57 protein-coding genes and 1 tRNA gene (2 of these 58 cut by a window edge) are annotated in these 55,916 nt (G+C 66.1%); 44 read left to right on the top strand and 14 right to left on the bottom strand.

Going from position 1 to position 55,916, the window contains the following annotated elements; translation table 11 throughout:
- From trpB to AC5WJ1_RS11430, 9 genes are all read left to right on the top strand, one after another.
- Positions 1-27, top strand: the end of a protein-coding gene (gene trpB / locus AC5WJ1_RS11470) for a tryptophan synthase subunit beta (protein ID WP_116346157.1). Its footprint begins 1,167 nt before the window's first position; only the last 27 of its 1,194 coding nucleotides appear in the window; the start codon falls outside the window, past its left edge; the stop codon is at positions 25-27.
- A complete protein-coding gene (locus AC5WJ1_RS11465) occupies positions 27-938 on the top strand; it encodes a DNA-methyltransferase (protein ID WP_133095495.1) in 912 nt (303 codons plus the stop codon). The genes trpB and AC5WJ1_RS11465 overlap by 1 nt, the downstream gene beginning before the upstream one ends.
- A 1-nt stretch (position 939) precedes the next feature.
- On the top strand, positions 940-1,740 hold the full coding sequence (trpA, locus tag AC5WJ1_RS11460; RefSeq protein WP_133095496.1) for a tryptophan synthase subunit alpha: 801 nt from the start codon (positions 940-942) through the stop codon (positions 1,738-1,740).
- Positions 1,741-1,915: 175 nt separating this feature from the next.
- On the top strand, positions 1,916-2,788 hold the full coding sequence (gene accD, locus AC5WJ1_RS11455; protein ID WP_133095497.1) for an acetyl-CoA carboxylase, carboxyltransferase subunit beta: 873 nt from the start codon (positions 1,916-1,918) through the stop codon (positions 2,786-2,788).
- Positions 2,789-2,925: 137 nt separating this feature from the next.
- Positions 2,926-4,236 carry a bifunctional tetrahydrofolate synthase/dihydrofolate synthase gene (gene folC, locus AC5WJ1_RS11450; RefSeq protein ID WP_133095498.1) on the top strand — a complete coding sequence of 437 codons (1,311 nt, stop codon included), beginning with the start codon at positions 2,926-2,928 and terminating at the stop codon, positions 4,234-4,236.
- Between the two features lie 67 nt (positions 4,237-4,303).
- Positions 4,304-5,026, top strand: coding sequence for an SPOR domain-containing protein (locus AC5WJ1_RS11445; RefSeq protein ID WP_494476087.1), 723 nt, complete (start codon positions 4,304-4,306; stop codon positions 5,024-5,026).
- A gap of 42 nt (positions 5,027-5,068) precedes the next feature.
- Complete coding sequence (locus AC5WJ1_RS11440) at positions 5,069-5,566, top strand: CvpA family protein (protein ID WP_029046270.1); 498 nt, start codon at positions 5,069-5,071, stop codon at positions 5,564-5,566.
- A gap of 109 nt (positions 5,567-5,675) precedes the next feature.
- Positions 5,676-7,205: an amidophosphoribosyltransferase gene (gene purF, locus AC5WJ1_RS11435; protein WP_133095500.1), complete on the top strand. Its 1,530-nt coding sequence runs from the start codon at positions 5,676-5,678 to the stop codon at positions 7,203-7,205.
- 322 nt (positions 7,206-7,527) lie between these two features.
- Complete coding sequence (locus AC5WJ1_RS11430; protein WP_133095501.1) at positions 7,528-8,733, top strand: O-succinylhomoserine sulfhydrylase; 1,206 nt, start codon at positions 7,528-7,530, stop codon at positions 8,731-8,733.
- Between the two features lie 24 nt (positions 8,734-8,757).
- On the opposite strand, the gene AC5WJ1_RS11425 is transcribed toward AC5WJ1_RS11430, so the two are convergent.
- From AC5WJ1_RS11425 to rpsU, 4 genes are all read right to left on the bottom strand, one after another.
- The gene (locus AC5WJ1_RS11425; RefSeq protein ID WP_240745887.1) at positions 8,758-9,048 is read right to left on the bottom strand and encodes a hypothetical protein; all 291 of its coding nucleotides are present in this window, start codon (positions 9,046-9,048) and stop codon (positions 8,758-8,760) included.
- Between the two features lie 90 nt (positions 9,049-9,138).
- Positions 9,139-10,020 (bottom strand): ABC transporter permease, encoded by an 882-nt coding sequence (locus AC5WJ1_RS11420; RefSeq protein ID WP_133095502.1) that lies wholly within the window; start codon positions 10,018-10,020, stop codon positions 9,139-9,141.
- Between the two features lie 13 nt (positions 10,021-10,033).
- A complete protein-coding gene (gene nodI / locus AC5WJ1_RS11415) occupies positions 10,034-10,990 on the bottom strand; it encodes a nodulation factor ABC transporter ATP-binding protein NodI (RefSeq protein ID WP_205751667.1) in 957 nt (318 codons plus the stop codon).
- Between the two features lie 140 nt (positions 10,991-11,130).
- A complete protein-coding gene (rpsU, locus tag AC5WJ1_RS11410; protein WP_010814647.1) occupies positions 11,131-11,343 on the bottom strand; it encodes a 30S ribosomal protein S21 in 213 nt (70 codons plus the stop codon).
- A 488-nt stretch (positions 11,344-11,831) separates the two neighbouring features.
- Here rpsU and AC5WJ1_RS11405 point away from each other — a divergent pair, with 488 nt between their 5' ends.
- The 5 genes from AC5WJ1_RS11405 to AC5WJ1_RS11385 all read left to right on the top strand — a co-directional run bounded on the left by AC5WJ1_RS11405 (position 11,832) and on the right by AC5WJ1_RS11385 (position 16,454).
- A complete protein-coding gene (locus AC5WJ1_RS11405) occupies positions 11,832-12,221 on the top strand; it encodes a cupin domain-containing protein (protein WP_135705578.1) in 390 nt (129 codons plus the stop codon).
- A gap of 48 nt (positions 12,222-12,269) precedes the next feature.
- Positions 12,270-13,247, top strand: coding sequence for a Bug family tripartite tricarboxylate transporter substrate binding protein (locus AC5WJ1_RS11400; RefSeq protein ID WP_135705577.1), 978 nt, complete (start codon positions 12,270-12,272; stop codon positions 13,245-13,247).
- 20 nt (positions 13,248-13,267) lie between these two features.
- Positions 13,268-14,434 carry an acyl-CoA dehydrogenase family protein gene (locus AC5WJ1_RS11395; RefSeq protein WP_494476086.1) on the top strand — a complete coding sequence of 389 codons (1,167 nt, stop codon included), beginning with the start codon at positions 13,268-13,270 and terminating at the stop codon, positions 14,432-14,434.
- 13 nt (positions 14,435-14,447) lie between these two features.
- Positions 14,448-15,602, top strand: a complete 1,155-nt coding sequence (locus tag AC5WJ1_RS11390) for a CaiB/BaiF CoA transferase family protein (protein ID WP_135705575.1) — start codon at positions 14,448-14,450, stop codon at positions 15,600-15,602.
- A gap of 84 nt (positions 15,603-15,686) precedes the next feature.
- Positions 15,687-16,454, top strand: coding sequence for an IclR family transcriptional regulator (locus tag AC5WJ1_RS11385; protein ID WP_133095508.1), 768 nt, complete (start codon positions 15,687-15,689; stop codon positions 16,452-16,454).
- Between the two features lie 119 nt (positions 16,455-16,573).
- Here AC5WJ1_RS11385 and AC5WJ1_RS11380 read toward each other — a convergent pair.
- The 3 genes from AC5WJ1_RS11380 to fdxA form a co-directional block, all read right to left on the bottom strand.
- A tRNA-Asn gene (locus AC5WJ1_RS11380) sits at positions 16,574-16,649 on the bottom strand.
- A 210-nt stretch (positions 16,650-16,859) separates the two neighbouring features.
- The gene (locus AC5WJ1_RS11375) at positions 16,860-17,969 is read right to left on the bottom strand and encodes an NAD(P)/FAD-dependent oxidoreductase (protein WP_133095509.1); all 1,110 of its coding nucleotides are present in this window, start codon (positions 17,967-17,969) and stop codon (positions 16,860-16,862) included.
- Between the two features lie 86 nt (positions 17,970-18,055).
- The gene (fdxA, locus tag AC5WJ1_RS11370; protein ID WP_133095510.1) at positions 18,056-18,379 is read right to left on the bottom strand and encodes a ferredoxin FdxA; all 324 of its coding nucleotides are present in this window, start codon (positions 18,377-18,379) and stop codon (positions 18,056-18,058) included.
- A gap of 306 nt (positions 18,380-18,685) precedes the next feature.
- Between fdxA and AC5WJ1_RS11365 the strand changes: the two genes are divergently transcribed.
- From AC5WJ1_RS11365 to AC5WJ1_RS11340, 6 genes are all read left to right on the top strand, one after another.
- The gene (locus AC5WJ1_RS11365) at positions 18,686-19,225 is read left to right on the top strand and encodes a hypothetical protein (protein WP_135705574.1); all 540 of its coding nucleotides are present in this window, start codon (positions 18,686-18,688) and stop codon (positions 19,223-19,225) included.
- Positions 19,226-19,303: 78 nt separating this feature from the next.
- Positions 19,304-20,473 carry a nicotinate phosphoribosyltransferase gene (gene pncB, locus AC5WJ1_RS11360; RefSeq protein ID WP_135705573.1) on the top strand — a complete coding sequence of 390 codons (1,170 nt, stop codon included), beginning with the start codon at positions 19,304-19,306 and terminating at the stop codon, positions 20,471-20,473.
- Between the two features lie 81 nt (positions 20,474-20,554).
- The gene (locus AC5WJ1_RS11355; RefSeq protein WP_133095513.1) at positions 20,555-21,241 is read left to right on the top strand and encodes a LutC/YkgG family protein; all 687 of its coding nucleotides are present in this window, start codon (positions 20,555-20,557) and stop codon (positions 21,239-21,241) included.
- A 177-nt stretch (positions 21,242-21,418) separates the two neighbouring features.
- Entirely contained in the window at positions 21,419-22,855 is a 1,437-nt protein-coding gene (locus AC5WJ1_RS11350) for a sodium:proton antiporter (protein WP_133095514.1), read from the top strand.
- A gap of 4 nt (positions 22,856-22,859) precedes the next feature.
- On the top strand, positions 22,860-23,855 hold the full coding sequence (locus AC5WJ1_RS11345) for a 2-hydroxyacid dehydrogenase (protein WP_133095515.1): 996 nt from the start codon (positions 22,860-22,862) through the stop codon (positions 23,853-23,855).
- Between the two features lie 37 nt (positions 23,856-23,892).
- Positions 23,893-25,389 (top strand): DNA recombination protein RmuC, encoded by a 1,497-nt coding sequence (locus AC5WJ1_RS11340; protein ID WP_135705572.1) that lies wholly within the window; start codon positions 23,893-23,895, stop codon positions 25,387-25,389.
- Positions 25,390-25,466: 77 nt separating this feature from the next.
- Here the strand turns inward: AC5WJ1_RS11340 and AC5WJ1_RS11335 are convergent, their stop codons facing one another.
- The 5 genes from AC5WJ1_RS11335 to AC5WJ1_RS11315 all read right to left on the bottom strand — a co-directional run bounded on the left by AC5WJ1_RS11335 (position 25,467) and on the right by AC5WJ1_RS11315 (position 32,366).
- Positions 25,467-25,748, bottom strand: coding sequence for a hypothetical protein (locus AC5WJ1_RS11335; protein WP_029046288.1), 282 nt, complete (start codon positions 25,746-25,748; stop codon positions 25,467-25,469).
- A gap of 206 nt (positions 25,749-25,954) precedes the next feature.
- A complete protein-coding gene (gene moeA, locus AC5WJ1_RS11330) occupies positions 25,955-27,250 on the bottom strand; it encodes a molybdopterin molybdotransferase MoeA (protein WP_434033537.1) in 1,296 nt (431 codons plus the stop codon).
- Between the two features lie 29 nt (positions 27,251-27,279).
- Positions 27,280-27,879, bottom strand: a complete 600-nt coding sequence (gene mobA, locus AC5WJ1_RS11325) for a molybdenum cofactor guanylyltransferase MobA (protein WP_133095518.1) — start codon at positions 27,877-27,879, stop codon at positions 27,280-27,282.
- A gap of 18 nt (positions 27,880-27,897) precedes the next feature.
- Complete coding sequence (gene moaA / locus AC5WJ1_RS11320) at positions 27,898-29,022, bottom strand: GTP 3',8-cyclase MoaA (RefSeq protein WP_195432111.1); 1,125 nt, start codon at positions 29,020-29,022, stop codon at positions 27,898-27,900.
- A 218-nt stretch (positions 29,023-29,240) separates the two neighbouring features.
- Complete coding sequence (locus AC5WJ1_RS11315; protein WP_494476085.1) at positions 29,241-32,366, bottom strand: Rne/Rng family ribonuclease; 3,126 nt, start codon at positions 32,364-32,366, stop codon at positions 29,241-29,243.
- 815 nt (positions 32,367-33,181) lie between these two features.
- Here AC5WJ1_RS11315 and AC5WJ1_RS11310 point away from each other — a divergent pair.
- Genes AC5WJ1_RS11310 through AC5WJ1_RS11295 form a run of 4 tightly spaced genes read left to right on the top strand, consistent with a single transcriptional unit; the run spans position 33,182 to position 36,494 of the window.
- A complete protein-coding gene (locus tag AC5WJ1_RS11310) occupies positions 33,182-34,183 on the top strand; it encodes an RluA family pseudouridine synthase (protein WP_494476084.1) in 1,002 nt (333 codons plus the stop codon).
- A gap of 30 nt (positions 34,184-34,213) precedes the next feature.
- The gene (locus AC5WJ1_RS11305; protein WP_494476083.1) at positions 34,214-34,873 is read left to right on the top strand and encodes an HAD-IA family hydrolase; all 660 of its coding nucleotides are present in this window, start codon (positions 34,214-34,216) and stop codon (positions 34,871-34,873) included.
- Positions 34,866-35,264, top strand: coding sequence for a Rieske (2Fe-2S) protein (locus AC5WJ1_RS11300; RefSeq protein ID WP_135705567.1), 399 nt, complete (start codon positions 34,866-34,868; stop codon positions 35,262-35,264). Before AC5WJ1_RS11305 ends, AC5WJ1_RS11300 begins: the two co-directional genes overlap by 8 nt.
- 54 nt (positions 35,265-35,318) lie before the next feature.
- Complete coding sequence (locus tag AC5WJ1_RS11295) at positions 35,319-36,494, top strand: S49 family peptidase (RefSeq protein WP_133095524.1); 1,176 nt, start codon at positions 35,319-35,321, stop codon at positions 36,492-36,494.
- 67 nt (positions 36,495-36,561) lie between these two features.
- Here the strand turns inward: AC5WJ1_RS11295 and AC5WJ1_RS11290 are convergent, their stop codons facing one another.
- On the bottom strand, positions 36,562-37,293 hold the full coding sequence (locus AC5WJ1_RS11290) for an SAM-dependent methyltransferase (protein WP_133095525.1): 732 nt from the start codon (positions 37,291-37,293) through the stop codon (positions 36,562-36,564).
- Between the two features lie 16 nt (positions 37,294-37,309).
- Entirely contained in the window at positions 37,310-37,909 is a 600-nt protein-coding gene (locus AC5WJ1_RS11285; protein WP_133095526.1) for a Maf-like protein, read from the bottom strand.
- 195 nt (positions 37,910-38,104) lie between these two features.
- On the opposite strand from AC5WJ1_RS11285, the gene AC5WJ1_RS11280 reads away from it, so the two are divergent.
- The 20 genes from AC5WJ1_RS11280 to recO all read left to right on the top strand — a co-directional run.
- Complete coding sequence (locus AC5WJ1_RS11280; protein WP_434033540.1) at positions 38,105-38,695, top strand: YceD family protein; 591 nt, start codon at positions 38,105-38,107, stop codon at positions 38,693-38,695.
- 117 nt (positions 38,696-38,812) lie between these two features.
- The gene (rpmF, locus tag AC5WJ1_RS11275; protein ID WP_029046300.1) at positions 38,813-38,992 is read left to right on the top strand and encodes a 50S ribosomal protein L32; all 180 of its coding nucleotides are present in this window, start codon (positions 38,813-38,815) and stop codon (positions 38,990-38,992) included.
- Between the two features lie 163 nt (positions 38,993-39,155).
- Positions 39,156-40,235, top strand: coding sequence for a phosphate acyltransferase PlsX (plsX, locus tag AC5WJ1_RS11270; protein ID WP_494476082.1), 1,080 nt, complete (start codon positions 39,156-39,158; stop codon positions 40,233-40,235).
- A gap of 52 nt (positions 40,236-40,287) precedes the next feature.
- The gene (locus AC5WJ1_RS11265; RefSeq protein WP_133095529.1) at positions 40,288-41,268 is read left to right on the top strand and encodes a beta-ketoacyl-ACP synthase III; all 981 of its coding nucleotides are present in this window, start codon (positions 40,288-40,290) and stop codon (positions 41,266-41,268) included.
- A 78-nt stretch (positions 41,269-41,346) separates the two neighbouring features.
- Positions 41,347-42,276 carry an ACP S-malonyltransferase gene (fabD, locus tag AC5WJ1_RS11260; RefSeq protein WP_133095530.1) on the top strand — a complete coding sequence of 310 codons (930 nt, stop codon included), beginning with the start codon at positions 41,347-41,349 and terminating at the stop codon, positions 42,274-42,276.
- A gap of 61 nt (positions 42,277-42,337) precedes the next feature.
- The gene (gene fabG / locus AC5WJ1_RS11255) at positions 42,338-43,087 is read left to right on the top strand and encodes a 3-oxoacyl-ACP reductase FabG (protein WP_133095531.1); all 750 of its coding nucleotides are present in this window, start codon (positions 42,338-42,340) and stop codon (positions 43,085-43,087) included.
- A gap of 182 nt (positions 43,088-43,269) precedes the next feature.
- Positions 43,270-43,509 (top strand): acyl carrier protein, encoded by a 240-nt coding sequence (gene acpP, locus AC5WJ1_RS11250; protein WP_008644813.1) that lies wholly within the window; start codon positions 43,270-43,272, stop codon positions 43,507-43,509.
- Between the two features lie 190 nt (positions 43,510-43,699).
- Positions 43,700-44,932, top strand: coding sequence for a beta-ketoacyl-ACP synthase II (fabF, locus tag AC5WJ1_RS11245; RefSeq protein WP_063238294.1), 1,233 nt, complete (start codon positions 43,700-43,702; stop codon positions 44,930-44,932).
- Between the two features lie 52 nt (positions 44,933-44,984).
- Entirely contained in the window at positions 44,985-45,455 is a 471-nt protein-coding gene (locus AC5WJ1_RS11240) for a hypothetical protein (RefSeq protein WP_240745886.1), read from the top strand.
- Positions 45,456-45,566: 111 nt separating this feature from the next.
- On the top strand, positions 45,567-46,166 hold the full coding sequence (gene rpoE, locus AC5WJ1_RS11235) for an RNA polymerase sigma factor RpoE (protein WP_012353313.1): 600 nt from the start codon (positions 45,567-45,569) through the stop codon (positions 46,164-46,166).
- Between the two features lie 134 nt (positions 46,167-46,300).
- Complete coding sequence (locus tag AC5WJ1_RS11230; RefSeq protein ID WP_133095532.1) at positions 46,301-46,924, top strand: sigma-E factor negative regulatory protein; 624 nt, start codon at positions 46,301-46,303, stop codon at positions 46,922-46,924.
- Positions 46,925-46,932: 8 nt separating this feature from the next.
- A complete protein-coding gene (locus AC5WJ1_RS11225) occupies positions 46,933-48,012 on the top strand; it encodes a MucB/RseB C-terminal domain-containing protein (RefSeq protein ID WP_133095533.1) in 1,080 nt (359 codons plus the stop codon).
- A 130-nt stretch (positions 48,013-48,142) separates the two neighbouring features.
- On the top strand, positions 48,143-49,633 hold the full coding sequence (locus AC5WJ1_RS11220) for a DegQ family serine endoprotease (protein ID WP_133095534.1): 1,491 nt from the start codon (positions 48,143-48,145) through the stop codon (positions 49,631-49,633).
- A gap of 19 nt (positions 49,634-49,652) precedes the next feature.
- Positions 49,653-49,937: a glutaredoxin family protein gene (locus AC5WJ1_RS11215; protein WP_494476081.1), complete on the top strand. Its 285-nt coding sequence runs from the start codon at positions 49,653-49,655 to the stop codon at positions 49,935-49,937.
- Positions 49,938-50,147: 210 nt separating this feature from the next.
- Positions 50,148-51,941: a translation elongation factor 4 gene (gene lepA, locus AC5WJ1_RS11210; protein ID WP_133095536.1), complete on the top strand. Its 1,794-nt coding sequence runs from the start codon at positions 50,148-50,150 to the stop codon at positions 51,939-51,941.
- 89 nt (positions 51,942-52,030) lie between these two features.
- Positions 52,031-52,930: a signal peptidase I gene (gene lepB / locus AC5WJ1_RS11205; protein WP_029046313.1), complete on the top strand. Its 900-nt coding sequence runs from the start codon at positions 52,031-52,033 to the stop codon at positions 52,928-52,930.
- Between the two features lie 50 nt (positions 52,931-52,980).
- Entirely contained in the window at positions 52,981-53,394 is a 414-nt protein-coding gene (locus tag AC5WJ1_RS11200; protein WP_494476080.1) for a DUF4845 domain-containing protein, read from the top strand.
- A gap of 1 nt (position 53,395) precedes the next feature.
- Complete coding sequence (gene rnc / locus AC5WJ1_RS11195; protein ID WP_133095538.1) at positions 53,396-54,166, top strand: ribonuclease III; 771 nt, start codon at positions 53,396-53,398, stop codon at positions 54,164-54,166.
- Positions 54,163-55,098: a GTPase Era gene (gene era / locus AC5WJ1_RS11190; RefSeq protein ID WP_133095539.1), complete on the top strand. Its 936-nt coding sequence runs from the start codon at positions 54,163-54,165 to the stop codon at positions 55,096-55,098. Before rnc ends, era begins: the two co-directional genes overlap by 4 nt.
- Positions 55,099-55,127: 29 nt before the next feature.
- A protein-coding gene (gene recO, locus AC5WJ1_RS11185) for a DNA repair protein RecO (RefSeq protein WP_135705562.1) crosses the window boundary here: on the top strand, positions 55,128-55,916 show its 5' portion. Its footprint extends 111 nt past the window's final position; 789 of the gene's 900 nt are visible here — the first part of the coding sequence; the start codon lies at positions 55,128-55,130; its stop codon lies beyond the right edge, outside the window.

The following is a 55,916-nucleotide window of genomic DNA, read 5'->3' as shown; positions in this document are numbered from 1 at the left end:
GCCGAGCGCGCGGGGCTCAAGCTCTGATGCGCGCGCTGCCCCACCCCCAGGGCCTTGCCGTCGGCGGGCCCGACTGCTTGCCTGGCGCGATTGACGCGCCGCCGCTGCACTTGTTCCAGGAAGACATGTTCGAGGGCATTGCCCGCCTGCCGGACGGCTCGGTCGACCTGATCGTCGCCGATCCGCCGTACGGCCTGGGCAAGGACTACGGCAACGATTCCGACCTGCTGTCGGGCCAGGCCTACCTGGACTGGTCCGAGCGCTGGATGGACGCGGTCGTGCCCAAGCTCGCGCCCAAGGGCACGCTCTACCTGTTCTGCACCTGGCAGTACTCGCCGGAGCTGTTCGTGATGCTCAAGCGGCGCCTGACGATGATCAACGAGATCATCTGGGACCGCCGCGTGCCCAGCATGGGCGGCACCACGCGCAAGTTCTCGTCGGTGCACGACAACATCGGCTTCTTTGCCAAGGCGCGCGACTACTACTTCGATCTCGACCCGGTCCGCATCCCGTACGACCCCGAGACCAAGAAGGCGCGCAGCCGTCCGCGCTTCGAGGGCAAGAAGTGGCTGGAGGTGGGCTACAACCCCAAGGACCTGTGGAGCATCTCGCGCATCCACCGGCAGGACCCCGAACGCGCCAACCACCCGACGCAGAAGCCGCTGGAGATCGTCGAGCGCATGGTGCTGTCGAGTTGCCCGCCGGGCGGCCTGGTGCTGGACCCGTTCGCGGGCAGCGGCACCACCGCGGTGGCGTGCCTGCGCCACGGCCGCCGCTTTGTCGGCTACGAGATCAACCCGGAGTACGTGCAGGTGGCGTGCGGGCGCGTGGCTGCGGCCGCGCAAGCCATGCCCGCGATCGAGCCTGACGTCACCCCAACCCCGGCCGCCGCCAACGACGACGCCTCGCCGGCGCCGCGGCCTCACCTGATTCCCTGATATGTCCCGTATCCAGAAGACGTTCGCGGCACTGGCCGCGCAGCAGAAAAAGGGCCTGATTCCGTTCATCACCGCCGGCGATCCCGAGCCCGGCCTGACCGTGGCGCTGATGCACGCGCTGGTGGCGGGCGGCGCCGACGTGATCGAGCTGGGCGTGCCGTTCTCCGACCCGATGGCCGACGGCCCGGTGATCCAGCGCGCCTCCGAGCGCGCGCTGGCGCAGGGCGTGTCGCTGACCCAGGTGCTGCAGTGGGTGCGCGAGTTCCGCCAGGCCAATGCCGAGACCCCGGTGGTGCTGATGGGCTACGCCAACCCGATCGAGCGCATGGGCGAAGAGGCCTTTGCCAAGGCCGCGAGCGCGGCCGGCGTGGATGGCGTGCTGGTGGTCGACTATCCGCCCGAGGAGTGCGAGTCGTTCGCCGCGCTGATGCGCGACCATGGCATGGACCCGATCTTCCTGCTAGCGCCGACCTCCACCGATGCGCGCATCGAGGCGGTGGCCAAGGTCGCCAGCGGCTATCTTTACTATGTCTCGCTCAAGGGCGTGACCGGCTCCGCATCGATCGACCTGGACAGCGTGGCGTCACGCCTGCCGCTGATCAAGCAGCACGCCAACCTGCCGGTGGGCGTGGGCTTCGGCATCCGCGACGCGCAGACCGCGCGCGCGATCGGCAGCGTGTCCGACGCGGTGGTGATCGGCAGCCGCCTGGTGCAGTTGCTGGAAGACACGCCGCGCGAGCAGGCGGTGGCAACGCTGCAGGCGTTTATCGCGGAGATCCGCCAGGCGCTGGACGCCAAGTGACCTAATCACTGCCTGGCAGGAATCAAGAAGTGACGCGGCGTGCCCAATACGCGCGCCGCGCTTCGAGGTCACGGGCCCGCCGTGGTAAATTCGCGGGTTGATTCCCTGCCACCTGCCGAAGTTCGCCCTGACACAGGGTTTGCCGGCGGCGCGCAGCTATCCGAAAGGAGCTTTCATGAGCTGGTTGGATAAACTCCTGCCCCCCAAGATTCAACAGACCGACCCCCGCACCCGCAAGGGCATCCCGGAGGGGTTGTGGGTCAAGTGCCCGTCGTGCGAGTCAACCCTGTACCGGACCGACGTCGAGGCCAACCTGCACGTCTGCCCCAAGTGCGACCACCACATGCGCATCAACGCGCGTGCGCGCCTGGACGCGCTGCTGGACGCCGAAGGCCGCTATGAGATCGGCCAAGAGATCGTGCCGGTCGACGCGCTCAAGTTCAAGGACTCGAAGAAGTATCCGGACCGCATCAAGGCGGCCATGGACGAGACCGGCGAGACCGACGCCATGGTGGTGATGGGCGGTGCCATCCACACCATCCCGGTGGTGGCGAGCTGCTTCGAGTTCGAGTTCATGGGCGGCTCGATGGGCTCGGTGGTGGGCGAGCGCTTCGTGCGCGGCGCGCAGGCCGCGCTCGAGCAGAAGGTGCCGTTCATCTGCTTTACCGCCACCGGCGGCGCGCGCATGCAGGAAAGCCTGCTGTCGCTGCTGCAGATGGCCAAGACCACGGCCATGCTGAACCAGCTGAGCGCGAGCAAGCTGCCGTTCATCAGCGTGCTGACCGACCCGACCATGGGTGGCGTGTCGGCCTCGTTCGCCTTCCTGGGCGACGTGGTGATCGCCGAGCCCAAGGCGCTGATCGGCTTTGCCGGCCCGCGCGTGATCGAGCAGACCGTGCGCGAGAAGCTGCCGGAAGGCTTCCAGCGCTCGGAATTCCTGCTGCAGAAGGGCGCCGTCGACATGATCGTCGATCGCCGCAAGATGCGTGCCGAACTGGCGCAGCTGCTGGCGCTGCTGCAGAAGCAGCCGGCCGACGCGGTGGCATAACGCCGCAAATATCGCTGTACCGAAGGCGCGGGTGGTTGACGCGCCTTTCGCCTTTTCTGGACGCCAGCGGCGCCGGCACTTGACTTTGCGCCCGCCTGCCCGAATCTGGTAGCAAACGCTTTCCTCGCACACCTGAAATGCCTGTCTTCCATACGCTGCCCGAATGGCTTACCCATCTCGAAACCGCCCACCCCGTGGGCATCGACATGGGCCTGACGCGCATCACGCGCGTCAAGGAAGCCCTCGGGCTGCGCATCGACGCCACGGTCTTCACCGTGGGTGGCACCAACGGCAAGGGTTCGACCTGCGCCATGCTTGAGCGCATCCTGCTGGAGGCGGGCTACAAGGTGGGCTGCCATACCTCGCCGCACCTGATCTCGTTCAACGAGCGGGCGCGCCTCAATGGCGAGATGGCGACCGACGCGCAGCTGCTGCCGCACTTCGAGGCGGTCGAGCGCGCGCGCAACAGCTTTGCCGACCCGGTCAGCCTGACCTACTTCGAGTTCACCACGCTGGCGATCATCCATTTCTTCGCGGCTTCCGGCCTGGACGCGATCATCCTCGAAGTCGGGCTGGGCGGCCGCCTGGATGCGACCAATGTGATCGATACCGACTGCGCCATCGTCACCAGCGTCGATATCGACCACACCCAGTACCTGGGCAACACGCGCGAGGAAATCGGCTTTGAAAAGGCCGGCATCTTCCGCCCGGGCGTGCCGGCGGTCTGCGGCGACCCGGTGCCGCCCAAGTCGCTGGTGGCGCATGCCGAAGCCATCGGCGCCGAGCTGTGGCTGGTGGGCCGCGATTTCCACTTCCACGCGGCCAAGGGCCAGGAACGCCAGCAATGGGACTGGAGCGGTGGCGGGCGCAAGCTCAATGGCCTGGGCTACCCCGCGCTGCGCGGCGCCAACCAGCTGCTGAACGCCGCCGCCGTGCTGGCCGCGCTGCAGGCCATGCGCCCGCAATTGCCGGTGAGCGCGCAGGAAGTGCGCAACGGGCTGGCGTTCGTCGAGCTGCCGGGACGCTTCCAGGTGCTGCCGGGACGGCCCGCGGTGATCCTCGATGTGGCGCATAATCCGCATGCGGCCGCCACGCTGGGGCAGAACCTGGAGAACATGGGCTTCTTCCGCTACACCTATGCGGTGTTCGGCGCGATGCAGGACAAGGATATTGCCGGCGTGCTGCAGCATGTGGCCGACAAGGTCGACCACTGGTGCCTGTGCGACCTGCCGACCGAGCGCGCCGCCAGCGCCGCCGACGTGCTGGCGACACTTGAGGGGGGCGGTTTCCGCGCCGGCCCCGACGCCACCGCCGCCTGCTTTTCCAGTCCGGAGGCGGCATTCCGCGACGCCATGGAGAGAGCGACCGAGAATGATAGAATTCTGGTCTTCGGATCGTTCTATACCGTCGCCGGCGTGATGGCCTACCGGGCCACCCAAGCCAACTGACCTGGCACTGAGCGGCAAACGCAACGACCGGCCCCTGCCTGAGGGGGCTGTCGCACCGAACCAATCTATGGGCCTGCTTTCGCTGTTTTCTTCCCGCAAGGGCAACGACCCGGCACCGGAGCGTGCGCGCCGCCAGCGCAACGACCCCGGTGCAGGCATCGCCTCGTCGAGCCGTCTCGCCGACGAATATGCCGACGACACGCTGGACCCTGAATTCCCGCAGAAGCAGCGCGCGCGCCGCCGCCTGATCGGCGCCGTGGTGCTGGTGGTGGCCGCGGTGATCGTGTTGCCGATCGTGTTCGAGACCAAGCCGCGCCCGGTGGCCGACGATGTCGCGGTCAAGGTGAGCGGCGGGCAGGGCAGCAGCAAGCCCCGCGTCGAGCCGCGCAAGGCCGACCCGCTGCCGCCGGCGCCGGCGGCCCGCAGCGACGCGGCGGCGCTCGATGCCGGCGAGGAAATCGTCAATACGGCGGACAAGCCCGCCGACAAGCCCATCCAGCGCGCCGAGGCCAAGCCCGACGCTAAGCCCGAAGCCAAGCCTGAGGCCAAGCCCCAGGGCAGCGGCAAGTACCTGATCCTGATCGGCGCGTTCTCGTCGGAAGAGAAGGCGAAGACCTGGCTGGCCAAGCTCAAGGCGAGCAAGGTGCCGGCCTATGTGGAAAAGAAAGTGCTGGCCGACGGCGAGCGCATCCTGCTGCGCGCCGGTCCCTTCAGCGACCGCGACGCCGCCGATGCCGCCGACAAGCGCGTGCGCGCGGCGGGCCTGACCTCGAAGGTAATCGAACAGTAAGGGCTAGCGCTGCCTGGCGCATGGGCGCGGCAGCGAGCAACGATGCAGCCGACTTTCTTCGACTACGCCGTGGTCTTCATCCTGCTGGCCTCGGGCGCGCTGGGCGTGCTGCGCGGCCTGGTGCGCGAGGTGCTGTCGCTGATCGGCTGGGTGGTGGCGTTCTGGGTCGCGTTCCGCTACGGCGCGGTGGCCGCGGGCTGGATGCCCGAGTCGCTGCCCGGCGGCGAGCTGGCACGCCACGCGCTGGGTTTCGTGGTGCTGCTGATCGGCACCGTGCTCGGGGCGTCGCTGGCCGGCATGGTGGTCGGGCAGTTGCTGGAGAGCACGGGCCTCAAGCCGGCGGACCGCGGGCTCGGGCTGGTGTTCGGATTGCTGCGCGGCGCGCTGCTGGTGATGGTGATGGTGACGCTCGCCAGCCTGACGAAATTGCCGGAAGAACCGTTCTGGCGCGATGCGGTGAGCCGTCCCTATGTGATGCAGGCCATGGAATCGGTAAAGCCATGGCTGCCGCCGGAGCTGGCGAAGTACGTCAAGACATGACATGAAGCCGGGCATGGTGCCCGGCCAGTAGTACGCAGGCCTTGCGGTCCGGAAGGTTAGCCGGACCAGGCTGCGCCCCCTGATTCAAAGCCTTTCCTGGGAGCTTGGCATGTGCGGTATCGTCGGTGTGGTTTCAGCCACGCCTGTCAACCAACTGATTTACGACAGCCTGCTGTTGTTGCAACACCGCGGACAGGATGCTGCCGGCATCGCCACCGCCAACGGCAGTACTTTCCACATGTACAAGGCCAACGGCCTGGTGCGCGACGTCTTCCGTACCCGCAACATGCGCGGCCTGCCGGGCACCGCGGGCATCGGCCAGGTGCGCTACCCGACCGCCGGCTCGGCCTCGAGCGAGGAAGAGGCGCAGCCGTTCTACGTCAACGCCCCGTACGGCATCATCCTGGCGCATAACGGCAACCTGACCAACTGGCAACAGCTGCGCGAGGAAATGTTCCGCCGCGATCGTCGCCATATCAACACCCACTCCGACACCGAAGTGCTGCTGAACGTGCTGGCCGACGAGCTGCAGCGCGCCAGCAACGGCATGGCGCTGGACCCGGAAACCATCTTCAAGGCCGTTGCGGGCATGCACCGCCGCGTGCGCGGCTCGTACGCCATCGCGGCGCAGATCGCCGGCTACGGCATGCTGGCGGTGCGCGATCCGTTCGGCATCCGCCCGCTGTGCCTGGGCAGCGTCGAGACGCCGTCGGGCAAGGAGTGGATGGTTGCCTCCGAATCGGTGGCGCTGGAAGGCATCGGCTACAAGTTCGAGCGCGACGTGGCTGCGGGCGAGGCCATCTTCATCGACCTGGACGGCAAGCTCTACAGCAAGCAGTGCGCCGACAACCCGGCGCTGACGTCCTGCATTTTCGAGTACGTCTACCTGGCCCGCCCGGATTCGTGCATCGATGGCGTACCGGTCTACGACGCGCGCCTGCGCATGGGCGACTACCTGGCCGAGAAGATCCGCCAGGAAGTGTCGGCCGGCGACATCGACGTGGTGATGCCGATCCCCGACTCCAGCCGCCCGGCCGCGATGCAGGTGGCCAACCGCCTGGGCGTGAACTACCGCGAAGGTTTCTTCAAGAACCGCTACGTCGGCCGTACCTTCATCATGCCCGGCCAGGCAGTGCGCAAGAAGTCGGTGCGCCAGAAGCTCAACGCCATGGGCGTCGAGTTCAAGGGCAAGAACGTGCTGATCGTCGATGACTCGATCGTGCGCGGCACCACCTCGTTCGAGATCGTGCAGATGGCGCGCGACGCCGGCGCCAACAAGGTGATCTTCGCCTCGGCCGCGCCGCCGGTGAAGTTCCCCAACGTGTACGGCATCGACATGCCGACCCGCAGTGAACTGGTGGCGCACGGCCGCACGCACGAAGAGATCGCAAAGATCATCGGCGCGGACAAGCTCGTGTACCAGGAGGTGGAAGCGATGAAGCAGGCGGTGCGCGACATCAATCCGGCGCTGAAGGACTTCGATGCTTCGTGCTTCGATGGCCGCTACGTCACCGGCGATATCGACGAGGCCTACCTGGACCGCCTGGAAACCGCGCGCAGCCAGGCCGACCGCGACGGCACCGCGGCCGACACCGAGCGCTCGGCGCTGCACCTGCAGCGCTCGGGCAACAACGAGTAAGCCGCAAGCCTGTCCCGCGGCATGTCCGTTCGTTGACGGATGCGACGCCCGGCCGTAACATGGCCGGGCGTCGATTTGATAGTCAGCTTGCGGACGCGGGTCCAGCCCGAAACAGCTAAAGAGATGGTGGCCGGCAAGATTCGCCAATGCGCACAGTGCTGCGCAACGCGTCCACCCATCGCCACAGCCTGCCGAAGGCCGCCGCAGAACAGCAAGCCCGTCGATCCGACCATCCGATCGCACGGGCTTTTTTCATGGCCGGCCGCCTTGCCGCGGCGGGCCGCAACCATTGCATTCGCGCGGGTACGACCGCGCCACCAGCATGAACGAACCGCTCAATCCTGAATCGCTCGGCATCGATACCCTTGGCGTGCGCGCCGGCACGCTGCGCAGCGAGTTCATGGAGCATTCCGAGGCCATTTACCTGACCTCGAGCTTCTGCTTCAACAGCGCCGCCGAGGCCGCCGAACGCTTTGCCAACTCGGAAGAGGGCTTCACCTATTCACGCTTCACCAACCCGACCGTGTCGATGTTCCAGTCGCGGCTGGCCGCGCTGGAAGGGGCGCAGGCCTGCATGGCCACGGCGTCGGGCATGAGCGCGATCCTGTCGGTGGTGCTGTCGTCGATGCAGGCGGGCGATCACCTGGTCAGCTCGCGCGCGATCTTCGGTTCGACCATGACGCTGTTCAACAATATCTTCGGCAAGTTCGGCGTGGAGACGACCTTTGTCGATCCGACCGACCTCGAGGCGTGGCGCGCGGCGGTGCGGCCGAACACGAAGCTGTTCTTCCTGGAGACGCCGTCGAATCCGCTGACCGAAGTGGCCGACATCGCGGCCGTGGCGGACATTGCCCACAACGCCAATGCGCTGCTGGTGGTCGACAACTGCTTCTGCTCGCCCGCGCTGCAGCAGCCGATGAAGTTCGGCGCCGACATCGTGGTGCATTCCGCCACCAAGCATATCGATGGCCAGGGCCGCGTGCTGGGCGGCGCGGTGCTGGGCTCGCACGATTTCATCATGGGCAAGGTGTTCCCGTTTGTGCGCACCGCCGGCCCGACGCTGTCGGCGTTCAACGCGTGGGTACTGCTCAAGGGCATGGAGACGCTGGCGATCCGCATGGAGCGCCATTCGTCCAGCGCGCTGGCGCTGGCGCAGTTCCTGGAGTCGCATCCGGCCGTGGCGCGCGTGTTCCACCCGGCGCTGCAGTCGCACCCGCAGCACGAGATTGCCATGCGTCAGCAGAGCGGTGGCGGCGCGATCGTTTCGTTCGAGCTGAAGGGCGCCACGCCCGAGCAGCAGCGCGCCAACGCCTGGCGCGTGATCGACAACACGCGTCTGTGCTCGATCACCGGAAACCTGGGCGATACCCGCACCACCATCACGCACCCGTACACCACCACGCATGCACGCGTGAGCCCGGAGGCCAAGGCGGCCGCAGGCGTGGGCGAAGGGCTGATCCGGCTGGCGGTGGGGCTGGAATCGGTCGAGGACCTGAAGGCCGACCTGCTGCGCGGCCTGGGCGAGTAAGACAGCCTGCGAGGCTGCCCGCGCTTACGGTGCTTCCTGCGCCGGCGGCGGATCGTCGCTGCCGGCCACCGCTTTCACGCCGGCAGCGGTGATGTCGTAAGTAGTACCTACTGCGGTCGAGGCCACGCTGACCGCGGCGGAACCGACGGTTGCCACGGTCGAAACCGCGGCACTGCCCACGGCCATCACCATGCAGCCGCCCAGCGAAAAGGTAGCCAACGCGGCCCCCAACGCCAAGGCAACGCGCTGCAAGGTGGCGGGTTCTCCGCTATCGTTGCGCACGGTACGCTGCAACGGGAAATTTCGGTATGGCATGGACACTGCTGGCCCTGGCAGGGCTGTTCGAAGTGGTGTGGGCAATCGGGCTCAAGCTGGTGGGCAGCGCCTGAGCCCGCGCGTGCAACCTCAGCGCAACATCCGCCGGCGCAGCAGCACCAGCGAAACCACCAGCGCGGCCACCGCATAGGCTGCGAGCACGGCAAGATGCAGGCTGGCGCCTTCCACGGGCCGGCCCAGCATCAGCGGCCGGATCAGATCGACCGCGTGCGCCAGCGGCAGCAGCCTGGTGGCCGCCTGCACGCCTTCGGGCAATTGCTCCACCGGAAAGAACACGCCCGACAGCAGCAGCATCGGCGTCATCGCCAGCGTCTGGTAGAACATAAAGAAGTCGTAGCTGGGCGCCAGCGCGGTGACGATCATCGCCAGCGCGGCGAAGGCAATGCCGGCCAGCACGATCACCGGCAGCGCCAGCAGCGCGCCCGGCATTTGCGCATAGCCCAGCGCGGCCGCCACCAGCATGATCGCCAGGCCCGACAGCACCGCCTTGCTGGCCGCCCAGAAGATCTCGCCCAGCACCACGTCGCCCAATGTCAGCGGCGCGTGCATGATCGCTTCCCAGGTGCGCTGCACGTGCATGCGCGAGAAGGCGGAGTACATCGACTCGAAGCTGGCCGACATCATCACGCTCGATGCGGTGGTGCCGGCGGCGAGGAAGGCGATGTACGACACGCCGTTGACCTGGCCCACCATCAGCCCCAGCCCGAGGCCGAGGCCGAACAGGTAGATCATCGGATCGGCCAGGTTGCCGATCATCGACGGGATGGCCAGCTTCCTCCACACCAGGTAGTTGCGGTACCAGACCATCATCCAGTTGCGCATGTTGCGTGGCAGCAGCGGCTGTGGATAGGTCTGGCGCGCGGCCGGGCCAGCGCTCCGGGTGGCGATGGCGGGCGTGTCGGAGGTGTCGGAGGTGTCGGAGGTGTCGGTGCGGGGATCCTGTTCGCTCATGTCAGTCCCTGGTTCAGTCCCGCATCTCGCGGCCGGTCAGCTTGAGGAACACGTCCTCCAGGTTGGCCGGGCGGTGCAGGTAGCGCACGCCGTTCTTGCCGTGCAGCGCCGCCAGCAGCGGGGCGGGCTCGCGCACGTAGCAGAACAGCGTCTCGCCGCTCATTTCGGTGCGCTGCGCCAGCGGTGTCAGCGTGCCGCGCAGCGTGCCCAGTTCATCGCCGTAGACCTCGACCACATCGCAGCCGATCTGGCTGTCGATCAGCTCGTGCGGCTTGCCTTCCGCGATCTTGCGCCCGCCGTCGATCACGCACAGGTAGTTGCACAGCCGTTCGGCTTCTTCCATGAAGTGCGTAGTCAGCAGGATGGTCTTGCCACTCGCCATCAGCGACTTCAGGCGCTCCCAGATCAGGTGGCGCGCCTGCGGGTCCAGTCCGGTGGTGGGCTCGTCCATCACCAGCAGGTCGGGATCGTTGATCAGCGCGCGCGCCACCGTCAGGCGCCGGCGCATGCCGCCGGAGAGGTCGCGCACCTGCGCGTCGGCACGGTTTTCCAGCCGGGCAAATTCCAGCAGCTTCGGCACCCGGCGCTCGATCTCGGTCGATGACAGCCCGAAGTAACGCCCGAAGATGCGCAGGTTCTCGATCACCGAGAAATCCGGGTCGAGGTTGTCGAACTGCGGCACCACGCCCACGCGCATGCGCGCCTGCGGCGCGCGCTCGGGGATGGGCTCGCCGCATAGCATCAGCGTGCCGGCCATCGGCGTGGTCAGGCCCAGCAGCAGGCGCAGCGTGGTGGTCTTGCCGGCGCCGTTGGGGCCGAGCAGGCCAAAGCACTGGCCGCGAAACACCTGGAGATCGAGGTCATCGACGACGACCGTATCGCCGTATTGCTTGCGCACCTTGCGCAACTCGAGGATGGCAGTCAAGGCAGGGTCCGGTGGGCGCCCAAAAGGGGGCGCAATATCCGCCATTATGCCGGGCATCGGCGCAACGCTCAGGTGGCGCAGTGCAGCAAAGGCCGCCAGCCTGGGGCGCGACCCGGACGCACGTTTCGTGCAGGCATAAAAAAACCGCCAGCGAACTGGCGGTTTTTTTACGAAGCTTGCCCGAATCAGTACATCTTCTTCGGCAGCATTTGCATGCGCAGGCGCTTGCGCAGGCGTGCTTCGGCGGCCTTCTTCTTGCGCTTGCGCTCGGTCGTCGGCTTCTCGTAAGCGGTACGGCTCTTGAGTTCAACGATCAGGCCAGTCTGCAGAATGGCACGACGGAAACGCCGCATTGCAACTTCAACGGGCTCACCGGGTTTCAAGACGATCTTAGTCAATTCAGTCCTTTAGGGGATTGCCGCGGTAGCGGCTGGTTCACACGGGGGGAAACTGCTGTCGCCGGAGCGACTGGTATTGCACGCTGGGCTTGTGCCCGGTGCGCCCCCGCGAACCTGAAAGATGTGGACGTTTCAGTCCGTGCAACCAGTGTCAGGGGTGATAGCGCCAGGCCCGGATATAACTTGGAGCCTGACAGTACCGGTTTCCATGAATGCTATACGCCCGTAACTATGGCACGTATACGACGCACCTGTCAAGAATGGCGTTCGATCGGCGCCGTAGGAAAGGCCGGCAAGCCGCGAATTATCCGCATTTTTTCGCTTGTCCACCAGCCCACCCGGAATCGCGGGTGATGGCCCAAGCGCTGCCTACCGGTAAACCCGCAAGATGCCTGAAATTGTTTGACGATTAAATTCATATGTATAAACTAAGATTCATAGATATGAATTACTCGCCCAGTACGGCGAGATCCACACAGGAGAGCAGCGTGCCGCAACCCCCGGTTTATTTCATCTCGACCGAAGAGGTCGAGGGCTACCACCCCGCCAACCACGTCGGCACGCTGAACCGCCGGCTGATCGGCCCCGAGACCGTGGGTTCGCGCCACCTGGAAGTGATTCACGGCACCATCGAGAAAGGCAAGGGCGCGCTGCCTCACGCGCACCCCGGCATCGAGCAGGTGTGCTACGTGCTGGAAGGCCGGGCCGTCGCAGAAGTCGGCGGCCAGCGCAAGGAACTGGGACCGGGCGATTGCTGCTTCTTCCCGCCGGACGAGATGCATGTGTTCACGGTGGTAAGCGAAGAGCCGGCCAGGATCCTGGTGATCTATTCCCCACCGTACGAGGAATCGCCCGAGCGTGTGACACGGCCCGCCTGAGACGCGGCCGGCCACGGCAAGAATTCATATAACGACAGGAGACAGACCGTGAAGTGCTTCAAGACCGCTTTCGCCAGCCTGGTGGTGGGATTTGCCGCCGCGCTGCTTGCAACACCGGCGCCGGCCGCCGATGAATTTCCGTCCAGGCCGCTGCGCCTGGTGGTCCCGTTCGCAGCCGGCAGCGGCACCGATGCGGTGGCCCGGCTGACCGCCAAGTACCTGGGCGAAGCGCTGCAGCAGCCGGTGGTGGTCGACAACAAGCCGGGCGCCAACGGCACCATCGCCGCCGAGTTCGTCGCCAAGGCGCCGGCCGACGGCTATACGCTGTTCATGACCACCAACACCACGCATTCGGCCAACCCGTCGCTGATGAAACAGCTGCGCTACGACCCGGTCAAGGACTTCACGCCGGTCTCGCGCATGGGCAACCTGCCGTTCATGCTGGTGGTCAACCCGCAATTGCCGGTGAAGACGCTGCGCGAATTCATCGACTACGCCAGGGCGCATCCTGGCATGAGCTACGCGAGCGGCAACAGCACCGGCATCGTCGCCGGCGCGACGCTGTCGAAGATGGCGGGCCTGAAGATGCTGCACGTGCCGTACAAGAGCACGCCGCCGGCGATGACCGACGTGATGGGCGGCCAGGTGCAGGCGATGTTCGTCGACTTTGCCGCGGGCATCGCCAATGTGCGCGCCGGCAAGCTGCGCGCGCTGGCGGTGACCACCGTGCAACGCAGTGCGCTGCTGCCGGACCTGCCGCCGGTCGGCAGCGCGCCCGAGCTTAAGGGTTTCGACATCACGTCCTGGAATGGCGTATTCGCACCCGCCGGCGTGCCGGCGCCCGTGGTGGAGCGCCTCAACCGCGAGCTGGTTGCCATCGCCACCAGCAAGCAGCATGCCGCACAGTTCCACGCGCTGGGCTTCGAGCCCTTCGGCAGCACGCCCGCCGAGCTGAACCAGTTTGTCGTGGCCGAACTGCAGAAGTGGTCGCGGCTGGTGAAGGACGCGGGCATCCAGCCGGAATAAACAACCTGACAGGCAATCTCATGAATTTCGATCTCTCCGAAGAACAGGCATCGATCGTCGAAGCCGTGCAGCAGGTCTGCACGCAGTTCGACATGGAGTACTGGGACCGCCTCGACAAGTCCGGCACCTATCCGCACGAGTTCTACAAGACCCTGTGCGAGGGCGGCTGGCTGGGCGTGGCGATGCCCGAGGCATTCGGCGGCGCCGGTCTCGGCATCCTGGAAGCGGCGCTGGTGATGCAGACCATCTCGCAGTCGGGCGCGGGCATGACCGGCGCGTCGGCGGTGCATATGAACGTGTTCGGCCTGAACCCGGTGGTGGTGTTCGGCACCGAAGAGCAGAAGGGCCGCTTCCTGCCGCCGCTGATCGCCGGCGAGGAAAAGGCCTGCTTTGGCGTGACCGAGCCCGATGCGGGCCTGGACACCACCAAGCTCAAGACTTTCGCGCGCAAGGTGCCGGGCGGCTATTCGGTGAGCGGGCGCAAGATCTGGATCTCGACCGCGCAGGTGGCCGACCGCATGCTGTTGCTGGCGCGCACGACGCCGCTGGAGCAGGTGAAGAAATCGACCGAAGGCCTGTCGCTGTTCTACACGAAGGTGGACCGCAGCCGCATCGAGATCCGCGAGATCGACAAGATGGGCCGCGCCGCCGTCGATACCAACATGCTGTTCATCGACGACCTGTACATCCCGGAAGAAGACCGGATCGGCGAAGAGGGCAAGGGCTTCGAATACATCCTTCATGGCCTGAACCCCGAGCGCATCCTGATCGCCGCCGAAGCCATCGGACTGGGCCGCGCCGCGCTGGCAATCGCCACGCAGTACGCCAAGGAGCGCGTGGTCTTCGGCCGCCCGATCGGCATGAACCAGGGCGTCCAGCACCCGCTGGCGCAGGCGTGGATGCAGCTGGAATCGGCCAACCTGATGATGCTGAAGGCCGCCGCGCGCTACGACGCGGGGCAGTCCTGCGGGGCCGAGGCCAACGCCGCCAAGTACCTCGCCGCCGAGGCTGGCCACAACGCCTGCCAGACCGCGATCCTGACGCTGGGCGGCATGGGCTATTCGCGCGAATACCGCGTCGAGCGCCTGCTGCGCGAATCGTATATCCCGCGCATCGCGCCGGTCAGCCCGCAGCTGATCATGTGCTTTATCGCCGAGCGTGTGCTGGGTTTGCCCAAGTCGTACTGAACGGGAGGTGACGATGCAAGACAAAGCGCCTCCCGCGACCGGGCCACTGGCGGGCGTGCGGGTGATCGACATGACCTCGGTCGCGATGGGGCCGTACGCCACGCAGATCCTCGGCGACATGGGCGCCGAGGTGATCAAGGTCGAAGCGCCCGCCGGCGATGTGTTCCGCCATGCCGAGCCGGCGCGCCACGCCGCGATGGGCGCCAGCTTCCTCAACCTGAACCGCAACAAGCAGTTTGTCGTGCTCGACGTCAAGCAGCCGGAGGACCTGGCCGAGCTGAAGTCGCTGATCGCCACGGCCGATGTCTTCGTCTCCAACGTGAGGCCGCAGTCGTTGCGCAAGCTCGGCCTGGACTATGCCTCGCTGCGTGCGGATCATCCGCGGCTGATCTATTGCGGCGCCTATGGCTATTCGGAGGAGGGCCCGTATGCCGGCGCGCCGGCCTTCGACGACATCATCCAGGCGCGCAGCGGGATGGCGCAGTTCCAGGGCGCCAACTCGAACGAGGGGCCGCAGTACGTGAACACCATCCTGGCGGACAAGGTCGCCGGCCTCACCGTCGCCTATGCGATCCCGATGGCGCTGTATGAGCGCGAGCGGTCGGGGCAGGGGCAGGCCATCGAGGTGCCGATGTTCGAAACGCTGGTGTCCTTCCTCGCCACCGAGCAGCTGGCCGGGCAGACCTTCGTGCCGCCGCTCGGCCCTGCCGGCTATCCGCGCGTGATGTCGGCCCACCGCAAGCCGTACCGCACCAGCGACGGCCATCTCGCGCTGCTGCCCTATACCAGCGCGCAATGGCTGCGCTTTTTCGACCTGTCAGGCCATGCCGGACTGGCGCGCGACCCGCGCTATGCGACCCCAGCCGCGCGCAGCGCCAATATCGACGCGCTCTACGCCACGCTGGCCGAGATCGTCGCGCAGCGCACCACCGCGGAGTGGCTGGCGTTGCTGCGCGATGCCGATATCCCGCACAGCGAGCTGCCGCATTTCGACACCCTGGTGGATGACCCGCACCTGCGCGCCACCGGCATGATGTTCGAATACGACCATCCGAGCGAAGGGCGACTGCGGGGTGTCGGCATCCCCACACGGTTCTCGCGCACGCCGGGCAATATCCGTAGCTGGCCGGAAGGTCTGCCACAGGCGCAGGACGGCACCGGTACCTGATCCGGCCGCACCGGGATCCGCGGGTGCCGTTCCCACGCCGCGTACAATTCCGGCCAAAGCACACGGAAGTCGAGGAAGCCCACGATGGCAGAAAACGAAGCGGCGGAAAAATCGGGCTACGGCAGCGTCAAGACGGCGCTGCGCGTGATCGAGATCATGGAGATCTATGCGCGCGAAGGGCGCTCGCTGACGCTGACCGAACTGGCGAAGCTGCTGGGCGCGCCGATGTCGAGCTGCCTGGGGCTGATCCGCACGCTGGCGTCGCTGGGCTACCTGTACGAAACCGGCCGCCGCCAGGGTTATTACCCCACGCGGCGGTTACTCGATATCGCCCAGCGCATCGCGCGCAACGACCCGCTGCTCGAACGGGTGCAGCCGGTGCTGGAGTCGCTGCGCGATGACACCGGCGAAACCGTGATCTTTGGCAAGCTGCAGGACGACGGCCGCGTGCTCTACCTGGAGGTGCGCGAGTCCGCCAACCCGGTGCGCTATATCGCCGCGCCGGGCGAACTGCGCGACGCGCATGTCAATTCCATCGGCCGCGCCATCCTTGGCACCATGGCCGCGGAGAGCCGCGCGGAACTGCTGGCCGGCGTTTCCTTTGCGTCGCGCACCGGGCGCACGGTGGACTCGCTGCGGGTATTCGAGGCAGCGATGCAGCAATGGCAGGCGCAGGGGTGGTATCCGAACTTCGGCGAGTCGTTCCCGGACCTGGGGGCCATCGCGATTCCGGTGTCGCTCGGCGGCGTCGTCTACGGGATGTCGGTGGCGGGGCCGCTGCATCGGGTCGAAGCCAATGCGGAGGCTATCGTCGTGGCGCTGAAGGCCGCGGGCAACACGCTGCAGGGATAAACGGAGGGAAGAGGGCAGGGGCGGCGAAGGGCAGGGGCGCTGCGGCAGCCCCGGGCGCAAGCCTCAACGAGCTACAAACGAAAAAGCCCGGTGCATTTGCACCGGGCTTCCGTATCGGTTGGCTCCCCGACCTGGGCTCGAACCAGGGACCTGCGGATTAACAGTCCGTCGCTCTACCGACTGAGCTATCGGGGAACAGCTGAGAAAGAAATTATAGCCAGTTTCTCTTTTTGCCGTCAACACCTTGCCAACATTTTGTTTGTCTTCAGGTGCTTCGGAGCGGCTGGCTGGCTGCGTCCCACGTTGGTGGTCAACAGCGAGGCCGCATTATAGCGACGGTTTTTCGTTTGTGCCAGAAAAAAACCGCCTTGCGGCGGTTTTTTCTGCGGCACCGTGCAGCGCCGTTCAGTCGAACACCGGCGATTCCACGCCCAGGACCTTGTGCAGCTTCGGCGAAGTCGTGGTGTACTGCATGTGGATCTTCTTCTCGGGGAAGATATACGGCGCAGCCCCGAACGCAGCCAGCGCGGCCTCGTGGAAGCCCGACAGGATCAGCTTCTTCTTGCCGGGGTAGGTGTTGATGTCGCCCACCGCGAAGATGCCCGGGATATTGGTCTGGAACTTCTCGGTATCCACCTTGATCTGCTTGCGCTCCAGGTCCAGGCCCCACTCGGCGATCGGGCCGAGCTTGGGCGACAGGCCGAAGAACACCAGCAGGTCGTCCAGCGGCAGGCGGCGGGTCACGCCGTCGGCACCGGTCACCTTGATCTCGGTGAGCACGCCGTCCTTCTCTTCATAGCCGCCGATCTGGCCGACCAGGAACTGCATCTCCATCTGTTCGCACAGTTCCTTCATCTTGGCCACCGAGGCCGGCGCGGCACGGAAGCCGTCGCGGCGGTGGATCATCACCACCGACTCGGCCTTGCCGACCAGGTCCAGCGTCCAGTCCAGCGCCGAGTCGCCGCCGCCGACGATGACCAGGTTGCGGCCGTGGAAGCGGCTCGGATCCTTGACGCGGTAGAACAGCTGCTTGCCGTCGAACTTGTCGAGGCCCTCGACCTTCAGCGTACGCGGCTGGAACGAGCCCACGCCGGCGGCGATGAAGATGGTCTTGGTGATAAAGCGGGTTCCGAGCGAGGTCTCGACGAAGAAGCGGCCGTCTTCACGGCGCTCCACCACGGAGACTTCCTGGCCCAGGTGGAAGGTGGGCTCGAACGGCTCGATCTGCTTGAGCAGGTTGTCGGTCAGTTCCTGGCCGGTGCAGCTGGGCACGGCCGGGATGTCGTAGATGGGCTTGTCGGGATACAGCTCCACGCACTGGCCGCCAACGACTTTCAGGGAATCGATCACGTGGGCCTTGATTTCGAGCAGGCCCAGTTCAAACACCTGGAACAGGCCCACCGGACCGGCACCGACGATCAGCGCGTCGATTTCGAGCGGCTGGCCGCCTGCGGGGCTGCCGCCCTCGACCTGCTTGGTCGTGTCGGCAACGGGATTTGGAATGCTCAAGTCCATATTCGTCCTGATACGTTGGTTGGGCACGCGGGTGCCCGGCATTGCGGAAAGCGCGTGGGGACGGCCTTCTTTGCAGCCTGGCGCGCTCAGCGCTCCAGGTACTGCAGCTTGTCGGTGGTGTCCTTCCAGTCCTCGGCCTCGGCCAGCGGGGCCTTGGTCTTGGTGATGGAAGGCCAGGCGCGCGCCAGTTCGGCGTTCAGTTCAATGAACTGCTGCTGGTCGCCCGGCACGTCTTCCTCGGCGTAAATGGCGTTCACCGGGCACTCGGCCACGCATACGGCGCAGTCGATGCACTCATCCGGGTCGATGGCCAGGAAGTTCGGGCCTTCGCGGAAACAATCCACCGGACATACGTCAACGCAGTCTGTATAGCGGCAACGGATGCAGGATTCGGTGACAACGTGAGTCATTTCGGTTCCAGGAAAACGGGTCGGCTTTTAATGGGAAACTGTTGGGCCGCTTCTTGCCGGCGGACGCCTCCATCTGCCTTGGCGGGCAGGTATGGCGGGACGAGCGCCGGCCGTGGCCTTTCGGGAACCGGTATTGTAGCCGAGCCTTCTGGCAAGGATAGCGGGTCTATATAGCTGGATCAGATAGTTTTCTTATTTCTTTATGTACTTTTGATCCAAGACATGGCGGCCCGCTGGCGTGCTTGCGCAACCGCAGGCATGATGAGGCCGCCTGAGTGCCACATGCCTCCACGCCGGGAGATTCGTATGCCACGCCAGCTTCGTGATTGCCGCCGCGCCGCCTTGCTATCCCTGCTTGTGATGCTGGCGGCATTTCCGGCGATGACACCGACCGCCGCTGCGCAAGCCCTGGTCCAGCCGGGCATGGCGGACAGCGTGGTGTCCCGGCTGGTGGCATGGCGCGCGCGATCGGAGGCGCCGGTTGCCTTGCCCGCATTGACCGGCTTCGACTGGGACTACTTCACCGTGACCGATTCCCCCGCGGGCGATGCCATCGCCCATTGCGGCCGTGCCGGCCTGATGCCTTGCGGACCCGAGTTGAACCCGAAACCGGGGGACCGGATGCAGGTGCTGCGCTTCGAGCGCGCGGGCGCGGCGGTCTACACCGAGCGCATCCTTGCCGAGGACGGCGCCTTTGCCGAGCCGCTGCCGCAACGCGTGCCGCGCAGTGCCGCCACGCTGGTGTCGTGCCCCGGGAGCGACGGCCGCGCGCTGTGGTGCCTGCAGGGCAGGACGGCCGGCAAGCCGGTCCTGCGCGCGCCGCAGCCGTTCCTCGACGGCGCTTGAACGCCTGTCAGCGCCCCGGACGCGTGCCGTCTCGGTTAGCATGTCAGCCTGACCCGGCACATCGCCTTCTGGCTAGCCATGATTATCCAGTCTCTGCTCGACACCGACCTGTACAAGTTCACGATGATGCAGGTGGTCCTGCACCAGTTTCCGCAGGCGCAGGTCGAATATCGCTTCAAGTGCCGCAACGCCGGCGTCGACCTGACGCCGTATATCGACGAGATCCGTGCCGAGATCGCGCACCTGTGCCAGTTGCGCTTTACCGATGACGAACTCGCCTACCTGCGCGGCCTGCGCTTCATCAAGAGCGATTTCATCGACTTCCTCGGCCTGTTCCACCTGAACGAGAAGTACGTGTCGGTGCGCGAGGCGCCGCAGGGCAACGGCGAGATCGAGATCTCGATCATCGGCCCCTGGCTTCATACCATCCTGTTCGAAGTGCCGGTGCTGGCGATCGTCAACGAGGTCTACTTCCGTCGCACCCAGCCGCGGCCTGACCTGGCCGTCGGGCGCAGCCGGCTGGAGAACAAGCTGGCGCTGCTGCAGCCGCCGGAATTAGCCGATTGCGTCATCGCCGACTATGGCACGCGCCGGCGCTTCTCGCGCGACTGGCAGGAAGAGGTGCTGCTGACCATGCGGCGCGAGCTCGGTTCGCAGCTGGCCGGCACCAGCAACGTCCATTTCGCCCGCCTGCATAACATGGTGCCGCTCGGCACGATGGCGCACGAATACCTGCAGGCCTGCCAGGCGCTGGGGCCGCGCCTGCGCGATTCGCAGGTGTACGCGCTCGAACGCTGGGCGCGCGAGTACCGTGGCGACCTTGGCATCGCGCTGTCAGATACCTATGGCTTCGATGCCTTCCTGCGCGACTTCGACCTGTACTTCTGCAAGCTGTTCGACGGCGTGCGCCATGATTCGGGCGACCCGATCGTTTGGGGCGAGCGCATGGTGGCGCATTACGCCGCCAACCGCGTCGACCCGCGCACCAAGACGCTGATCTTCAGCGACAGCCTGGACGTGCCGCGCGTGATCGAGCTGTTCCAGCGCTTCCACGGCCGCTGCCGGCTGGCCTTCGGCGTCGGCACCAACCTGACCAACGATCTCGGCTACACGCCGCTGCAGATCGTGATCAAGATGGTGCGCTGCAATGGCCAGCCCGTGGCCAAGCTGTCGGACACGCCGGAAAAGACCATGTGCGACGATGTCGGCTACCTGTCCTACCTGCGGCAGGTGTTCTCGGCGCAGTAGGCATTGCGGGATTCCGGTGCGCCGTGCCATGCCGCGGCAACTATAATCGGCGCATCCTTGCCAACCGCACTGCCAGGCCCTATGGAAACCAACGACGCCCGCGACCGCATCTTTGCCCGCATCCGTGCCGCACAGGGCAGGCCGCGCCAGCCCACGCAGGGCGAACGCGCCGCGGTGGCCGATTACCTCGCGCGCCATCCGCAAGGCCCGCGCCCGATGCCGGCCGCCGATCTCGTCGAAGCCTTCGTGCAGCAGGCCCAGCGCATGGCGTCTACGGTCGATCGTGTCGCCACCATGGACGAAGTGCCGGCGGCAGCGCGACGTTATCTGGACAGCCTGAACCTGGTGCAGCGCGCCGTGGCATGGGATGCGCTGGGCACGCTGCCATGGCAGGCCGCCGGCATCGCGGTCGAATGCCGGCCGCCGCTGCGCGAGGTCGAGGCCGACCGCGACCATGGCGACCTGGTCGGCATCACCGGCTGCTTCTGTGCGATCGCCGAGACCGGCTCGCTGATGCTGCTATCGGGGCCGGCGACTTTCGCCTCCGCGGCGCTGCTGCCGGAAACGCATATCGCGGTGGTGCCGCGCTCGCGCGTGGTCGCCGGTCTGGAAGACGCCTTTGCGCTGGTGCGCAGCGAACGCGGCGAGCTGCCGCGCGCGACCAATATCATCAGCGGCCCGTCGCGCACCGGTGATATCGAACAGACCATCGTGCTGGGCGCGCATGGCCCGTATCGCGTGCATGTGATCGTGGTCGAGCAGGCTTGATCCATGGGGCAGAACGGACATAAGAATCGCCTGTAAACGCGCAGCAAACGCGCGACGCAGCACGATCGCGCGAGGAGTCTGGATTACACTTGCAGGCTTGCCGTGCGAGCCCGCACGCCGTTCGTTGCGGGGGCTCGATGCACCATGAACGCTGCATTCCCGAGGAGATCCTGCCTGATGCGACGTGCTTTCGTACCGTTGCCGATGCTGACCATGCTGGCAGCTGTCTTTGCTGTCTTCCCTGTGGCCGCGCATGCCGCGGACATAGAGGGGGCCGCACTGTCGCCGCTATGGGGCCTGCCGTTTGCCGGCATCCTGCTGTCAGTCGCGCTGTGGCCTCTGCTTGCGCCCAAGTTCTGGCACCACCACTATGGCAAGATCTCCGCGGGCTGGGGGCTGCTGTTCCTGCTGCCGTTCGCCGCGGTGTTCGGCACGCATGCGGCCGCCGCCAGCGCGGTGCATGCGCTGCTCGCCGAGTACATCCCCTTCATCTCGCTGATCGCTTCGCTCTATATCGTCGCGGGCGGCATCTGCGTGCGCGGCAACCTGCACGGGACACCGCGGCTCAATACGGGCATCCTGGCGCTGGGTACCCTGCTGGCAAGCTTCATGGGGACTACCGGCGCGGCCATGCTGCTGATCCGTCCGTTGCTGCGCGCCAATGACAACCGCCGGCATGTGGCGCACGTGGTCGTGTTCTTTATCTTCCTGGTGGCAAATGCCGGCGGCTCGCTGACGCCGCTGGGCGATCCGCCGCTGTTCCTTGGCTTCCTGAAGGGCGTGGACTTCTTCTGGACCATGCGCAACATCTACCTGGAGACGTTGTTTATCTGCGCGGTGCTGCTGGTGGTGTTCTACCTGGTCGACCGCCATTACTACCGCAACAAGGAGGAAGAACTGCCGCAGCGGAACGATCCCACGCCGGACTCCCACGGCATCACGATCGACGGCAAGATCAACTTCGTGCTGCTGCTGGCCCTGATCGGCCTGGTGCTGATGAGCGGGCTGTGGCAGCCGGCCATCTCGTTCAACGTCTTCGGCACCGACGTGCCGCTGCAGGCGGCGGTGCGCGATGCGCTGCTGATCGTGGTGGCGGTGGTGTCGCTGCTGGTCACGCCGCACACCGCGCGCGCGGGCAACGAGTTCAACTGGGAGCCGATCCTGGAGGTCGGCAAGCTGTTCGCAGGGATCTTCCTGACCATCATCCCGGTGATCGCCATGCTCAAGTCCGGCACAGACGGCGCCTTTGCCGGCGTAATTCGCGCGGTCAGCGACGGCAACGGGCAGCCGGTCGACAGCATGTATTTCTGGGCGACCGGGCTGCTGTCGTCGTTCCTGGACAATGCGCCGACCTACCTGGTGTTCTTCAACACCGCCGGCGGCGATGCCGCCACGCTGATGACGCGCGACGCCTCGACTCTGGCCGCGATTTCCGCCGGCGCGGTGTTCATGGGCGCCAATACCTATATCGGCAACGCGCCCAACCTGATGGTCAAGGCCATTGCCGAGAACCGCGGCGTGCGCATGCCGAGCTTCTTCGGCTACATGCTGTACTCGGGCATTTTCCTGATGCCGCTGTTCGTCATCATGACCTTCCTCTTCTTCCATGTGTGATGCCATGAAGCCGTCCGTCCTTGTCACCCGCGCCATCTATCCCGAAGTGATCGACCGCCTGGCGCAGTATTTCGATGTCGACGACAACCAGCAGGACGCGGTGCTTGATGCCGCCGCGCTGAAGGCCCGGCTGGCCGGCAAGGCCGGCGTGCTGGCCAACGCCGCCGACCGCATCGACGCGGACCTGGTTGCCGCGCTGCCGTCGCTGCGCGCGGTGTGCAACATGGCCGTCGGCTACAACAACCTCGACGTGCCGGCACTGACCGCCGCGGGCATCGTCGCCACCAACACGCCCGACGTGCTGACCGAGACCACCGCCGACTTCGGCTGGGCGCTGCTGATGGCCACCGCGCGCCGCGTCACCGAGTCCGAGCACTACCTGCGCGCCGGCAAGTGGCAGCGCTGGAGCTACGACATGCTCGTCGGCATGGATTTATACGGCAGCACGCTCGGCATCCTTGGCATGGGCCGCATCGGCCAGGCGCTGGCGCGCCGTGCCAGCGGGTTTGGCATGAGCGTGCTGTACCACAACCGCAGCCAGCTGCCGGCGGACACCGAGCGCACGCTCAACGCCCGCTATGTCAGCAAGGAGGAACTGTTGCGCCAATCCGACCACCTGCTGCTGGTGCTGCCTTATGGCCCGCAGAGCCACCATGCCATCGGCGCCGCCGAGCTGGCGCTGATGAAGCCGACGGCGACGCTGGTCAACCTCGCGCGCGGCGGCATCGTCGACGACGCAGCGCTGGCGCAGGCGCTGCGCGACAAGCGCATCTTCGGCGCCGGGCTGGATGTGTTCGAGGGCGAGCCCAGTGTCCATCCGGACCTGCTGACGGTGCCCAACGTCGTGCTGACGCCGCATATCGCCAGCGCCTCGGAAAAGACCCGCCGCGCCATGGCGACGCTGGCCGCCGACAACCTGATCGCCGCGCTCGACCAGGGCCCGCAGGCCGGCCATCCGCCCACCGTGATCAACCCTGAAGTCATGCCGGGCCGCCGCTGAGGCGCGCCCGCTTGTCCGTCGCTTAACCTGTTGCTGCATGTCCTTGATTCCGTACCTGACGCTGGCCGTGGCGCTGCTCGCGGTCGTCCTGCTGGTGATCGTGCTGTTGCGCCAGCAGGCCGCCTCGCCCGGCGCCGAACTGGCCCGCCAGCTTGCCGAATTACGCGTCGAAGGGGCGCGCGGCATGGAGCGCGTGGAGCGTGAGGTCCGTACCGATGTAGCCGAGGCCGCGCGCGGCAACCGCGACGAGTCGGCCCAGCAGATGCTGCGCTTCCAGCAGGCGCTGTCGTCGCAGCTGACCGGCATTGCCACGCTGCAGAACAACCAGATCGACACCTTCGCGCAGCAGCTCGCCAAGCTGACCGGGTCCAACACGCAGCAGCTCGAGCACGTACGCCAGCACCTGATGCTGCAAGGCCAGCAGGCGCGCGACGAACAGGCGGGAGCGCTGCGCCGCTTCGGCGACGGCCTGCAGCAGCAGCTGGCGCAGATGTCCGAAGCCAACGAGCGCCGCCTGGCGGAGGTGCGCGCCACGCTGGAGCAGAAGCTGCGCGACATCGAGGCCAATAACGCGGCCAAGCTGGAGGAGATGCGCCGTACCGTCGACGAGAAACTGCATGCGACGCTGGAGCAGCGCCTGGGCGAGTCGTTCCGGCTGGTCTCGGATCGCCTCGAGCAGGTGCATCGCGGGCTGGGCGAAATGCAGGCGCTGGCGCAGGGCGTGGGCGACCTGAAGAAGGTGCTGACCAACGTGAAGTCGCGCGGCACCTGGGGCGAAGTCCAGCTTGAGATGCTGCTGGAGCAGATGCTGACGCCGGACCAGTACGGCAAGAACGTCGAAACGGTGCGCAACTCTGGCGCGCGGGTGGAATTTGCCATTCGTCTGCCCGGCAAGGCCGCGGGCGGCGATGGCGACGGCGGCACGCCGGTGTGGCTACCGGTCGATGCCAAGTTTCCCAAGGAACAGTACGAGCGGCTGGTCGATGCGCAGGAGCGCGGTGACCCGGACGGCGTCATCGCCTTCGGCCGCGAACTGGAAGTTGCCTTGCGCCGAGAGGCGCAGACCATTGCCGAAAAATACCTGGCGCCGCCACAGACTACCGATTTCGCAATCCTGTTCCTGCCGACCGAAGGGCTGTATGCCGAAGTGTTGCGGCGACCAGGCCTGACCGACCTGCTGCAGCGCGACTATCGCGTTACCGTGGCGGGCCCGACCACGCTGACCGCGCTGCTGAACAGCTTGCAGATGGGCTTCCGCACGCTGGCGCTAGAGAAGCGCTCGAGCGAAGTGTGGGAGGTGCTGGGCGCGGTCAAGACCGAGTTCGGCAAGTTCGGCGACGTGCTGGCCAAGACCCGCGACACGCTCGAGCGCGCGGCGCGCAATATCGAGCAGGCCGAGGTGCGCACGCGCCAGATGGCGCGCAAGCTGCGGACGGTGGAAGCGCTGCCGGGCGATGCCGCGCAGCAGTTGCTGGGACTGAACGGGGTGGAGACGGTGGAGGCGGCGCAGACGCCGGATGACAGCGGCGGTTGAGCGCCTGCCGGTGCAGGGAACGCCCGCAACGCGGGCGAGGCGGCCGGCAGCCCGCCGGCCCGTGCATCAGCGAAGGTTCAGCGGTCGTCTTCGGGCGCCAGCTCGCGCACGTGGACTTCGATGCCGCCAAAGCGGGCAGCCACCCAGTTGTAAGCCTTGCACGCCAGCCACAGCAGGCCGAAGCCGATCAGCGCATTCAGGATGATCGCGCTGAAGACCGTGATCGCAGGCAGGTCGCCGTAGCGGATAAAGGTAACGAACAGCCCCAGCGAGACGATCGGCAGGGAGAAGCACAGGTAGACCAGCACCAGCGCGCGGGCGGTCTTCACGGGGTGGAGGTAAGCGATCTCCTGATTCATGACTGGGGATAACTTGATTGTTGCTGAAGCGTGCGCCAAGTGTAGCGACTGCCCGACCCCAAGCATAGTCCGCTGCCCACGGCAAGGCTGAAAGCCAAGCGCCGGACGCGTCACGGCGGCAAATGTGCAGCACAAATACGACACATTGCCGCCGCAGCGATGCGGCCGACCTTCTTGCCATGCTCAGATCAACCTCCGAGCAACCCTCAGATCAGCCCGTCGAACAGCATGACCTCGACCGGATCGCCGGCCTTGACCGAGTCATGCTCGTGGCCGAGCACGATAAAGCAGTTGGCTTCGCTCATCGAGCGCAGCACGCCTGAGCCCTGCTGGCCGGTGATGCGCACTTCCCACTGCCCGTCAGCCGCCCGGCCCAGGATACCGCGCTGGTATTCGGTGCGGCCGGGCTTCTTGCGGATCGCCTGCGCGCTGCGCACTTGCAGCAGCGGCAGCGGCGGCACGCTGGCACCCATCAATCGGTGCAGCGCCGACCGCACGAAGTGGTAGAAGGTGACCATCACCGCGACGGGGTTGCCCGGAAGGCCGAACAGCAGCGCCGAATCGCAGCCCTCGCTGCTGCCAATACGCCCGAACGCCATTGGCCGGCCCGGGCGCATGGCGATCTTCCAGAAGGTGACATCCCCCAGGCGTGCCATGATCTGCTTGGTGTAGTCGGCCTCGCCGACCGAGACGCCGCCCGAGGTGATGACCGCGTCGGCGCTTTCGCAGGCAGTGCGGAAAGCCGTTTCCAGCGCCTCGGGGTCGTCGCGCACCACGCCCATGTCGAGCAGTTCGACGTTCATCCGGCGCAGCATGCCGTGCAGCGTATAGCGGTTCGAGTCGTAGACGCAGCCAGCGTCCAGCGGTTCGCCGATCGAGCGCAGTTCATCGCCGGTGGAGAAGAAGGCCACGCGCAGCCTCCGGCGCACGCGCACTTCGGCAATGCCCAGCGAGGCCAGCAGGCCCAGGTCGGCGGGCTGGACGATGCGGCCGGCCGGCAGCGCGGCCTGGCCGCGGGCCAGGTCTTCGCCGCGCAGGCGGCGGTTGTCGCCGGCGCGCACGCAGTCGGCGGCAAAGCGGATGCGGGCGCCGTCGGCCACCATTTCGACGAATTCCTGCGGCACCACCGTGTCGCAGCCGGCCGGCATTACCGCGCCGGTCATGATACGTACCGCCTGCACGGCCGTGGGCGCGAGCGCACCGGCGCCGCCGGCGAAGGCGCTGCCGATCACTTCAAGCTCGACCATGTCAGTCTGCGCGGCGGCGAGCGCTTCGCTGCAGAAGGCGTAGCCATCCATGGCCGAATTGTCATGGGCCGGCACGTCGATGGTCGAGACGATGTCCTCGGCCAGCACGCGGTCGAGCGCGCTGCGGATCGGCAGCTGTTCGATGCCGCGCACCGGCTCCACCACCTCGCCGATGATGCGGTTGGCCTGGTCCACCGGCAGCGCGGTGGGATCGTAGTCGGACAGGCAGGAAATGACGGATTGCAGGGAAGGCATGGTGGCTCGGCGGCGGGTGATTGCGGCGACTAGCGGCTTTCGTGCGTGCGCAGTTCGTCCAGCGTGTTGATATTGGCGAAGGCCGCGGCGTCGTCGAACATCACCTCGGCCAGCCGGTGCGAGGCGGCCCAGGTCTCGATCTTGCGGCCGCCGCCGGAAAGATACGCGACCAGGCTGTCCAGCGCGCTGACCGGCATCAGGCAGAACACGGGTTGGGTCTGGCGCTTGCCGGTTTCATCCAGCGTCACCGGGATCGCCAGTTCCGCGCCCTCGGACTCGATGGCCTGCGCCAGCCGCGCCACGAGGTCGGTGGGGAGAAAAGGCGAGTCGCATGGCGCCGTCACCATCCAGGATGTGCCGCACTGTTCCAGTCCCGCAAGCATGCCGGCCAGCGGCCCGGCGAAATCGGGCACGGTGTCGGTGTAGACCGGCACGCCGAACGATTCATAGGCAGCCAGGTTGCGGTTGGCGTTGATGATCAGGCCGCCGACCTGCGGGCCAAGGCGCATCATCGTATGCATCGCCATGGGCGTTCCGTGCAGCGGCTGCAGCCCCTTGTCGGTGCCGCCCATGCGGCTGCCCCTGCCGCCTGCGAGAATCAGGCCGGTGATGTCGTCGCGTGCAATCATGAAGGTGCGGCGGCGGGTTCAGCCGCCGATATAGGACATCTCGATCTTGCGCTCGGCGCGTGCCTGGCGCACCGCCGGGTCGCCGCGCTGCTCGGAATAGTTGTCGGTGCGCCCCTGCCATACCTGCGCGATCGCGTTCGAGATCTCCAGGTCGCTGTAGCCGCCGCGCAGCAGCGCGCGCAGGTCATAGCCCTCGGTGGCGAACAGGCACAGGTAGAGCCGGCCCTCGGTGGACAGCCGGATGCGGCTGCAATCGCCGCAGAACGCATGGGTAACGCTGGAGATCACGCCGATTTCACCGCTGCCGTCGCGATAGCGCCAGCGTTCGGCGGTCTCGCCGCTGTAGTTGGCCTGCACGGGTTCCAGCGGGAACTCGGCATCGATGCGGCGCACGACCTCGGCCGAGGGCAGCACCTCGTCCATCTGCCAGTGGTTGCTGGCGCCGACATCCATGAATTCGATATAGCGGACGATGATGCCGCTGTGGCGGAAATGGCGCGCCATCGGCACGATTTCCTGGTCGTTGGTGCCGCGCTTGACCACCATATTGACCTTGATCGGCGCCAGTCCAACGGCCTGCGCGGTCTCGATGCCGTGCAGCACGTCGGCGACGGCGAAGTCGACGTCGTTCATGCGGCGGAAGGTGGCGTCGTCGATCGCGTCGAGGCTGACGCTGACGCGCGTCAGGCCGGCGTCGCGCAGCGAGCGCGCCTTGCGCGCCAGCAGCGAGGCATTGGTGGTCAGCGTCAGGTCGAGTGGCTTGCCGGAGACGGTCTCGATCTTTGCCAGCATCTCGACCAGGTGCTCGATATTCTTGCGCAGCAGTGGCTCGCCGCCGGTCAGGCGGATCTTCTCGACGCCGTGCGCGACGAACAGGCGCGCGGTGCGCTCGATCTCTTCAAAGCTGAGCAGTTCTGAGTGCGGCAGGAAGGTGTAGTCCTTATCGAACACTTCCTTCGGCATGCAGTAGACGCAGCGGAAGTTGCAGCGGTCTGTCACCGAGATGCGCAGGTCATGCAGCGGCCGGCCGCGGGTATCGGCCACCAGGCCGGAGGGCGGTTCCAGCTTGCCGGGGATGCGCGGCGTCATCGAGTGGTAGCGATGGTCGCGCAGGTCGAAGATCGGAATGACGGATTCGGTCATGGCCTGTGGGTGGGCGCTGCTGCTCCGGCGAGTGGCCTGCCAAGGCCGGGCCGGGGGACTTCGGAAGCCCGGATGCATTTGCTGCCATTCTAGCCGAGTGGGCGCCCGGGGAGCCGCATTCCCGCGAATCTCGGGGATTTGGCGCGCATGAAAAAGGGACAGCCAAGGCTGTCCCCTCTGCAGCGAACGCGGGTGCCAGCGGCGGCACCCGGGCAGGCTTACTGCTGCGACGCCATGTCCACTTCGCGACGGCTGGTTTCGACCAGGATCATCGGACCCTGAGGCAGTGGCGGCAGCGGTTTGCGCTCGCGCGGCACGCGCGGCGCCGGCACGATGCGTGCAGCCGCTTCCTGGGCGGAGCGCAGCTTGTCGGCATCGGTGTGGACCCACTGCAGGCCGGCGCCGGCGAGCATCGGCTCGAGGCTTTCCATCGCGACCGGCGCGGCGGCCGGTTCCGCGGCGGGCGCGGCCACGGCAGGGGCGGGTTCCACGGCTGCGGCCACGACCGGCTCGGCCACGGCTTCGGCGGCGATCGCCTCGGTCACGGCTGCGGCGGCTTCCGCTTGCGCGGCCACGGCGGCCGGGGCGGGTTCGGCCACGGGTTCGGCCACGGGTGCGGCTACCGGGGCCGGTGCCGCTGCCGGTTCAGTGGCGGGGGCAGGGGTCACGCCTTCCGGCACGGCGATGCGGATCGCTTCGACGCTTTCCGCCGCGGCAACAGCAACAGCTGCCTGCGGTGCCGGCTCGGCTTGCGGTGCGGCCTGGGAAGCGGCTTGCGGAGCCGCCTCGGCGGCCTCGGCGGTCACCGGAGCGATGCCTTCGGCGGTCTCGGCAGCGCCTTCCTGAGCGGCTTCGCCTTCACCTTGCGTGCCCTGGCCGGCTTCGTCGCGCTCGCGGCGATAGCGGTTGCGGCCACGACGGTTACGGCGGCGGCGCTCTTCGCCCTCGGCGGTTTCGGCGAATCCTTCGGCACCTTCCGGCAGTTCGGCGCGCACGGCTGGCACTTCGTCCGCGGCGGCCTGCGGCAGCACGCCCAGCGCCTGGGCGGCGGCTACGGCTTCCGGCTGCGGCGCTTCGCCGGCTTCGGTTTCACGCAGGTCGCTGCGCTCGCGCTGGCGATCGCGCTGACGCTCGCGGCGTTCCTGGCCGCGTTCCTGGCCACGTTCGCGGCGGCCTTCCTGGCGGGCTTCGGCGCGCTCGCCCTGGGCACGTTCGCCCTGGGCGCCTTCAGCCTGGCGGGCGACGGCCGGAGTGGCCTGGCCTTCCTGCTGGCGCGGCTGGCGGCCCTGGCGCTCGCCACGGCCTTCGCGTTGTTCGCCGCGCTCGCCTTGCTGGCGCTCGCCACGCTCGGCACGCTCACCGCGCTCTGCACGCTGACCGCGAGGCTGGCGGTCACCGCGTTCCTGGCGCTCGCCACGTTCGCCGCGCTCGGCACGTTCGGTACGTTCACCGCGCTCGCCACGTTCGGCCCGCTCGCCGCGCTGGCCACGGCCTTCGCCGCGCTGGCCGCGCTCGCGGCGGCCTTCGCCACCGCGGCTTTCGGCGGCCGCCACCGGCTTGGCCGGCTCAACCACCGGCGCAGGCGCCGGGCGCGCGCCGAACAGGCCCTTCAGCCAGGCGATGAAGCCGCCGGCTTCCACCGGCTTGGTGGCAGGGACGGGCGGAGCTGCCGGGGCGGCTTCCGGACGCGGGGCGCGCTCCGGACGCGGCACGGAAACCGGAGCCGGCTGTTCCGGCGTGATCCCCTTGACCGCCGCTTCCTGGCGCGGCTTGGCTTCTTCCTTGCGGCGGCTGCTGTAGCTGGTGTCGGCTTCCAGCTCCTTGGCCGCAGCCTCAGCCATCTTGTAGCTGGCGGTGCTGTCTTCCAGGCGCGGGTCGTCGTGGCGCAGGCGCTCCAGCTTGTAGTGCGGCGTTTCCAGGTGCTTGTTCGGGATCAGCAGCACGTTGACCTTGAAGCGCAGCTCGATCAGGTTGATTTCCTGGCGCTTCTCGTTCAGCAGGAAGGCGGCAACCTCCACCGGCACCTGGCAGTGGATGGCGGCGGTGTTTTCCTTCATCGCCTCTTCCTGGATGATGCGCAGGACCTGCAAGGCGGACGATTCGGTATCGCGGATGTGGCCCGTGCCGTTGCAGCGCGGGCAAGTGATGTGCGAGCCCTCCGACAGCGACGGGCGCAGGCGCTGGCGCGACAGCTCCATCAGGCCGAAGCGGCTGATCTTGCCCATCTGCACGCGCGCGCGGTCGTGGCGCAGCGCGTCCTTCAGGCGCGTTTCCACGTCCTTCTGGGCCTTGCCCGATTCCATGTCGATGAAGTCGATCACGATCAGGCCGCCCAGGTCGCGCAGGCGCAGCTGGCGGGCGATTTCGTCAGCGGCCTCGAGGTTGGTGCGCAGCGCGGTTTCCTCGATGTCGGCGCCCTTGGTGGCGCGGGCCGAGTTCACGTCCACGGACACCAGTGCCTCGGTGTGGTCGATCACGATGGCGCCGCCGGACGGCAGCATGACCATGCGCGAGTAGGCCGACTCGATCTGGTGCTCGATCTGGAAACGCGAGAAGAGGGGCACGTCGTCCCGGTACTTCTTCACGCGGTTCATGTTGTCAGGCATCACCACGCTCATGAAGGCGCGGGCCTGTTCGTAGATCTCGTCGGTATCGATCAGGATCTCGCCGATATCCGGCTGGAAGTAATCGCGGATGGCGCGGATGACCAGGCTCGATTCCAGGTAAATCAGCAGCGGGGCCTTGTTGTCGCCGGCGGCGCCATCGATGGCCTTCCACAGCTGCAGAAGGTAGTTCAGGTCCCACTGCAGTTCCTCGGCCGAGCGGCCGATGCCCGCGGTCCGGGCGATGATGCTCATGCCTTCCGGCACGGTCAGCTGCGCCATGGTCTCGCGCAGCTCCTGGCGGTCTTCGCCCTCGATGCGGCGCGACACACCGCCGCCGCGCGGGTTGTTCGGCATCAGCACCAGGTAGCGGCCGGCCAGCGAGATAAAGGTGGTCAGGGCCGCGCCCTTGTTGCCGCGCTCTTCCTTCTCGACCTGGACGATCAGTTCCTGGCCTTCATGCAGGGCATCCTGGATGCGTGCGTTGCGCACGTCGATGCCTTCCTTGAAGAAGGCGCGGGCAACTTCCTTGAACGGCAGGAAGCCGTGGCGCTCTTCGCCGTAGTTGACGAAGCAGGCTTCCAGCGAGGGTTCAATGCGGGTGATGACACCCTTGTAGATATTGCCCTTGCGCTGTTCGCGCCCGGCAGTCTCGATGTCGATGTCGATCAGTTTCTGACCGTCGACGATGGCGACGCGCAATTCCTCCTGTTGCGTCGCGTTGAACAGCATGCGTTTCATCGCAATACCTCACTCCGGTGCCGCGGTTGCACCGTCTGGGCGGTGTCCGCGGCGATTCATGGAGCACGCGAGGGAGCGAGCGAAGGCGCGAGAATTGCCGGAAAGCGCCGTTTCGCGCAAAGGCGAGCGGCTGGGCGCGGGTGAAAGAGAGGCGATGACGTCGGGGTAACGTCCGTGGGGCGGGAGAGGGCGCCGGCGGCTGCTCTGGCAGACACTGGCGCGTTCCCGTTCCGGAGGCGATGCATTTCGCCGGCATGACCGGCACCGGCGCGGCGCCGGCGGCATCGCGGCCGGGCCGCGGAAGGCCTAGACGCGTCAAAGAGCAAATTTTTCGGACACGGCAAGGCTGCCGATGCTGCCTGACATCTCCTGGCGGGCGCACCTACTACTTCTTGGAGTTCTGCGACCGGGCGCCGGTATTTCCAGTCAGGCGGCAGGCTGGCCTGCCGGCCGGCACCGTTTCCCGGTGCAGGCGGGACTTCTCTCACCGAAGCGGATGCCGGCAGGGGCATCCACTCTTAAATTCTGTTTTACCTGAACACTCTGTTCCCACGTCATCGTTTGCTGCGCCGAAGCCTCCTATGGGCGACTTCCTGCGTGCCGGCGATATCGTGCGTGCTGCTATTACCGCCATTTGGCCGTCTGGCGCCCGCGCGGATCACGCAATGAAGCGGCGCAGGGCGGAAGACGTGCCGGGCTGGCGGCGACCCCAAGTGTAGAATGCGGTCAATCCAAGATTAATCACGGGATTGATCGCTTACACAGGTCTTGCGCTGCCGGCCCCCGGCCGGAACAGCGAGGAAATTATATTGAAAATGAATGAGTTACGCCATCAAATTGAAAAGCCTGCCGATGTAGCGCCGGCAAGCCCGCAGGTGGCGTATGTCACGATTGACGAAGGCTCCGAAGGCCAGCGCATCGACAACTTCCTGTTGAAGGTGGCCAAGGGCGTACCCAAGAGCCATATCTACCGGGTATTGCGGTCGGGCGAAGTGCGCGTCAACAAGGGCCGTGTCGATGCCACTTATCGTCTGCAGTCGGGGGACGTGGTGCGGATCCCGCCGATGCGTGTGGCGACTCCGTCGCAATCCGGGGCGCAGCCGGTGCCGGCCAGCGAGTTTCCCGTGCTGTTCGAGGACGCGCAGCTGCTGGTGGTGAACAAGCCCGCCGGCGTGGCGGTCCATGGCGGCTCGGGTGTTGCCTTCGGCGTTATCGAGCAGCTGCGCCAGGCCCGGCCGCAGGCCAAGTTCCTCGAGCTGGTGCACCGGCTCGACCGGGAGACCTCCGGCATCCTGGTGCTGGCCAAGAAGCGCTCGGCGCTGGTCCACCTGCATGAGCAGATCCGCGGCAACAGCATGGACAAGCGGTATTTCGCCTGCGTGGCCGGGGAATTCCCGAACAACCGCCAGCACGTGAAGCTGCCTCTATATAAGTACACCACGCCCGACGGCGAGCGACGCGTGCGGGTACAGGCCGACGGGCTGGCGTCGCACACGGTATTCAACCGGATCGAGGCGTTTCCCGGCTTTACCTTGCTGGAAGCCGAGCTGAAGACCGGCCGGACGCACCAGATCCGCGTCCACCTGGCCCATTCGGGATTCCCGATCGTCGGCGACGAGAAGTACGGCGATTTCCCCCTGAACAAGTCACTGGCGCGTTCCGCCGCCAATCCCGGCATCAGGCGCATGTTCCTGCACGCCCACCGGCTGGTGTTCGTCCACCCGGCAACGGGGCAGACGCTGGCCGTCGAGGCGCCGCTGCCGGACGAATGCGTCGGATTCCTGCAACAATTGCGACAGCTGCGCGCCCCGGAGTAGGGCCGCGCAATCAATGCCACAAGGACAACCATGGCCAGGCAACAATTTGACCTGATCGTTTTCGACTGGGACGGGACGCTGATGGACTCGACCCCGACCATCGCCAAGTGCATCCAGCTTGCTAGCCGTGACCTGGGCCTGCCCGTGCCGGACGACAGCGCGGCCAGCCATGTGATCGGGCTGGGGCTGAAGGATGCATTGTCGTATGCCGTGCCGACGCTGGACCCGGTCGACTACCCGCGCCTGGCGGAACGCTACCGCTACCACTTCCTGACCCGCGACGCCGACCTGGTGCTGTTCGACGGCGTGCGCGAGATGTTGGAAGCGCTGCGCGCCGAGCACTATTTCCTCGGCGTCGCCACGGGCAAGACCCGCGTCGGCCTGCAGCGCGCGCTCGCCGCCAGCGGCCTGACGCAGCTTTTCGACGCCACCCGCTGTGCCGACGAAACCTTTTCCAAGCCGCATCCGGCCATGCTGCAAGAGCTGACGCGTGAGCTGGGACAGGACATGGAGCGCACCGTCATGGTGGGCGACACCACCCATGACCTGCAGATGGCGGTCAATGCCGGCGCTGCGGGCATTGGGGTGTGTTATGGCGCACATCCGGGCGACTCGCTGCGGGCGATGGCGCCGGTGCATTGCGCCACGTCGATCGCCGAGCTGACCGACTGGCTGCTGACCCATGCCTGAGAGCGCGGCCGGCCAGGGGGCGGTGCGGCTGTGCGCCGCGGCAGACCTGGAAGAGGGCGGCCTGGGGGTGCGCTTCCCGGTGGTGCTGGACAGCCGCGAAATCGGCGCCTTCGTGGTGCGCTTCGACGGTGCCGCGCATGGCTACCTGAACCAGTGCGCGCACGTGCCGATGGAACTCGACTGGCAGGAGGGGCGGTTCTTCGATAGCTCGGGCCTATACTTGATGTGCGCCACACATGGCGCGGTTTATGCGCCGGACAGCGGCGAGTGCGTCGGCGGTCCCTGCCGCGGCGCGGCGCTGGCCAAGCTGCGCATCGAAGAGCGCGATGGCCAGGTTTACTGGTTTCCCGAGGGTCCGTACCGGGCCGCCGCGCAAGCGGACGGCGCCTAATGGCGGGCGGCCTGGCCGCCCGTTCTGTTTCCAAGCCTTCCACGAGCGAGTTGCATGACAGAAGAGCAGAAGCCGCCTATTGGTCAACCGGGAGCATCGGGCGAATCGCCTGAGCCCGGGCAGGACGATGCGAACCGGCCCGAGTCCGAACGCCTGGTCACCGCGAAGCAGGCCGACTATCCGCTGGAAAGCGAACTGCGCGCCGGCGACGATGCGGCGCGGCGAGAGCAGCGCCAACGCAAGGCCCGCATGGCTGGGGATGCCGGAGCGGCCGGGAGCGGTCCGGTGGGCGCGGCCGGCTGGGAGCGCGATGTCCTGGAAAAGGTGCTGACGGCATCGCTGCGCGAGCAGCGCGCCGCACGCCGCTGGCGCATCTTCTTCCGCTTCGTCGGACTGGGCCTGTTGGCGCTGATCTTCATCGCGCTGTTCGATTTCAAGGGCGACGGCATCAACACGTCCGGCCGCCATACCGCGATGGTCACGCTGGAGGGCGAGATCGCGGCCGGTACGCCGGCCGGCGCCGAGTCGATCAATGCCTCGCTGCAGGCGGCATTCGCCGACACCAATGCCGCCGGCGTGATCCTCAAGATCAACTCCCCAGGCGGCTCGCCGGTGCAGGCCGGCATCATCAACGATGAGATCCACCGGCTGCGCGGACTCTATCCATCCAAGCCGTTCTATGTCGTGGTCGAGGAAATCTGTGCCTCGGGTGGCTATTACGTGGCTGCGGCGGCCGACAAGATCTATGTCGACAAGGCCAGCATCGTGGGCTCGATCGGCGTGCTGATGGATGGTTTCGGCTTTACCGGCCTGATGGACAAGCTGGGCGTAGAGCGCCGGCTGTACACCGCGGGCGCCAACAAGGGCATGCTCGACCCGTTCTCGCCGCAGATGCCCAGGCAGAAGGCCTACGCCGAGACCATGCTCAAGGAAATCCACGAGCAGTTCATCGACGTGGTGAAGGAGGGCCGGGGCGACCGGCTCAAGGATGACCCGGAGCTGTTCTCCGGCCTGTTCTGGTCGGGCGAGCGCAGCATCGAACTAGGCCTGGCCGACGCGCTGGGGACCGCCGATTCGGTCGCGCGCGACGTGCTCAAGGCCGAGGATATCGTCGACTATACGGTCAAGGAAAACATCGCCGAGCGCGTGGCCAAGCGCTTTGGCGCCGCGGTCGGCACCGCGGCGATGAAGACCATGCTGTGGAGCACGCGCCCGCAGGGCATGCACTGAGGCGGCGCGAGTCGCCAGATGAAAGAAAGGGGCGCCGTTGCGCCCCTTTCTGCATTTTCCGGCGTCTTCAGGCCGCCAGCAGCGAGAAGATCGCAGGCCGCTTGTGCAACGCAAGCCGGTCTGCCTTCCACGCCGACAGCGGCAGCGTGACGATGGTTTCGGTCGGCAGCGTCAGGTCAACCGCCACCGACAGCAGCGTGGTGCCGGCGCAATGCTCGCGCATGGCTTCGAGCAGCGCCGCGTTGCGGTACGGCGTTTCGATGAACACCTGCGTCTGGCTGGCCTTGCGCGAACGCTGTTCCAGCTCGCGCAGCCGCTGCGCGCGTTCGCCGGCATCGACCGGCAGGTAGCCGTTGAAGGCAAAGCTCTGGCCGTTCAGGCCCGAGCCCATCACCGCCAGCAGGATCGAGCTGGGCCCGACCAGCGGCCGCACCCGGATGCCGCGCGCATGCGCCAGCCGCACCAGCTCGGCGCCAGGATCGGCCACCGCCGGCACGCCGGCCTCGGACAGCAGGCCACCGTCGCGGCCGGCCTGGATCGGCGCGAGCAGCTCGGCCAACGCGTCGGCGCGGGTGTTGACGTTCAGCTCGCGGATCTCGATCTGCTGGATCGGGCGTGCCAGCGGGGTGCTTTCGCCCAGCTTCTTCAGGAAGGCGCGGGCGGTCTTGGCGTTTTCGGCGACCAGGTAGTCGAGCCCGGCTGCGATCTGCTGCACGCCGGCGGGAATGACTTCGACCAGCGGATCGGCTTCGTCGCGCTTGCCGAGAGTATTGGGGATCAGGAAAAGATTGCCGCTCATGGTTGGCTCCGGTGCGTCATGCCGCGAGCAGCGGGTAGCCCGCCTGGCGCAGCATGCCGGTCAGCGCGATCAGCGGCAGGCCGACCAGCGCCGTGGGATCGTCGGACTCGACGCGCGCGAGCAGCGTGATGCCCAGCCCCTCGGACTTGGCGCTGCCCGCCACGTCGTAGGGACGTTCCAGTTGCAGGTAGGCTTCGATCTCCGCGTCGCTGAGGTCGCGCATGGTCACGCGCGTCTGTACGTCGGCCAGTTGGGCGGTGCCGGTGCGCCCGTCCAGCAGGCACAGCGCCGAATGGAAGATGGCGGTGCGTCCGCGCATGCGGCGCAGCTGCGCGACGGCCTTATCGTGCACTCCGGGCTTGCCCATCTGCGCCCCGTCCAGCGTCAGCACCTGGTCCGAGCCGATCACCAGCGCACCCGGATGGCGCGCCGCGATGGCCTCGGCCTTGCGCTGCGACAGGCGCAGGGCGGTAGCCTCCGGCGCTTCGCCGCCGAGCGGGGTCTCGTCGATGTCCGGGATGGCCACTTCAAAGGGGATGCGCAGCCGCTCGAGCAGCTCGCGGCGGTAGGGCGAGCCGGAGCCAAGGATCAGCCTGGGGCGGGGGTCTTGATGCATAAGTGATTGAAGCGTAACAGGAATAAGGCAAGGTTTGCGTGGCAAGACCTTTGACCTCCACAAGGTTTACGTCGTATAATCGCGCGTTTTGCCGCATCCGCACTTGGGCGCTGTGCCGCCAATGTGTGCGGCCGCTGTCAGCGCAGGCGTGGGATGTGGCGAGCCAGTCATTGCAATACGACGGGAGCCACGCACATGACCCAGCCAATTGACCTGCGCGCGCTCGATCTCTTCGCGTTCTGCCGCAAGAGCGAAAGCCTGAGCGGCGACGTGGCGGTGCGGGATTTGCCGCGCATCTTAGCCGAGACTGCCGCGCAAGCGCCAGCCGCGGCCCCCGAAGAGACGTTTGCCTATACGGCCACCGGCTTCGTTCGCGAAGAGGCGGCCGAGCCGGGCGCCCCGGTGGTGCGGCGGCTGTTTCTCGATGTGACCGTCAAAGGCCGGATGTGGCTGGATTGCCAGCGCTGCCTGACGCCTTATGCCGAGCCGGTCGATACGGCTACGCGCTTCGAGGTGGTGGAGAGCGAAGAGGCGGCCGATGCCGCGCCGATGGACGACGACGATGTCGACGTGATCGCCGGCTCCAAGCGTTTTTCGCTGCTGGAACTGATTGAAGATGAAGTGCTGCTGGCGCTGCCGGTGGCCCCCAAGCATGACGCCTGCCCGTCGGTGCACGAAAGCCTCGTGACCGGCACGGACGGCGAGGCCCAGCCCGAAGCTGAGCCAGAGGAAGAAAAGCGGCCGTCGCCCTTTGCGGCGCTGGCCGGCCTGAAGAACAAGCACTGAGGCCAACCGGGCCGAGGGCGTGTTCCGCAGGTGGTAGTTGAAGCATCCGGCCGGGCCCCGGCTACGCCTTGGGCGGGATGCGTGTGTTAATATTGAAAAATTCTCGAAGGAGTCATCATGGCTGTTCAACAGAACAAGAAGTCGCCGTCCAAGCGCGGCATGCATCGTTCGCACGACCACCTGACGGTCGCCCCGCTGGCCGTCGAGCCGACCACCGGCGAAACCCACCTGCGTCACCACGTCAGCCCGAACGGCTACTACCGTGGCCGCAAGGTCATCAAGACCAAGAACGACTGATAGCTTCGTGGCGTGACATTGCGTCTCGCTCGCGCATGCCTGTAAGTCGGACACAAGACGGTCAGACACAAAAAAGCGGCAAGATCGTTGCCGCTTTTTTGTTGGGCGCTCGGGACAACCGCCGGGCGTGGTGTGCGCTGCCGCGCTATCCGTACCAGGAACAATGACGATCAAAATCGCTATCGACTGCATGGGCGGCGACCACGGCGTGTCCGTGACCGTGCCCGCGGCGATCAGTTTTCTATCCCGCTACGACGATGCCGAAATGGTGCTGGTGGGCCTGCCGGACGCCATCCGGGCGCAGCTGAAAAAGCTGCATGCGCTGGATCATCCGCGTGTGAGCATCGTCGAGGCCACCGAAGTCATCACCATGGATGACCCGGTCGAGGTGGCGCTGCGCAAGAAGAAGGATTCTTCGATGCGCGTGGCCGTCACCCAGGTCAAGGAAGGCCACGCCGGTGCCTGCATCTCCGCCGGCAATACCGGCGCGCTGATGGCGGTGTCGCGCTATGTGCTGAAAACGCTCGAGGGCATCGAGCGGCCGGCCATTGCCACCACCATCCCGAACCAGGAAGGCTGGGGCACCACTGTGCTGGACCTCGGCGCCAACGCGGACTGCGAGCCCGAACACCTGCTGCAGTTCGCCCGCATGGCCGAGGCCATGGTCGCCGTGGTGGACCACAAGGACCGCCCGACCGTCGGCCTGCTGAACATTGGCGAGGAAGTCATCAAGGGCAACGAGGTGGTGAAGCGCGCCGGCGAACTGCTGCGTGCTTCCGAGCTCAATTTCTACGGCAACGTGGAAGGCAACGACATCTTCAAGGGAACGACGGATATCGTCGTTTGCGACGGCTTTGTCGGCAATGTGGCGCTCAAGAGCACCGAGGGCCTCGCCAAGATGATCGGCGGCATGATCAAGGAAGAATTCACCCGCTCGTGGTTCACCAAGCTGCTCGCGGCGGTGGCCATGCCGGTGCTGTCGCGGCTCGCCAAGCGGCTTGACCCGGCGCGCTACAATGGTGCGTCGCTGCTGGGCCTGCGCGGCCTGGTGATCAAGAGCCACGGTTCGGCCGATGCCCATTCTTTTGAGTGGGCAATCAAACGCGGGTATGATGCCGCCAAGAATGGCGTGATTCCCCGTATCGCACGGGCTTTCGCCGATAAGTCCAGCGCCGCTGGCGTGGCGCTGGCCGCCCCGGAGACAGACGCGCCCAGCGCGCATCCCAGTACCCACGCCGCTTGAGCGCCTTGCGCACCAGCCGGCGGGAACTGCGGTCCATACGATCCGACACTACATGACCAAGTACGCAAAAATCATCGGTACCGGGAGCTACTTGCCCCCGCGGCGCGTGACCAACCATGATCTGGCGGCGCAGCTTGCCGAAAAGGGCATCGAGACCAGCGACGAGTGGATCGTCTCGCGCAGCGGCATCTCGGCGCGCCACTGGGCCGAGCCCGACGTGACCAGCAGCGACCTGGCGGTCAAGGCCGCCGAGCGGGCCATCGAGGCCGCCGGCATCGACCGGCAGAGCATCGACCTGATCATCGTCGCCACGTCTACGCCGGACTTCGTCTTCCCCAGCGCCGCCTGCATGGTGCAGGAGAAGCTGGGCATCACTAACCACTGCGCGGCATTCGACCTGCAGGCGGTGTGCTCGGGCTTTGTCTATGCGCTGGCCACGGCCGACAAGTTCATCCGCAGCGGCTCGCACCGCAACGTGCTGGTGATCGGTACTGAAGTGTTCTCGCGCATTCTGGATTTCAACGACCGTACCACCTGCGTGCTGTTCGGCGACGGCGCCGGCGCAGTGGTGCTGACCGCTTCTGAAGAGCCTGGCATCCTGTCGAGCGCCATGCACGCGGACGGCAGCCACGTCGACATCCTGTGCGTGCCCGGCAATGTCTCGGGCGGCAATATCACCGGCAACGCCTTCCTGCAGATGGATGGCCAGGCTGTGTTCAAGCTTGCCGTGAACGTGCTCGACAAGGTCGCGCGCGAAGCCATGGAACTGGCGGCCATGCAGCCTGAGCAAATCGACTGGCTGATTCCGCACCAGGCCAATATCCGCATCATGCAGGGCACGGCCAAGAAGCTGGGCCTGCCCGCCGAGCGCATGGTCGCCACCGTGCACGAGCACGGCAATACTTCGGCCGCGTCGATCCCGCTGGCGCTCGACGTCGCCGTGCGCGACGGCCGCATCCGCCCGGGCCAGACCGTGCTGATGGAAGGCGTCGGCGGCGGCTTCACCTGGGGCGCGGTGCTGCTGCGCATGTAATTCGCAGCCGGTGCCCGGTGCGCGCCAATGCCGCGCGCCGCCGCGCCGGCTTCCCGTTCCATAAAGGGTTCCAATCCGATGAAATTCGCTTTCGTATTTCCCGGCCAGGGTTCACAGTCGGTCGGCATGCTCAATGCCTTTGCGGATAACGCCGTCGTGCGCGCCACCGTGGAAGAAGCCTCGGCCGCGCTGGGCCAGGATCTCGGCCGCCTGATCGCCGATGGCCCCGCTGAAGAACTGAACCTGACCACCAATACTCAGCCGGTGATGCTGACCGCCGCCGTGGCGGTCTACCGCGCGTGGCTGGACGCCGGCGGCCCGGCTCCGGCCCTGGTGGCCGGCCACAGCCTGGGCGAGTACTCGGCGCTGGTGGCCGCGGGCGTGATCCCGTTTGCCGACGCGGTGCCGCTGGTGCGTTTCCGCGCGCAGGCCATGCAGGAAGCCGTGCCGGTGGGCGAGGGCGGCATGGCCGCAATCCTGGGCCTGTCCGATGACGACGTCCGCGCCGCGTGCGCCGAAGCGGCTGCCGCCGGCGTGGTCGAAGCCGTCAACTTCAACGCCCCGTCGCAGGTCGTGATCGCCGGCCACAAGGGCGCGGTCGAGAAGGCATGCGAGATCGCCAAGGCCAAGGGCGCCAAGCGCGCGCTGCCGCTGCCGGTGTCGGCGCCGTTCCATTCGTCGCTACTCAAGCCCGCTTCGGACCGCCTGCGCGAGCGGATGGCCGGGCTGGCGTTCGCGTCGCCGTCGATCCCGCTGGTGAACAACGTTGACGTTGCGATCGTCAATGATCCGGAAGCGATCAAGGACGCGCTGGTGCGCCAGGCCGCGGCGCCGGTGCGCTGGGTCGAGTGCGTGCAGAAGATGGCTGCCGAGGGCGTCACCCATGTGATCGAATGCGGCCCGGGCAAGGTGCTGGCCGGCATGACCAAGCGCATCGACGGCAACCTGACCGGCGGCGCGATCTTCGATCCGGCCTCGCTGCAGGACACGCTGGCCCTGCTGAAGTAAGCGCAGCGAAGTCAGCCCAGGTAGTCAGTCCAGGACAAAAGAGCACGAAAGGACATTCTGCATGACCAAACTTCTCGATAACCAGGTTGCGCTGGTCACCGGCGCCTCGCGCGGCATCGGCCGCGCCATCGCGCTGGAACTTGCCCGCCAGGGCGCCACCGTGATCGGCACCGCCACCAGCGAGTCCGGCGCCGCCGGCATCACCGAATACCTCGGCGCCGAAGGCCTGAAGGGCAAGGGCGCGGTGCTGAACGTCAATGACGCGGCCGCTTGCGATGCCCTGATCGACGAGATCGTGAAGACCCACGGCGGCATCGGCGTGCTGGTCAACAATGCCGGTATCACGCAGGACCAGCTGGCGATGCGGATGAAGGACGAGGACTGGGTCGCGGTCATCCAGACCAACCTGACCTCGGTTTTCCGCCTGTCGCGCGCGGTGCTGCGCCCGATGATGAAGGCGCGCCAGGGCCGTATCATCAATATCACTTCGGTGGTCGGCTCGGTCGGCAACCCCGGCCAGATGAACTACTCGGCCGCCAAGGCCGGCGTGGCCGGCATGACCCGCTCGCTGGCCGCCGAGATCGGCAGCCGCAACGTGACCGTCAACTGCGTCGCGCCGGGTTTCATTGATACCGACATGACCAAGGCGCTGTCCGAAGAGCAGCATGCTTCGCTCAAGCAGCAGATTCCGCTGGGCCGCCTGGGGCAGCCCGAGGATATCGCCAACGCGGTGGCCTTCCTGGCCGGTCCGCAAGCCGCCTACATCACCGGCACCACGCTGCATGTGAATGGCGGGATGTACATGAATTAATCGGCTTTTTGGGTGGCGCTTTTCCGGTGAGAAGCCGGAAGAAGCTGCCTGAAGCCGTAGTGAAGTCGTAGTTTTCCGAACCAAACGGGCGCGATTCTTGCAAAGCTTGGCAGGCGGCATTTCTGTCGTCCCAAACCTGCTAAAATGCGCCCACTTTTTGTCGAACTTCCCTGGAGGGTTACATGGACAATATCGAACAACGCGTCAAGAAAATCGTGGCAGAACAGCTTGGCGTGGCCGAGGCAGACATCAAGAACGAATCCTCGTTCGTGAACGACCTCGGTGCGGACTCGCTGGACACGGTTGAACTCGTGATGGCGTTGGAAGATGAATTCGGCATGGAAATTCCCGATGAGGAAGCCGAAAAGATCACGACCGTGCAACAGGCTATCGACTACGCCACCGCGCACGTCAAGGCCTGAGCCCGTCGTATCTGAATTCCGAGCCACAGAAGGCAGGTGGGCGGGCCGTCGCGGCCTTGCCTTGCTGTTTTCTGTGGCTTTCGTCTGTTCGAAGACGCAGAATGGAATGCGCCTGTACGCCGCGCCCGTGGCCCGGCGGCAGGCTGATCCGTCGTTCCGTTGCCTCTTCACGCACCCGTAGGAAAACATAGTGAGCCGTCGTCGCGTCGTCGTCACTGGGCTTGGCCTTGTGTCTCCGGTCGGAAACACGGTTGCCGAAGGCTGGGCCAACCTGGTAGCCGGCAAGTCCGGCATCGCCACCATCACCAAATTCGATCACTCCGCGCTTTCCGTGCATTTCGCCGGTGAAGTGAAGGGCTTCAATGCCGAGGATTACATCCCGGCCAAGGAAGCCCGCAATATGGATACCTTTATCCATTACGGCATCGCCGCGGGTACGCAGGCCCTGAAGGACAGCGGCCTGGAAGTGACCGAAGCCAACGCCGAGCGTATCGGCGTACTGGTCGGCTCGGGCATCGGCGGCCTGCCGATGATCGAAGAGACCAAGGCGGTGCTGACCGAGCGCGGTCCGCGCCGCATTTCGCCGTTCTTCGTGCCGGGCTCGATCATCAACATGATCGCCGGCCACCTGTCGATCATCCACGGCATCAAGGGCCCGAACCTGGCTGCCGTGACCGCGTGCACGACCGGCCTGCACAGCATCGGCCTGGCCGCGCGCCTGATCCAGGCCGGCGACGCCGACGCCATGCTGGCAGGCGGCGCCGAGTCGACGGTGTCGCCGCTGGGTATCGGCGGCTTCGCCGCGGCCCGCGCGCTGTCGACCCGCAACGACGATCCGGCCGCAGCCTCGCGCCCGTGGGACAAGGACCGCGACGGCTTCGTGCTGGGCGAGGGCGCCGGCGTGATGATGCTGGAAGAGTACGAGTCGGCCAAGGCGCGCGGCGCGCGCATCTATGCCGAGCTGATCGGCTTCGGCATGAGCGGCGATGCGTTCCACATGACCGCGCCGAACATGGACGGCCCGCGCCGCTGCATGGTCAACGCGCTGAAGGACGCAGGCATCAACGCGGACCAGGTGCATTACCTGAACGCGCATGGCACCTCGACGCCGCTCGGCGACAAGAACGAATCCGATGCCATCAAGGCAGCGTTCGGCGACCAGGCCTACAAGATGGTGGTGAACTCGACCAAGTCGATGACCGGCCACCTGCTGGGCGGCGCCGGCGGCCTGGAATCGGTCTTCACCGTGCTGGCCGTGCACAACCAGGTGTCGCCGCCGACGATCAACATCGACAACCAGGATCCGGAATGCGACCTGGACTACGTGGCCAACACGGCGCGCGAGATGAAGATCGACGTTGCGGTGAAGAACAACTTCGGTTTCGGCGGTACCAACGGCACGCTTGTCTTCCGCCGCGTCTGATCCGTGGTTGAGGCGGGCCCTTCGCGGGCTGCGCCAGGACAGGGTCCACCCGTTGCGGTGGGCCCTGTTCGTGTTCTGCGCCGGTGAAGCGGCTGCGGTGGGGCTGCTCGTGTCCGCGCTGGCCGACACCGTTGCCGCCAGCCCGGCCGGCATGCTGTGGTGGCATGGCGCGCTGGCTCCGCTGCCCTTCGCCACCGGCGTGGTGATTGTGCGCAGCTGGCGCCGATGGACGTGTGCCTTGCGCTGGCGCTGCACGGCGCTGCTGCCGGCACCCGACGGCAGAGGGCCGCTGCGAGTCCGTATTGAAGCATCCGCCAGCCGCCACGAAGTAGTGGTGAGCGGATTCTGGCAGGCGGGCGGCGTCGCTGTCTTGCGCCTGGCCTCCCGCGCGCCTGGCTTGCCGGGTGCCGTCTTCCTCCCCTGGCAAGCCGCGTCGCCGGAACTCTCGCGGCGGTTGCAGCGCGCTGCCAGAGTTGCACTCCAGGTGCAACCCGATGCGGCCACGAGGGAACGAAATTGTTAATTCACGGTCACAGGATGCGCGTTGCTCGACGGGGCGGGCGGAGAATCGTAGGTAAAATACAACGTTTGTCGTGACGACCAAACCAAGAGATACACTGCAGGTGAGCCATACGTGAGCGAACGCGAAGCCGATCAGCTCCTAGTTGAACGCGTCCAGCAGGGCGACAAGCGGGCCTTTGAACTTCTGGTGACCAAATACCATCGGAAGATCATTCGCCTGATCTCGCGCCTGGTGAGGGACCCCGCCGAAGTCGAGGATGTGGCGCAGGATGCCTTTATCAAGGCATATCGCGCCTTGCCCCAGTTTCGCGGGGAGTCCGCCTTCTACACGTGGCTGTACCGGATCGCCGTCAATACGGCCAAGAACTACCTGGCTACCCAGGGCCGCCGCCCGGAAGCGTCGAGCGACATCGATGCGGAAGAGGCTGAAACTTTTGCGGACGGTGAGCAACTAAGGGATATCAATACGCCGGAGTCGATGCTCCATACGCGCCAGGTTGCCGAGACGGTGAACCGCGCGATGGAAGCACTGCCGGAGGAATTGCGGACCGCCATTACGCTGCGCGAGATCGAGGGCCTCAGCTATGAGGAAATCGCGGAGGCGATGGGATGTCCGATCGGCACGGTGCGCTCGCGGATCTTCCGTGCGCGCGAGGCGATTGCCGAAAGATTGCGTCCGCTGCTGGGAACGGCAGAGGGCAAGCGGTGGTAGTGGTTCCGGTGGTGGTGGTAGTTCGGTAGCAAAGAACGATGTCGTGCGGCCAGCGTTGCAGCCTATTCCTGCATCGATAAGCGACAGCAGTAGACGGGATTATCGGTGTTCAATGGAATGTCTTGGGGTGGGAAATGGGTCAGGCTCATAAGCAGTCGGTTCATGTAGTGGAAGCAGCGGAGCAGATCTCCGTTCTGATGGATGGCGAACTCGCGCCGCACGAAGTCGATGCCGTGCTTGATCTCGCGAAAGGCGATGCCGGCATGGTGGACTGGAGCACATACCAGTTGATCGGCGATGCGCTACGCTCGGAAGACCTGACGCATGCTGGCTCCACCGCCGATTTCCTCTCTCGCTTCTCCGCGCGCCTGGAGGCCGAGCCGCATGTGCTGGTGCCGGCCGTGGCGCAAGCCAGCGCCCGCCACCGCCTGCTGTTCAGGCCGTCGTGGGTGCGCCGCGCCTTGCCGGGTACCGCGATCGCGGCCGCCGTCGCAGCGGTCAGCTGGGTGGTGGTGCCGCAGATGCGCGGACCCACCGGCCTGGCCACGCCCCAAGCCGTGGTGGCGCGCGCGGAACCGTCCGCAGCCGCGCCGGCCGCCGGCATCGTCACCGTGGCCGAAACCCAGATGATTCGCGACCCGCGACTCGACGAATACCTGCGTGCCCATCGCACGTCGGTGGCAACGGATGCATTCGTGCCGACCATGCGCACGGTTGCCAACGGCGCCAGCTTCTCTCAGGAAAATACGCAGGAATAATGCCGGACATGCATAAAGGACGGTCGTCCGCCTATGTAGCGGGCGCACAGAGAATTGGGGCCCTGCGTAGGTCCCTTTTTCTGGCCTTGTGTCTGACTGCTGCAGCGGCAACCGCGCAGCCGTCGGACAGTACGCTGAACCGACGCGACGCCACCGCCTGGCTCAACAAGATCCACAAAGCCGCGCAACGCGAGAACTATGTCGGCACGCTGATCTACCAGCGCGGCAGCGTCATGCATGCGTCGCGCATCCAGCATTACAGCGACCTGGTCAACAACGAGTACGAGCGCCTGGAAACGCTGGACGGCAAGCCGCGCGAGGTGCTGCGCCAGAATGACGTGGTGCACAGCCTGATTCCGGAAGCCAAGCTCGTGGTGGTGGAGAAGCAGGAAGCCAAGGACCGCTTCCCGGCGCTGCTTGCCACCAACAAGAACGATGTGCTCGAGCTCTACGACATGCGCAGGATGCCCGCGGAGCGGGTGGCCGGCATGGATTGCGAGGTGTTCGCGCTGGAGCCGCACGATGCCGCGCGCTATGCGGTGCGCCTGTGGGCCGAAAAGAATTCCGGCTTGCTGATGCGTGCGCAGACCGTTGGCGATGGCGGCAAGGTGCTGGAGCAGGTGGCGTTCTCGCAAGTCCAGATCGGGGTGCCGTCTGAAAAGCAGCGCATCCTTGCTGCCATCAAGAGTGCCAGCAACTGGAACCACTACGAGGTGAATTACCAGCCGACCAACATTGCAGACGAAGGCTGGACGATCGCCGTGCCGCTGAAGGGTTTCCAGAAAATCCGCGAGGTGCGGCGGCCGCTGGGCGAGCTGCGGGCCTCGGCGCCCGGCAACAGCCGCGGCCAGGTCTTCGAAGTCCTGCAGGTGGTCTACAGTGACGGGCTGACCGGCCTGTCGGTGTTCATCGAGCCGGTTTCCGAGCAGCGCGTGCGCCGCGAAGGCGTGGCCGCGCTCGGCGCAACCCAGGTCGTGGTGCGCCGCATTGCCGATTACTGGATTACCGTCGTCGGCGAAGTGCCGGCGAGCACCGTACGCCAGTTTGCGACGGCCGTAGAGTACCGGCAGCCCAAGGCGGTACACTGAGCCTGACGCGGGTGCAGCCGGCGCCTCGGAATGCCCATTCCGGGTGCCGGCCCATGAATCCTGCGCATGGGGTCCCAGCCACGGGATCGTATCGGTTTTTTCTTCTTTCGCTGAATCCCGGGAGTTGTCGATGACTTTCAGATCTCCAGCCCTGGCGCGTGCCGTGGTCATGGCTGCCATGTTGGTGCTCGGCCCGACCGTGGCCGAAGTCAGCCACGCCCAGGCTGCCGCCAACAGCTACAACCTGCCTGATTTCACCGACCTGGTGGAAAAGGCCAGCCCCGCGGTGGTCAATATCCGCACCACCGAGCGCGTGCGCCAACGCGGCGGCGCCCCCGGTGACGATGAAATGGCCGAGTTCTTCCGGCGCTTCTTTGGCGTGCCCATGCCGGGCGCGCCGGCCCCGGGCACGCCGCCTCGCCGCGGGCAGCCGCAGCCGCCGCAGCAGGAAGAGCAGAGCCGCGGCGTAGGCTCGGGCTTCATCATCAGCGCCGATGGTTATGTGATGACCAACGCGCATGTGGTGGCGGACGCCGAGACCATTTACGTGACGCTGCCGGACAAGCGCGAGTTCAAGGCCAAGCTGATCGGCTCGGACAAGCGTACCGACGTGGCGCTGCTGAAGGTCGATGCCAACAACCTGCCGCGCCTGCCGCTGGGCGACTCGGAGAAAGTCCGCGCCGGCGAGTGGGTGCTGGCCATCGGCTCGCCGTTCGGGCTGGATAACAGCGTGACTGCCGGCATCGTTTCGGCCAAGGGGCGCGATACCGGCGACTATGTGCCGTTTATCCAGACCGACGTGGCGGTCAACCCCGGCAACTCGGGCGGCCCGCTGATTAACCTGCGCGGCGAAGTGATCGGCATCAACTCGCAGATCTACAGCCGCAGCGGCGGCTACATGGGCATTTCCTTCGCGATCCCGATCGACGAGGCGATGCGCGTGTCGGAGCAGCTCAAGACCGCCGGCCGCGTGACCCGCGGCCGGATCGCGGTGGCGATCGGCGACGTCACCAAGGAAGTGGCCGATTCGCTGGGACTGGGCCGTGCGCGCGGCGCACTGGTCGGCAGCGTCGAGCCGGGCGGCCCCGCCGAGAAGGCCGGCATCGAGGCCGGCGACATCATCCTGAAGTTCAACGGCCGCGATATCGAGCGCGCTTCGGACCTGCCGCGCATGGTCGGCGATACCAAGCCGGGCGCGCGCGTGCCGCTGCAGTTGTGGCGCAAGGGCGCGACCCGGGAGGTCACCATCACTGTCGCCGAGCTGGAGCCGGACGGCAAGGCGCGCGCCAGCCGCAGCGCGGCGCCCAAGGAAGACAGCGCACAGACCAGCAAGCCGAACGCGCTGGGGCTGGTGGTCACCGACCTGCCCGACACGCGCCTGAAGGAGCTCAAGCTCAAGTCGGGCGTCGAGGTAGAGCTGGCCGACGGTCCTGCGCTGCGCGCCGGCATTCGTCCGGGCGACATCATCCTGCGCCTGGGCGACACCGACGTGACCAACGCGCGTCAGTTCAACGAGCTGGTGCGCGGGCTGGACAAGAGCCGGATCGCTGCGGTGTTCGTGCGGCGCGGCGACGCCACCCAGGTGTTGACGCTGCGCCCGGGTGCCACCGCCAACCGCTGATCGGCTACCCGTCGATGGCATGCCCGTTCTGACGATCTACGGCCGGGCATACTGCCATCTGTGCGACGACATGAAGGTCGCGCTGGAGTCGCTCCGGCGCGATTTTTCTTTCGTGCTGCATGAGGTGGATGTCGACAGCGACGCCGGCCTGGAAGACCGCTTCGGCGAACTGGTCCCGGTCTTGATGCCAGGGCCACCGGAGGCGCTCGACAGCGGTGCCGCGCAGCTTTGTCACTATTTCCTCGATGATGGCGCGGTGCTGGTGTGGCTTGCGGCACACGGCGGCGCCCGCGCCAGCCGCTGACTGCGCCTGGCACGCTTACAGCGTGGCCATTTCGCGACCCGGAAGCCTTTGAAAATCCGGTAAAATTGCGGATTGGCGCAAAAATTGCGCCCCTGACCTTTGCGGCACGCCCGCGCACGCCTGCCGGCGCGCGGCGCCGGGCCATTTTCGAACTGCGACGAACCGTTGTTGCCGCCCGGGCCCTATTGCCGGCGCTCCCCTGAACACTAGATGGACCATATCCGTAATTTCTCGATCATTGCCCACATCGACCATGGGAAGTCCACCCTGGCCGACCGGATCATTCAGCTCTGTGGAGGGCTGTCGGATCGGGAGATGGAAGCGCAGGTCCTCGACTCGATGGATATCGAGAAAGAGCGCGGCATCACCATCAAGGCGCAGACCGCCGCGCTGTCTTACAAGGCGCGCGACGGCAAGGTCTACAACCTGAACCTGATTGATACCCCGGGGCACGTCGACTTCAGCTATGAAGTCAGCCGCTCGCTGTCCGCCTGCGAAGGCGCGCTGCTGGTGGTCGACGCCTCGCAGGGCGTCGAGGCGCAGACCGTGGCCAACTGCTACACCGCGATCGAGCTGGGCGTGGAAGTGGTGCCCGTGCTGAACAAGATCGACCTGCCGCAGGCCGACCCCGAGAACGCGATCCAGGAGATCGAGGACGTCATCGGCATCGACGCGCAGGATGCCACGCCGTGCTCGGCCAAGACAGGCCAGGGCGTGCAGGACGTGATCGAAGCCCTGATCGCCAAGGTGCCGCCGCCCAAGGGCGATGCTGACGCACCGCTGCAGGCGCTGATCATCGATTCCTGGTTCGACAACTATGTCGGCGTGGTAATGCTGGTGCGCGTGGTCAACGGCACGCTGCGCACCAAGGACAAGGTCCTGCTGATGGCCACCGGCGCGCAGCACCTGGTCGAGCAGGTGGGCGTGTTCACGCCCAAGTCGATCCAGCGCGATTCGCTGACTGCAGGCCAGGTGGGCTTTGTCATCGCCGGCATCAAGGAACTGAAGGCCGCCAAGGTGGGCGACACCATCACCACGGTGCAGCGCAAGGCCGAGGCGCCGCTGCCGGGTTTCAAGGAAGTCAAGCCGCAGGTGTTTGCCGGCCTGTATCCGGTTGAAGCCAACCAGTATGAAGCGCTGCGCGAATCCCTGGAAAAGCTCCGGCTGAATGACGCCTCGCTGATGTTCGAGCCGGAAGTGTCGCAGGCGCTGGGCTTCGGCTTCCGCTGCGGCTTCCTGGGCCTGCTGCACATGGAAATCGTGCAGGAACGCCTGGAGCGCGAGTTCGACATGGACCTGATCACGACCGCGCCGACGGTGGTGTACCAGGTCGAGATGCGCGACGGCACCATGATCACGGTTGAAAATCCGGCGAAGATGCCGGACCCGAGCAAGATCGAGGCGATCCTGGAACCGATCGTCACGGTCAACCTGTACATGCCGCAGGAATATGTCGGCTCGGTGATCACGCTGTGCACGCAGAAGCGCGGCACGCAGATCAACATGAGCTACCACGGCAAGCAGGTGCAGCTGACCTACGAAATCCCGATGGCGGAAATCGTGATGGACTTTTTCGACCGCCTGAAGTCGGTTTCGCGCGGCTATGCGTCGATGGACTACGAGTTCAAGGAATATCGCCCGTCGGATGTGGTCAAGGTCGATATCCTGATCAACAGCGACAAGGTCGATGCGCTGTCGGTGATCGTGCACCGCTCCAACTCGCAATACCGCGGCCGCGAAGTAGCAGCCAAGATGCGCGAGATCATTCCGCGCCAGATGTACGACGTGGCGATCCAGGCGGCGATCGGCTCGAATATCATCGCGCGCGAGAACGTAAAGGCGCTGCGCAAGAACGTGCTGGCCAAGTGCTACGGCGGCGATATCAGCCGCAAGAAGAAGCTGCTGGAAAAGCAGAAGGCCGGCAAGAAGCGCATGAAGCAGGTGGGTACGGTCGAGATCCCGCAGGAGGCCTTCCTGGCCATCCTGCAGGTGGACGACAAGTAAGGCACCGGCAGCACGATGCCACGCGCAGCGGTTCGCCGTGCGCGTAACAGAACAGGCTGTACCAGGATTTCCAAGAACCAGAAGCCGTCATGAATTTTGCACTGATCCTTTTTGTGCTGGTGGTGATTACGGGTGTTGCGTGGGTCGCGGACAAGCTCGTGTTCGAGCGGCAGCGCCGCGCCTCGGCGCGGCTGGCGCTGGCCGAATTCGATTCCCGCCAGGCGGCGCTGCAAGGCGGCTTTGGCGCGACCGATGCCGACGCCACGCGCAAGCGCCTGGCCGAAGAAAAGCTGCGCCAGCCGTGGTGGCTGGAATACTCGGCCAGCTTCTTCCCGGTGATCCTGGCGGTGTTCGTGCTGCGCTCGTTCGTGGTCGAGCCGTTCAAGATCCCGTCGGGCTCGATGATCCCGACGCTGCTGATCGGCGACTTCATCCTGGTCAACAAGTATGAATACGGCATCCGCCTGCCGGTGGTGAACAAGAAAATCATGGACATGCGCGAGCCCCAGCGCGGCGACGTGATGGTGTTCCGCTACCCGAAGGACCAGTCGCTCGATTACATCAAGCGCGTCATCGGCGTGCCGGGCGACACGGTGCAGTATTTCAACAAGCGGCTGACCATCAATGGCAAGCCGGCCGAATACACGGTGCTGCCGGATTTCCTGGACGAAGAGCGCCTGGCGTATTCCAAGCATTTCCGCGAAAAACTGCCCGGCAGCGTCGACCATGGCATCCTTAACGATGCCGACCGGCCGGCGTTCGTGGCGGGCGCCGACCCGGATTTCCCTTACCGGGAAAACTGCACTTACAATCAGCAGGGTGTGACGTGCAAGGTACCTGCAGGTCACTATTTCGTGATGGGCGACAACCGGGACAACAGCCTCGACTCCCGCTACTGGGGATTCGTGCCGGACGAGAATATCGTCGGCAAGGCTTTTGTCATCTGGATGAACCTGGGCAATTTCGGACGCGTGGGCTCGTTTAAATAAGCCAATCCGCGCGGCGCAAGAACACTCAACACAACAGAGGGCAAGCGCAAATGGGTCAGACCGGGAAGGGTAAGGGGAAAGAACAAGGCCGGAAGTACGGGCAGGCCGGGCCACGGCGCCGCGGGCAGGGCGGTTTTTCCGTCTGGACGCTGCTGGTGGTCGTGGTCTTCGTGATTGGCGTGGCCTTGCCGGCCGTACGCTCGATCCCGAGCCTGGTGGAGTATTTTTCAGTCAAGCGCGCCGCCAGCTTCGCGAAGCAGCGCGCAGTCAACAAACGTGAAGTCGTCGAGTATTTCGACAAACAGGCAGCCATCGACCGGATTGCCGCAGTCAAGGGCGAAGACCTGCTGGTCCGCGAGGACGATAACGGCAACATCCGCTCGGTCGATTTTTCGTACCGGACCGAAGTGCCCGTCTACGGACCCCTGAGTCTTCTGATCACCTATTCGGGAACGCAGCACTGATATGAACCTCGACGCCTTGCAGCAACGACTCGGCTACCGATTCAGCAAGCCAGAATTGCTGCAGCAGGCGCTGACGCACCGCAGCCACAGCGCCCAGCACAACGAACGCCTCGAGTTTCTGGGCGATTCGGTGCTCAACTGCGCGGTGGCGGACATGCTCTATGGCATGTTCGGCAAGCTCGACGAAGGCGACCTGTCGCGCGTGCGGGCCAACCTGGTCAAGCAGCAGGCCCTGTATGAGATCGCCCAGATGCTGCAGCTGTCCGAGACGCTGCGCCTGGGCGAGGGCGAGTTGAAGAGCGGCGGTTTCCGCCGTCCGTCGATTCTCGCCGACGCGCTCGAAGCCATTGTTGGCGCGGTCTTCCTCGATACCGGCTTCGAGGCCGCGCGCGCGCTGATCCGCAAGCTCTATATCCCGATCCTGGAGCAGGTGGACCCGCGTACGCTCGGCAAGGACGCCAAGACCCTGCTGCAGGAATACCTGCAGGGCCACAAGATCGCGCTGCCGCAATATAACGTAATCGCCACCCACGGGGCCGCGCACAGCCAGCAGTTTGAAGTCGAGTGCACGGTGCCTAAACTGGAAGTCCGGGTGTTCGGCACCGGTGCCTCGCGGCGCGCCGCCGAGCAGGCCGCCGCCAAGCTGGCGCTGGACGAAGTCCAGAAGCTGGTACCGCAGCTGCTCAAGCGCAGCCGCGCCGAGCGCACCGGCAAGACCCGCAAGCAACCCCAGCCGCAGGACCCGCAGCTGTCTCTCAGGTTGAAGGAATGACCGAATCTAACCATCCGCAGCAAGACGCGGCGGATACCCCGGCCGCGGCGTTCCGCTGCGGCACCGTGGCCATCGTCGGCCGCCCCAACGTGGGCAAGTCCACGCTGATGAACGCGCTGGTCGGCCAGAAGATCAGCATCACCTCGCGCAAGGCGCAGACCACGCGGCACCGCATCGTCGGCATCCAGACCACGGATGACGCGCAGTATGTGTTCGTCGATACGCCCGGATTCCAGACCCGCCACGCCAGCGCGCTGAACCGTTCGCTGAACCGCGCGGTCACGTCGACGCTGTCGTCGGTGGACCTGATCCTGTTCGTGGTCGAGGCCGGCTATTACGGCGCCGACGACGAGAAGGTGCTGTCGCTGCTGCCGAAGAACACGCCGGTGCTGCTGGTGACCAACAAGCTCGACCGCATCGGCGAGAACCGCTCGGAAGTGATGATGCCCTTCCTGGAAAAGATGGGGCAGCTGTTCCCGTTCCGCGAAGTGGTGCCGATGTCGGCCAAGACCCGCGACCATATCGCGCGGCTGTTCGACATCATCCGGCCCTACCTGCCGGAAGGCGAGCCGATGTATGACGCCGATGCGATGACCGATCGCAGCGAGCGCTTCCTCGCCTCGGAAATCATCCGCGAGAAGGTGTTCCGCTGGACCGGCGACGAGCTGCCGTACACCAGCACCGTGGTCATCGACAAGTTCGAGACCGAGGGCCGGCTGCGCCGCGTCTTTGCCACGATCCTGGTCGAGCGCGACGCACACAAGGCCATGATCATCGGCAACAAGGGCAGCAAGCTCAAGCAGATCTCCACCGAGGCGCGCCTCGACATGGAGAAGTTGTTCGACGGCAAGGTCTACCTTGAAATGTGGATCAAGGTGAAGAGCGGCTGGGCCGACAACGAAGCCGGACTGCGGGCCTACGGCTACGAGTGAGCGCACTGCGAGCGAAAGGCGAGCGACCCTTGAGCAAGACGGCTGACATCGCGCGCGCGCCGGCGCCCCGCGCCCGCCGCGCCGATCCGGTGGTGGACGAGGCGGCCGAACTGCTCGACAGCAAGGCGCTGCCCGGCATGGCTGGTGTTGGCGATGTGGCGGCGGCACGTGCCATGATGGACCGCGCCATGCGCATCGTGCCGGCACGGCCCGAATCGCGCGTCGCCGACGAGCCGGGCTTTGTGCTGCATGCCTGGCCGTATCGCGAGACCAGCCTGATCCTCGATGTCTTCACGCGCGACCATGGCCGCATCTCGATGGTGGCCAAGGGCGCCAAGCGCCCGCATTCGGCGTTGCGCGCGGTGCTGCAGCATTTCCATCCGGTGTCGGTGTCGTGGAGCGGCCGCGGCGAGGTCAAGACGCTGACCAAGGCCGAATGGGTCGGCGGCATGCCGCCGCTGGCTGGCGATGCGCTGCTGTCCGCGTTCTATCTCAACGAACTGGTGATGCGCTTCTGCCCGCGCGAAGATGCCTACCCCGTGCTGTTCCGCCATTACCTGGCCACGCTTACGCGGCTGGCGCATGGCGAGCCCGCCGGGCTGGTGCTGCGCAGCTTCGAGCGTGTGCTGCTGCAGGACACCGGCTTCGCCGTGGCCTTCGACCAGTGCCTTAGCACCGGCGAGCGCGTGCAGCCGGGGCTCGACTATGTCTACCAGCCCGAGCGCGGCGTGCGCCGCGCCCAGCCGAGCGACCCTTCGTCCTGGCCGGTGGTGTCGGGCCAGACGCTGCTCGACATGGCGCAGGACGATTACAGCCGC

The sequence above is a fragment of the Cupriavidus sp. MEYA8 genome, from assembly GCF_059278825.1.
This window is presented reverse-complemented; position numbering and strand designations above follow the sequence as displayed.

Coding starts and splice junctions, on each gene's coding strand:
- AC5WJ1_RS11465 (WP_133095495.1), top strand. CDS start 27: ATGCGCGCGCTGCCCCACCCCCAGGGCCTTGCCGTCGGCGGGCCCGAC.
- trpA (WP_133095496.1), top strand. CDS start 940: ATGTCCCGTATCCAGAAGACGTTCGCGGCACTGGCCGCGCAGCAGAAA.
- accD (WP_133095497.1), top strand. CDS start 1,916: ATGAGCTGGTTGGATAAACTCCTGCCCCCCAAGATTCAACAGACCGAC.
- folC (WP_133095498.1), top strand. CDS start 2,926: ATGCCTGTCTTCCATACGCTGCCCGAATGGCTTACCCATCTCGAAACC.
- AC5WJ1_RS11445 (WP_494476087.1), top strand. CDS start 4,304: ATGGGCCTGCTTTCGCTGTTTTCTTCCCGCAAGGGCAACGACCCGGCA.
- AC5WJ1_RS11440 (WP_029046270.1), top strand. CDS start 5,069: ATGCAGCCGACTTTCTTCGACTACGCCGTGGTCTTCATCCTGCTGGCC.
- purF (WP_133095500.1), top strand. CDS start 5,676: ATGTGCGGTATCGTCGGTGTGGTTTCAGCCACGCCTGTCAACCAACTG.
- AC5WJ1_RS11430 (WP_133095501.1), top strand. CDS start 7,528: ATGAACGAACCGCTCAATCCTGAATCGCTCGGCATCGATACCCTTGGC.
- AC5WJ1_RS11425 (WP_240745887.1), bottom strand. CDS start 9,048: ATGCCATACCGAAATTTCCCGTTGCAGCGTACCGTGCGCAACGATAGC.
- AC5WJ1_RS11420 (WP_133095502.1), bottom strand. CDS start 10,020: ATGAGCGAACAGGATCCCCGCACCGACACCTCCGACACCTCCGACACC.
- nodI (WP_205751667.1), bottom strand. CDS start 10,990: ATGGCGGATATTGCGCCCCCTTTTGGGCGCCCACCGGACCCTGCCTTG.
- AC5WJ1_RS11395 (WP_494476086.1), top strand. CDS start 13,268: ATGAATTTCGATCTCTCCGAAGAACAGGCATCGATCGTCGAAGCCGTG.
- AC5WJ1_RS11390 (WP_135705575.1), top strand. CDS start 14,448: ATGCAAGACAAAGCGCCTCCCGCGACCGGGCCACTGGCGGGCGTGCGG.
- AC5WJ1_RS11385 (WP_133095508.1), top strand. CDS start 15,687: ATGGCAGAAAACGAAGCGGCGGAAAAATCGGGCTACGGCAGCGTCAAG.
- AC5WJ1_RS11375 (WP_133095509.1), bottom strand. CDS start 17,969: ATGGACTTGAGCATTCCAAATCCCGTTGCCGACACGACCAAGCAGGTC.
- fdxA (WP_133095510.1), bottom strand. CDS start 18,379: ATGACTCACGTTGTCACCGAATCCTGCATCCGTTGCCGCTATACAGAC.
- AC5WJ1_RS11365 (WP_135705574.1), top strand. CDS start 18,686: ATGCCACGCCAGCTTCGTGATTGCCGCCGCGCCGCCTTGCTATCCCTG.
- pncB (WP_135705573.1), top strand. CDS start 19,304: ATGATTATCCAGTCTCTGCTCGACACCGACCTGTACAAGTTCACGATG.
- AC5WJ1_RS11355 (WP_133095513.1), top strand. CDS start 20,555: ATGGAAACCAACGACGCCCGCGACCGCATCTTTGCCCGCATCCGTGCC.
- AC5WJ1_RS11350 (WP_133095514.1), top strand. CDS start 21,419: ATGCGACGTGCTTTCGTACCGTTGCCGATGCTGACCATGCTGGCAGCT.
- AC5WJ1_RS11345 (WP_133095515.1), top strand. CDS start 22,860: ATGAAGCCGTCCGTCCTTGTCACCCGCGCCATCTATCCCGAAGTGATC.
- AC5WJ1_RS11340 (WP_135705572.1), top strand. CDS start 23,893: ATGTCCTTGATTCCGTACCTGACGCTGGCCGTGGCGCTGCTCGCGGTC.
- AC5WJ1_RS11335 (WP_029046288.1), bottom strand. CDS start 25,748: ATGAATCAGGAGATCGCTTACCTCCACCCCGTGAAGACCGCCCGCGCG.
- moeA (WP_434033537.1), bottom strand. CDS start 27,250: ATGCCTTCCCTGCAATCCGTCATTTCCTGCCTGTCCGACTACGATCCC.
- mobA (WP_133095518.1), bottom strand. CDS start 27,879: ATGATTGCACGCGACGACATCACCGGCCTGATTCTCGCAGGCGGCAGG.
- moaA (WP_195432111.1), bottom strand. CDS start 29,022: ATGACCGAATCCGTCATTCCGATCTTCGACCTGCGCGACCATCGCTAC.
- AC5WJ1_RS11315 (WP_494476085.1), bottom strand. CDS start 32,366: ATGAAACGCATGCTGTTCAACGCGACGCAACAGGAGGAATTGCGCGTC.
- AC5WJ1_RS11310 (WP_494476084.1), top strand. CDS start 33,182: ATGAATGAGTTACGCCATCAAATTGAAAAGCCTGCCGATGTAGCGCCG.
- AC5WJ1_RS11305 (WP_494476083.1), top strand. CDS start 34,214: ATGGCCAGGCAACAATTTGACCTGATCGTTTTCGACTGGGACGGGACG.
- AC5WJ1_RS11300 (WP_135705567.1), top strand. CDS start 34,866: ATGCCTGAGAGCGCGGCCGGCCAGGGGGCGGTGCGGCTGTGCGCCGCG.
- AC5WJ1_RS11295 (WP_133095524.1), top strand. CDS start 35,319: ATGACAGAAGAGCAGAAGCCGCCTATTGGTCAACCGGGAGCATCGGGC.
- AC5WJ1_RS11290 (WP_133095525.1), bottom strand. CDS start 37,293: ATGAGCGGCAATCTTTTCCTGATCCCCAATACTCTCGGCAAGCGCGAC.
- AC5WJ1_RS11285 (WP_133095526.1), bottom strand. CDS start 37,909: ATGCATCAAGACCCCCGCCCCAGGCTGATCCTTGGCTCCGGCTCGCCC.
- AC5WJ1_RS11280 (WP_434033540.1), top strand. CDS start 38,105: ATGACCCAGCCAATTGACCTGCGCGCGCTCGATCTCTTCGCGTTCTGC.
- rpmF (WP_029046300.1), top strand. CDS start 38,813: ATGGCTGTTCAACAGAACAAGAAGTCGCCGTCCAAGCGCGGCATGCAT.
- plsX (WP_494476082.1), top strand. CDS start 39,156: ATGACGATCAAAATCGCTATCGACTGCATGGGCGGCGACCACGGCGTG.
- AC5WJ1_RS11265 (WP_133095529.1), top strand. CDS start 40,288: ATGACCAAGTACGCAAAAATCATCGGTACCGGGAGCTACTTGCCCCCG.
- fabD (WP_133095530.1), top strand. CDS start 41,347: ATGAAATTCGCTTTCGTATTTCCCGGCCAGGGTTCACAGTCGGTCGGC.
- fabG (WP_133095531.1), top strand. CDS start 42,338: ATGACCAAACTTCTCGATAACCAGGTTGCGCTGGTCACCGGCGCCTCG.
- acpP (WP_008644813.1), top strand. CDS start 43,270: ATGGACAATATCGAACAACGCGTCAAGAAAATCGTGGCAGAACAGCTT.
- AC5WJ1_RS11230 (WP_133095532.1), top strand. CDS start 46,301: ATGGGTCAGGCTCATAAGCAGTCGGTTCATGTAGTGGAAGCAGCGGAG.
- AC5WJ1_RS11225 (WP_133095533.1), top strand. CDS start 46,933: ATGCATAAAGGACGGTCGTCCGCCTATGTAGCGGGCGCACAGAGAATT.
- AC5WJ1_RS11220 (WP_133095534.1), top strand. CDS start 48,143: ATGACTTTCAGATCTCCAGCCCTGGCGCGTGCCGTGGTCATGGCTGCC.
- AC5WJ1_RS11215 (WP_494476081.1), top strand. CDS start 49,653: ATGCCCGTTCTGACGATCTACGGCCGGGCATACTGCCATCTGTGCGAC.
- lepA (WP_133095536.1), top strand. CDS start 50,148: ATGGACCATATCCGTAATTTCTCGATCATTGCCCACATCGACCATGGG.
- lepB (WP_029046313.1), top strand. CDS start 52,031: ATGAATTTTGCACTGATCCTTTTTGTGCTGGTGGTGATTACGGGTGTT.
- AC5WJ1_RS11200 (WP_494476080.1), top strand. CDS start 52,981: ATGGGTCAGACCGGGAAGGGTAAGGGGAAAGAACAAGGCCGGAAGTAC.
- rnc (WP_133095538.1), top strand. CDS start 53,396: ATGAACCTCGACGCCTTGCAGCAACGACTCGGCTACCGATTCAGCAAG.
- era (WP_133095539.1), top strand. CDS start 54,163: ATGACCGAATCTAACCATCCGCAGCAAGACGCGGCGGATACCCCGGCC.